Here is a 57,077-nt window from a genome sequence, read left to right as displayed (position 1 = left end):
GCACCGCCTTCCAGCACGACCCGGGGTCCTTCCGGGTCACGGCCGCCGACGCGCTGGTCGGCAACGAACGCACCGGCAAGACCGCCTCCTTCGTGGTGCGGGAGGAGCCGTGAGGCCGAGGACCTCCCTCGGCCGGGAGTTCAACCTGTTCTGGGGCGGCCAGACGATCAGCCTCGTCGGTGACCGCATCACGGTGTTCGTCGTGCCCACCCTGATGATCTTCGCGTTGCACGCCTCGCCGTTCGAGGTCGGCGTGGTCGCCATGGCGCAGTACCTCGGCATCCCCCTGCTCGGGCCGGTCGCGGGCGTGCTCGTCGACCGCTGGGACCGGCGCAGGACCCTGGTCGCCTGTGACCTCGTACGGCTGGCCGCCGTGGCGGCCATGCCCGTCACGTACTGGCTCGGCGTGCTGTCCACCCCGGTGCTGTTCGTCTGCGTGGCGCTGGTCAGCGGGGCGACGATCTTCTTCAACGTCGGCTACCTCGTCGCGGTGCCCACCACCGTCCCCGAGGACAAGCTGGTCAGGGCCTACTCCCGGCTTGAGGGCAGCAGGACCGTCTCCGAGGTCGCGGGCCCGTCGATCGCCGCCGGCCTGTACCACGCGCTCGGGGTGGCCGCGTTGCTCGTGGACGCCGCCAGCTACCTGGTCTCGGCCGCCTGCTTCCGCACCATGCGGCCCTGGGGGGCCGGAACCGTCCAGCACGGCTCCATCTGGTCACGGCTGGTCCTGGGATTCCGGCTCAACTGGACCGACCCGGTGCTGCGCCGGGTGGTGATCGCCGCGGTGACGCTGAACTCGGGCGGCCCCATCTTCGTCACGGTGCTGCCGGTGCTGGCCTACCAGGGCCTCGGCGTCCCGGTCGGCGTGTTCGGGGCGGCGATGTCGGCCGCGGCGGTGGGCGCGGTCCTCGGCGCGCTCGTCGCGCCCAGGATCGGCGCCCGGCTCGGCCTCGGCCGTACGCTGGCCTGGGCGCTCCTGCTGCACTGCCTGGTCGGCCTGGGCATCCTCGCCGCACCCGCGCTGCCCGCCGCGCCCGTCATCGGGGTGACGTTCGGCTGCTACGGCTTCTTCATGTCGTGCATCAACGTCTGCAGCGCCCCGATCCGCCAGTCGCGGATGACGGCCGACAACCAGGGCGTCACACACGCGGCCTTCCGCACCGCGACGTGGGGGGTCATCCCGCTGGCCGCGCTCGTGGGCGGACTGGCGGTCACCCTGCTCACCGGCGACCTGGGCGTGCTCAACGCCGCCAAGGCCGTCATGGTCGGCGGCACGCTGCTGGCCGCGCTCTCCTTCGTGCCCGCCTCCGGCGTCCAGGCGCTGCTCGACCGGGCCGCCGCCGAACAGCAGGAGGAGCCTCAGCTGTCCGGGAGCGCGTCGTGACGCCCCGGCGCGGAGTCCTGCTGGTCACGGGAACCTCCTCAGGCATCGGCCTGGCGACCGCGGTGAGCGCGGCGCGGGCCGGGTTCACCGTGGTCGCCACGATGCGCGACCCAGGCCGGGCGGACGAGTTGCGCGAGGCGGCCGGCCAGGCCGGGGTCACCCTGGACGTGCGACGCCTCGACGTCACCGACGCCGGCTCCGTCGACACCTGCCTGCGGGAGGTACGGCTGACCCACGGACGCCTCGACGCCCTGGTCAACAACGCCGGGATCTCCAACTTCGACCCCACCATGGAGATGTCCACCCTGGAGGCCCTGCGGGCCAACCTGGAGGTGAACTTCTTCGGCGTCGTCGCCGTCAGCCGGGTCGCGATGCCGCTGCTGCGCGCCAGCCGGGGCCGCCTGCTGACCGTCGGCAGCGTGCACGGCGTCGTCGGGCAGCCCTTCAACGAGGCCTACGCGGCGGCCAAGGCGGCCGTCGAGGGCTTCATGGAGAGCCTGGCCCCGGTCGCCGCCCGGCACGGGGTCCGCGTCGGCGTGGTCGTGCCCGGCTTCGTGCCCGGCACCCGGTTCGGGATCTTCCCCGGCGTCAACAGGGAGACCGTCCGCGCCGCCTCGGGACCGTACGCGGAGACCTTCTCCGACTACCTGGCCTGGGTGACCGGCCAGGGGTGGGAGGGGGCGGGCCAGTCCCGCTGGGAGGTGGCCGAGGTCGTGGTGCGTGCGCTGACCGCCGAGGCGCCGCCGTTCCGCATCCCCACCAGCGACTGGGTCACCGCCTACCTGTCGCACAAACTCGCCGACCCGGACGGCTCCGCCGTGCAGAAACTGGCCGGGACCTGGGTCTCCGGCTCCGACGGGACGGCCCGGTGAGCGGCGGGGCCAACGGTGGGGGCAGCTGTGGGGGCGGCGCCGGAGACGCCGTGTGCCGCTCCCTGGGCATCACCGTCGAGGAGGTCTCCGTGGGAAGGGCCCGGCTGCGGATGCGGATCTCCGAGGACATGCTGAACGGCCACAACCTGGCCCACGGCGGCTACCTGTTCCTGCTGGCCGACGCCGCCTTCGCCTACGCCGGCAACGCCCGCGGCCCGGTCACGCTGGCGCAGAGCGCGCAGATCACGTTCCTGCGCCCGGCCGAGGCCGGTGAGGAACTGCTCGCCGAGGCCGTCGAACGCGCCAGGTACGGCAGGCAGGGCGTCTACGACGTGACCGTGCGGCGCCCCTGCGGCGAGATCGTCGCGGAGTTCCGCGGCCAGAGCGTGACGGTCTCCGGCAGGCCCGGTGGAGTGTCGTGATGAGCACGAGCACCGGGACGCACTGCCCCTACTGCGCGTTGCAGTGCGGGATGACCCTGACTCCGCTCCCACCGGCGGGCGCGCGGGTCGGCCCCAGGGACTTCCCGGTGAACGAGGGCGCCCTGTGCCAGAAGGGGTGGACGGCGGCGGCGCTGCTCGACACCCCCGACCGGCTCACCCACCCGCTCGTCCGCCGCCGCAGGGACGAGCCGCTCCGGCCCGCGACCTGGCCGGAGGCCCTCGACCTGATCGCCGGGCGGCTGCGGGAACTGCGTGAACGGCACGGGCCGGACGCGGTCGCCGTCTTCGGCGGTGGCGGCCTCACCAACGAGAAGGCCTACCTGCTCGGCAAGTTCGCCAGGGTCGCCCTGCGCACCTCGCAGATCGACTACAACGGCCGGTTCTGCATGTCGTCGGCCGCGGCGGCGGGCATCCGGGCCTTCGGCCTCGACCGGGGGCTGCCGTTCCCGGTCACCGACCTGCGGGAGGCGGAGACGGTCATGCTGGTCGGGGCCAACGTCGCCGAGACGATGCCGCCGTTCGTCCGGCATCTGCGCCGGGCCAGGGACCACGGCGGTCTCGTCGTGGTCGACCCCCGGCGCACCGCGACGGCCGAACTGGCCTCACTGCACCTGGCGCCCAGGCCGGGCACGGACCTGGCGCTGGCGCTCGGCATGCTGCACGCGGCGGTCGCCGGGGGGCACCTGCGGCACGACTACGTCGGCGCGCGGACCGGCGGGTTCGCCGAGGCGTGGCGCGTCGCCGCGCGCTGGCGTCCCGAGGAGGCCGAACGGGTCACCGGGGTCGCGGGCGCCGACCAGCGGGCCGCCGTCGAGCTGCTCGCCGGGGCGCGTAACGCCTACGTCCTGACCGGCCGGGGAACCGAACAGCACTCCAACGGCGTGGACACCGTCTCCGGCTGGATCAACCTGGCACTCGCCCTCGGGCTGCCGGGGCGTACGGGCTCCGGCTACGGCTGCCTGACCGGGCAGGGCAACGGGCAGGGTGGCCGTGAGCACGGGCAGAAGGCCGACCAGCTGCCGGGTTACCGGCGCCTCGACGACGAGGCGGCGCGCCGGCACGTGGCCTCCGTGTGGGGCGTCGCCCCCGAGGAGCTTCCCGGTCCCGGCCGCTCCGCCTACGAGCTGCTGGACGCGCTGGGCACCTCGACCGGGCCGAGGGCTCTGCTGCTGTTCGGCAGCAACCCCGTGGTCTCGGCGCCCCACGCCGCGCACGTGACACGCAGGCTCGCCGCCCTCGACCTGCTGGTCGTCGCCGACGTCGTCCCGTCGGAGACCGCGCTGCTGGCCGACGTGGTACTGCCGGTCACCCAGTGGGCCGAGGAGGAGGGCACGATGACGAACCTGGAGGGGAGGGTGCTGCTGCGGCGCAGGGCCGTACCTCCCCCCGGGGGGGTCCGCGGAGACCTGACCGTCCTGCGGGAGCTCGCCGTACGGCTCGGGCAGCCCGCCGAGCGCTTCCCCGACGATCCCGAGGAGGTGTTCGCGGAACTCGCCCTGGCCTCCCGCGGCGGCGCGGCGGACTACTCGGGGCTCAGCCACCGGCGGCTGCGAGCCGGCGAGACACCGCACTGGCCCTGCCCGGAACCCGGCCATCCGGGAACGCCCCGCCTGTTCCTGGACGGCTTCGCCCACCCCGACCGCCGGGCGCGCTTCACACCCGTCGAGCACCGGGAACCCGCCGAGTCCCCCGACGCCGTCTACCCGCTGGTCGCCACGACCGGGCGGACGCTCGCGCACTACCAGTCCGGCGCGCAGACCCGCCGGGTCGCCGAACTGGTCAGAGCGGCGCCCGCGCCGTACGTGGAGGTGCATCCCGACACGGCCCGGCGGGCCGGGCTGGCCGACGGCGACCTGGCCCGTGTCGTCTCACGGCGGGGCGCGGTCGAGGCCGAGGTGCGCTGCGCGCCGGGGATCAGGCCGGACACGGTGTTCGTGCCGTTCCACTTCCCCGGTGCGGGCCGGGCCAACCTGATCAGCAACCCGGCGCTCGACCCCGTCAGCGGGATGCCGGAGTTCAAGGCGTGCGCGGTACGGCTCACCCCCGCCCGTGAATCCTCCGCCCGTGAGATCCCCGCCCACGAGGAGGGGTCGTGAGTCCCCGCAGGGTGGTGGTCGTCGGTTACGGCATGGCCGGAGCCCGCCTGGCCGAGCTGGTCAGGGAACGCGACCCACGGGGCGAGCTGGTCGAGCTGACCGTCGTGGGTGCCGAGTCCCGTCCCGCCTACAACCGGGTGCTGCTGCCCGGCGTGCTGGACGGCACGATGACCGCCGACGGCATCGCCCTGCACGGACGGGAGTGGGCACGGGACAACCGGGTCCGGATACTGCTCGGGGCCGTCGCCGTACGGCTGGACCGGGCGGCGCGCGTGGTCCACCTCGCGGACGGCCCTCCGATCGGCTACGACGCCCTGGTGCTGGCGACCGGCAGCAGGCCGTGGCTGCCGCCGGTCGGCGGGCTGACCGGCGAGCGAGGTGAGCCCGCGCGGGGCGTGGCCACCCTGCGCGGCCTGGACGACTGCGCGCGGATCGCGGCCGTGACCGGCCCCGGAGTCCCGGTCGCCGTGCTCGGCGGCGGGGTGCTCGGCGTGGAGACCGCGCTCGCGCTGGGCAGGCGCGGCGCCGGGGTCACGCTGATCCATCCCGCGCCCCACCTGATGGAACGCCACCTGGACCCGACAGCCGGGATGATCCTGGCCCGGCTGTGCCATGCGGCGGGAGTACGGGTCGTGACCGGCCTGACCGCGGTCAGGCACTACCCGGACGAGGGCGTCAAGCTGGAGGACGGCGCGTTCGTCCCGGCCGCGCTGACGGTGGTGACCACCGGGGTGCGCCCCGAGACGGACCTGGCCGTCGCCGCCGGGCTGGGCTCGGCGGAGGGCGTTCCGGTCGACGACCGGCTGCGCACCGCCGACCCGTACGTCCACGCCGTCGGCGACTGCGCCCGGACCGGTGACGCGCCGTCCGGCCTGCTGCGGCCCGCCTGGGATCAGGCGGCGGTGCTGGCCGACCTGCTCACCGGCGCCGACCCCACGGCACGCTACCGCGCGAGCCCTCCGGTCACCCGGCTGCGCGCCGGGGACGTCGACCTCACCGTGTTCGGCGCCTCGCACCTCGGGCTGGACAGCCGGGAGGCCGAGGTGCTCGGCTACGCCGACCCCGCCAGGGGGACCTACGCCAAGCTGACGCTCGACGGCGACCGGGTGACCGGGGCGATCGTGCTCGGGCTGCCCGGCGTCGGGGCGACGCTGACCCAGCTGTACGACACCGGGTGGCCCGCACCCGCCGACCGACTCGCCCTGCTGCTCGGACGAACGCCGCCACCGGCCGTCGACGACGACCCCGCCCGCCTGCCCGGCTCCACGGTGATCTGCCGGTGCAACTCGGTGACCAAGGACGACCTGACCCGCGCGGCCCGCGCCACAGGCGGCGGCGTGACCGCGCTGGTCCGCGCGACCAGGGCGAGCACGGGGTGCGGTGACTGCCTGCCAAAAGTACGACGCCTCGCCGATCCACACGAGACGACAGGAACCCCGACATGAACGACAGACGCCCCAAGACCCGCAGAACCGGACGCTGGATCGACCACTGGGAACCGGAGGACCCCGGCTTCTGGGCGGCGACCGGACGCCGCGTCGCCACCAGGAACCTCCTGTTCTCCATCGTCGTCGAGCACCTCGGCTTCACGGTGTGGCTGCTGTGGAGCGCCGTCGTCGTCCTGCTGCCCGCCGCGGGCTTCCCCTTCGACGTCGACCAGCTCTTCTGGCTGGTCGCGGTGCCCAACCTGGTGGGCGCCGCACTGCGGCTGCCGTACACCTTCGCGGTCTCGGCCTTCGGCGGGCGCAACTGGAACGTGGCCAGCGCGCTCCTGCTGCTCGTCCCCGCCGGGCTGCTGACCTGGATGGTCTCCGACCCGCGCACGCCGTACTGGATGTTCCTCGTGGCCGCGGCCACAGCCGGGCTCGGCGGCGGGAACTTCGCCTCCTCCATGGCCAACATCTCCTACTTCTACCCGGAACGGAGTAAGGGCTTCGCGCTGGGCGTGAACGCGGCGGGCGGCAACCTCGGAGTGGCCGTGGTGCAGCTGACGGTCCCGCTCGTCGCGGCCTTCGGCCTGGCCAACGCCGGTGCGGTGTGGGTGGTGCCGATCCTGGCGGCGGCCCTGTGCGCCTACCTGTTCATGGACAACCTGGCCGTGGTGAGGGCCGACTTCGCCTCACAGAGCAGTGCCTTCCGCCGTGGACACACATGGGTCATGTCCTTCCTCTACATCGGCACCTTCGGCTCCTTCATCGGCTACTCGGCGGCGTTCCCGCTGCTGGTCAAGGCGACCTTCCCCGAGGCCGCGACCACCTACTCCGCCTTCCTCGGCGCCCTGGTCGGCTCACTGGCCCGCCCCCTCGGCGGCTGGCTGGCCGACCGTCACGGCGGGGCCAGGGTCACCGCTTGGTCCTTCACCGCCATGGCCGCCGGCGCCGCCGGTGCCCTCGCCGGACTCGGCACGCGCAGTTTCCCGCTCTTCCTCGGCGCGTTCATGGTGCTGTTCGTCGCCTCGGGGACGGGCAACGGTTCCACCTACCGCATGATCCCGGCGATCTTCACCGCCCAGGCGGAACGTGACGTCGCCGACGGCGTGGAACGCGAGCAGGCCCTGCTGCGCGCCAGGCGGGAGGCCGCGGCCGCCATCGGCATCGCCTCCGCGGTCGGCGCCTTCGGCGGCTTCCTCATCCCGCGCGGTTTCGCCGTCTCCCTCTCGCGGACCGGCTCCGTGGACGTCGCGCTCTACCTGTTCCTGGCCGCCTACGGCGTGTTCCTGGCCACGAACTGGTGGTTCTACCGCCGCCGGGTGCTGGCCCGAATCCCCAGCCTGGCCCACGCCCTGATCTGAACCCCTCTCCCGGAAGGAGCGGCACATGCCCGCCAAACCACTGCGCGACCTGATCGACTTCGCCCGGCGCAACTCCCCCTTCTACGCCGACCTCTACCGTGACGTACCGCACGGCACCCAGGACCTCACCCTGCTGCCGATCATCGACCAGACAGCCTTCTGGGCCGCGAACACCTGGCCGGACAACCGGCTGCTGACCGGGCCGCTGACCGACGCCGGGGTCTACACCTCCGGCGGCACGACCGGCGCTCCGAAGTTCTCCCCGTGGACCCGTACCGAGCACACCGACTCGGTCAGCGCCTTCGGGGCGGGCATGGTCAGGTCGGGCCTGAGACCCGGCCACCGGGTGGCGAACCTGTTCTTCGCCGGCGAACTGTACGGAGGGTTCCTCTACATCGACAACGCCCTCTACCACGCCCCTGTCGAGAACGTCCGGCTGCCCGTCGCGGGCTCCGCGCCGGACGACTACATCGCCGACCTGATCGCGGCCTTCGACGTCGAGGTGCTGGCGGGACCGCCGATGAAGCTCAGCGGGGTCGCCGACGCGATGAACACCAGGGGGCTGACGGCCGAGTCGGTCGAACTGCTGCTGTTCGGCGGCGACCTCCTCTTCGACGACCTGCGCCCGCACCTGGCCAAGGCCTTCCCCCGGGCGGTGATCGCCTCGCTCGGGTACGCCTCCGTCGACGCCGGGCTGGTCGGCGCCCCGGTCGTCGGTGGCGACGTGCGGGTGCACGAGGCCTTTCCCAACAGGACGCTGGTCGAGCTGGTCGACGAGGTGACCGGCGAACCGATCACCACCCCCGGCGTGCCCGGCCGGGTGCTCGTCACCAACCTGTTCCGGACCCTGATGCCGATCATCCGCTACCCGGTCGGCGACCGGGCCGAGTGGATCGACGACGAGTGCCGCCGGTTCCGGCTGGTCGGCAGGACGACGGAGGGCGCCAGGGTGGCGATGGTGACGATGCGCACCGAGGACGTCCGCGAGGTGATCGTCGCGGCCGACACCGGCCGGGTGCTGGCCGGGATGCAGCTGGTACAGCGCCGCTGGGACAACAAGGACGGTCTGGTGCTCCGTCTCGCCTACACCGAGGAACCGTCCGAGGCCCTGACCAGGCACTTCATCGAGGCCGTGCACGAGGCCCGCCCGATGTACCCCGAGTACGCGGCCAAGGGGTTCGTCCACCCCCTGAGCATCGAGTGGGTACGGCCCGCGGACCTGGCCACCAACCCCAGAACCGGCAAACTGATCCCCCTGGTCGACGAACGCCCCCACGCCTGACGATCTCCAATCGGGCTTCGGCGTCTTCGACGCCGGGGCCCGCCCCTTTACAACGTAGATCAAGAATCGAGGACCCGGGGACCGTACAGGCCGGGACAGGGCCACCGTACGAGCGTCCGGCACGGAATCTTCCCGTCGGCCGCACGACGAGGATCACCCTGGCCGTGGACGCCTCGGCCCCCACCACACGACACCCCCGCGAGGCGGGCCCGCTTGTGCCCGAGGTGGCACCCCTCTTCGACCACCTCTATCCCGCACGCCGGACCCGCTGTTCGACCGTCATCACCGGCCCGCCCCGAACGGCCCGGCGTCCGAGAAGGACCGTCCCCGTACGGGGGCGGTCCCGGCGTGTTCGTGCTCGGCCTGCGCCCGGGACGGCTCCGCCGCGCTCCCCCTCCGCAGGGTCCGCGCAGAGGGACCGGACGTAGATTGACCCATGTTCTCATAGCCAAAATGAACCATGCGATGGGTCTTTTCGGGCCCTAGATTCGGTTGTGCCGCCACGGAGAAACGTTCCTGCGGTATCACCGAACATCGGAGAGATCATGAACTTCGCCACCGCTGACCAGCCCGTTCTCGTCCGGCCCCTCGAAGCCGAGGCCCTGCGGGACGGCGCGAGCAGCCTGATCACCCTGCTCGCCGACTCCGGGGAAACCGGCGGTGCGCTGACCGCCAACAAGGCGACGTTCCTGAAGGGGTCGCCGGGTGCGCCCGCGCATTTCCACACCCGGGCCACGGAGATGTTCTACGTCCTGCGCGGTTCGATGCGGATCCTGCTGAACGACACGGTCGTGACCCTCGGCCAGGGCGACTTCCTCACCGTTCCGCCGACCGTTCCGCACGCGTTCGCCCCGTCGGCGGGGTCCGAGGCCGAGATGCTCGTCGTCTTCACGCCCGGGATGGACCGGTTCGACTACTACCGGCTGCTTGAGCGCGTCCACCACGGCGAAGCCTCCGTCCAGGAGATCCGCGACAGCTCCGAGCGCTTCGACAACCACTACTTCGACAGCCCCGTCTGGCAGCGGGAACTCGCCCGGCGCTGAAGCCCCTCCGCGAAGAAGTACTCCATCATGACCGCTCTGACCGCACCCGGTATCGCGGCCCGCCGACGACCGGGCCTCACCCTGGCGCTACTGGCGTTCGCACAGCTGATCGTCTCGATCGACTACAACATCGTGTACGTGGCGTTGCCCGAGATCGGCTCGGCTCTCGGCTTCTCCGCCCAGAGCCTGCAGTGGGTGATCAGCGCCTACGCGGTGGCCTTCGGCGGCTTCCTCCTGCTCGCCGGCGGGGGCGCCGCGATCGTCGCCGTCACCCTCTCTCCGGCCGCCTCCTACCTGGCGCTCGTCCCCGGACTCGTCCTGCTGGGGCTCGGCCAGGGCGCGGGGTACGCCCTGATGTTCGGCGCCGCCACCCGGAGCGTCGCTCCCACCGGCCAGGGCATCGCCTCCGGGTTCGCCTCAACCGCCCAGCAGGGGGGCTTTCGCCGTCCCTGCGGTTCACGGGGCGGGTGGAAGGATCTCGCAGAGGGCGGCGAGGGCGGCGGCGTAGGAGTGGTCGGACGGGGTCGCGTAGCCGACGACGAGGCCCTCAAGGTCGGCGGAGGTGTCGGGGTGCCGGAATCCGGCCAGGCCGTCCAGGGACACACCGCGCCAGGCGGCGGCCCTCAAGGTGGCGGCCTCGGTGCCGTACGGCAGGCGCAGGACGGCGTGCAGGCCCGCGGCGATGCCGGCCACCTCGATGTGCGGAGCCTGGCCGGCGAGGGCCTCCACCAGCCGGTTGCGGCGTTCCCGGTAGCGCTGGCGCATGTGGCGGATGTGGCGGTCGTAGGCGCCGGAGACGATCAGGTCGGCGAAGGTGAGCTGGTCCACGACGCCGGTCCAGCGTTCGCGCTGGCCCTTCACCGCCAGGACCGGGTCGACCAGACGTTCGGGGAGCACCATCCAGCCGAGCCGGAGGGCGGGCGAGATGCTCTTGCTCGTCGAACCGACGTACAGGACGTGCTCGGGATCGAGCGCCTGGACCGCGCCCACCGGTTCCCGGTCGTACCGGAACTCGCCGTCGTAGTCGTCCTCGATCACGACGCCGCCGCGCTCGCGTGCCCAGTCGACGGCGATGTTGCGGCGTGCCGGGGTGAGCGGACCGCCGATGGGGAACTGGTGGGCGGGGGTGAGCAGCACCGAGCGGACACCCCGTCGCCCGGCCAGGTCCTCGGTTCTGGTGCCGTGGTCGTCCAGGCCGAGCGCCACCGTCCTGACCCCGTCGGCGGCCAGCAGGGAACGGTGGAACGCCAGGCCGTACGCTTCGACGGCCAGCGTGCCGCGCAGCACGCCGCCGCCGAACAGCAGGCGTAGCGCGTCGGCGAAACCGGCGCAGATCACGATGCGTTCCGGAACGGCCCGCACCCCACGGACCCGGGCCAGATAGTCGACGAGCGCGGTGCGCAGCTCGATCCGCCCCTGGGGATCACCCGGCCCGAACGCGTCGTTCGGCGCGGCGGCGAGAGCACGGCGGGTCGAGGCGGACCAGGCGTTCCTGGGGAACGACGACGCGTCCGGCTGCCCCTGCGACAGGTTGTGCGCCGGGGCGGCGGGCACGGCCCGCGGCCTCCTCGGCACCCGCGCCGTCTTCGCGGGAGCCGCGCGTTCGGCGACCCGGGTTCCCGAGCCCTGCCGCGCGGTCAGCCAGCCCTCGGCGACCAGTTCGGCGTAGGTGTCGGCGACCGTGTTCCTGGCGATTCCGAGGTCGACCGCGAGCGATCGATAAGGAGGCAGCCGCACCCCCGGGGCGAGCCGCCCGTCCTGGATCGCCGCCCGCAGTGCCCGCCCGAGAGCGGCTCGCCGTGATCCGGTTCCGTCCAGCTCAAGATGCAGGTCAGAACCGATGCGCTCCGCCGAATTGACCCTAGATTCCGACAGTGGAATGCACCTCCTGAGCGGTCTATCAACTCCCTAGGTTAGTGCGCATGACGGACACCGCGCCCCGCCTCAACTTCGCCGCCGCCCCGAAGGCGTTCAGATCCCTGATCGGCTTCGACGCCGCCGCCCGCGACGGCCTCGACCCCGCCCTGGCCGAGCTGATCCAGATCCGTTCCTCCCAGCTCGACGGCTGCGCCTACTGCCTGCACATGCACGTCACCGACTCCCGCAAGGCCGGTGAGGACGACCTTCGTCTCCACATGATCGGGGTCTGGCGCGAGGCGAAGCACTTCTTCTCCTCCAGGGGACAGGCCGCGCTGGCCCTGACCGAAGCGGTCACCCTGATCGCCGACGCCGGCGTCCCCGACGAGGTCTACGCCGAAGCCGCCGCCCAGTTCGAAGAGGCCGAGTTGGCCCACGTGCTCGCCGTCATCCTCACCGTCAACACCTGGAACCGCGTCGCCGTCACCACCGCCAAGATCGCCGGAACGGACGAGCGCCGATGACGATCGACGCCTCCATCAGGATCCGTATCGCGCGCCCCTCCCTCGACCTGGCCGTCCCCGTCGACCAGGCCCTGCTCGGCCGGCTCCTGTCCGCGGGAGGCGTCCGTGTTCCCGCCCACAACCCCTGCTGGGACGCCCACGGCGTCACCCCCACCGACCCTGACGGCCACCGCCTCGTCCTCAGCACCCGCTCCTGGAGCCCCGGCACGGTCTCACAACGGTGAACCCTTCTCGTCCTCGGGTGGTCCGCGCGCCTCCGTGACTCTGGAGGACGGCGACGGCCTCGCAGAGGTGACCGGTCTTGCCGGGGCCGCGGCGTAGCTTGAGAATCCTCCAGCTCTTCAGCCGGGCGTCCGCGTGTTCGCCGAGTCCGCGTAGGCGGGCACGGCGATGCCTGCCGGAGAAGTACGGCCGGTCGGCGGCGATCCGGCCGATGTGGTCAGGTGCCGTCCAGCCCGAGGTGGCGCAGGCCGTCCTGCCTGGCCCGGCGCAGCGCCCGGCCAGGCTTGGGTGAGCGCGCCGAAGGCGGCGTCACAGCCGGCCGGTCTACTTGTGCCTGAAGTAGACGAACAGGCGGCCGTGGTTCTTGGAGTCCTTGTCGATGCGGTGGTAGAGGGCCTTGATCTCCTTCTGTTCGAGGAAACGCAGGACCTTCTTCTTGAGCTGACCTGACCCCTTGCCGGGGATGATCTCGACCTCGGTCGCCCGCTTCCTGATGGCCTCGTCGATGATGTCCCGCAGTGCCCGGTCGATCTCGCCGCCGCGGTTGAAGATCGGGTGGAGGTCCAGCTTCAGTTTCACGGTTCCAGCCTCTCATCGCACGTGCTCGCGGACGAGCCCACCCGGGACCGGGCCAGCTATCTCGATGATTGCCGAAATTTCCGTATCTAGGCAAACAAAGGGGCTCTAGCTAGGCTCCCATTCATGATCAGCCGCCCATATCGGGCGGCCGTTCCCTCGTCACCCAGCGGGGAGAGCCGAGGCCTCCTCAACCGCGCCCGGACGCGGCGGGTGACCGGGCGCCTCCTTGCGGTGTGACACGCTCACGCGTCCCCCAAGGAGGTCCCCAGTTGTCAAGCACGTCCCCCTCGCCACGGACCCGGCGCCTGGTCGCGGCCGTCGCGGGCGCCGGGCTCGTCGCGATCATGATCCCGCCGGCTCACGCGGACCCGGCTCCCTCTCCTCCCGGCCGGGGGAAGTGGACGGTGACCCCGCTGACCGGCGGCGAGCCGATGCAGGGCGCCAGGTCCGAGACCGGCAGGATCGCCAGGAGCGACCAGGCGCTGCTGCGCTCCACCTCCGACGCGACCGTCAACGTGATGGTCAAACTCGACTACGACTCCTACGCCGCCTACCGGGGCGGGCTCGACGGCCTGCCCGCGACGAGCCCCGCCGAGACGGGAAGGGCCCTCGACGTCCGCGGCGCCGAGGCCAGGAGGTACACCGGGCACATCGAGCGGGTCGAGGACGACTTCCTGACCGCGCTGGCCAGAGAGGTCCCCGGTGCCAAGGCCGGACAGCGGCTGCGGACCGTCTACGGCGGGATCGCGCTGCGCATCCCGGCCAGTAAGGCGGCCCTGGTCGCCCGGCTCCCCGGGGTCGCCGCCGTGCAGGAGGACAAACCGGAGCAACTCCTGACCGACTCAAGCGCCTCCTTCATCGGGGCGCCCACGGTCTACGGCAGGCTCGGCGGCGCCTCCTCCTCGGGCAGGGGCGTCGTCGTCGGCGTCCTCGACTCCGGCGCCTGGCCGGAACACCCCCAGTTCGCCGACCCCGGCACGCTGCCCGCGGTGCCCCCTACCAAGGACGGGACTCCGCGTGCCTGCGCCTTCGGCGACAACCCGCTGACCCCGCGGACCGACCCGTTCACCTGCAACCGCAAGCTGATCGGCGGTGCGCCCTTCCTGGAGACCTACAACTCCGCCTATCCGGGGGAGACGTACCCGGACAGTGCCCGTGACTCGAACGGCCACGGCACGCACACCGCGACCACCGCCGCGGGCGGCCCGGTCTCCGGCGCCACCCTGCTCGGTGTCGACCGGGGCCCGCTGCACGGCGTCGCCCCCGCCGCGCACGTGTCGGTCTACAAGGTCTGCGGGCAGCAGGGCTGCTTCCCCTCCGACGCCGCGCAGGCCGTCGGCCGGGCGATCCTCGACGGCGTCCAGGTGATCAACTACTCCGTCTCGGGCGGCGCCTCCCCCTACAGCGACCCGGTCGAACTTGCCTTCCTCGACGCCTACGCGGCGGGAGTGTTCGTCGCGGCCTCCGCGGGCAACACGGGGCCGAAGGCGGGGACCGTCAACCACGCAGGCCCGTGGGTGACCACGGTCGCGGCCTCGACGCAGAGCCGTACGTTCCAGTCGGCGATCACGCTGGCGGGCGCGGGCGGGGCGAGCGCGACGCTGAAGGGCCTGTCCGTCACGACGGGCGTCGCCTCCCCGCTGCCGGTGGTGCTCGCCTCCGCGGCGCCGTACTCGAACGCCTCCTGCTCGGCGCCCGCGCCCGCGGGCCTGTTCACCGGGAAGATCGTCGCCTGTGACAGCGCGGGCGACCGGATTCTCAAGGGCCACAACGTACGGCAGGGCGGCGCCGCGGGCCTGATCGTCTACGACGCCAGGCCGCTTGACCCGATGGCCGACAACCACTGGCTCCCGGCGATCCACCTCGGCAAGCCGGAGGCCGACGCGATGCTGGCCTTCCTGTCCGCGAACCCGGGGGCGACCGCGACGTTCACCCAGGGCGCCAAGGCCGCCGCGCAGGGCGACGTGCTGACCTCCTTCTCCTCGCGCGGCCCCGCCGGCGACTTCCTCAAGCCCGATGTCGGCGCGCCCGGCCTGCACATCCTGGCCGGGCAGACGCCGGTCCTGGAAAGCCCGTCCGGCGGCCCGCCCGGCAACCTGTACCAGGTCATGTCGGGCTCCTCGATGGCGGCGCCGCACGTGGCGGGCGCGGCGGCCCTGCTGTTCGCGCTGCACCCGGACTGGACGCCGGGGCAGGTCAAGTCGGCGCTGGTGACCACGGCGAAGACCACGGTCACCAAGCAGGACCGCCTCACCCCGGCCGACCCCTTCGACGTCGGCGGCGGCCGTGTCGACCTGACCAGGGCGGGCGATCCCGGCCTGACCCTGAGTGAGAGCGCGCGGAACTTCGCCGCCTCGGCGGCCGACGAGCTGAACCGCGTCGACCTGAACCTGCCCTCGGTGAACGCCCCGGTCATGCCGGGTGTCCTCACGGTCAGGAGGACGGTCACCAACGTCACGAACAGGACCCTCCTCTACCGGACCACCGGCACGACGGTGAGCGGGGCGAGCGTCACGGTGCTGCCGCCGGTCCTCAGCGTCGGTCCGGGCAGGAGCGCGAAGGTCAGCGTCGTGATCGCCGCGCCCGAACTGCCGGACGGGCAGTACTTCGGCCGGGTGGACCTCAAGGAGATCGGCGGTAGCCGTGACCTGCACCTTCCCGTGGCGTTCTTCCGCAGGCAGGGGGCGGTCCCGGTCGAGCAGAACTGCGCTCCCTCGGTGATCCGGCGTGGCGCCGAGGAGGCGACCTGCACGGTCACCGTGCGCAACGACACCTTCGACAAGACCGAGGTGACGGCGGTCAGCACGCTGGACGGCAGGCTCAGGCTGAACGGCGTGACCGGCGCCGTCAAGATCGGCTCGCAGCTGGCCACGACCAAGGCGACCCTGGCCCCCAGGCAACCCGACAGGCCGGACGTCGCGCCCGGCACCGGGCCCGCGCCGTACCTCCCGCTGGACGCCTTCGGAGTCAAGCCGACGCCGATCGGCGACGAGCAGGCGCTGAACTTCACCGTCCCGGCGTTCACCTACGCGGGTAGGACCTACACCAGGATCGGCGTCGTCTCCAACGGCTACACGGTCGCGGGCGGCACCTCGGATCCGGCCGACATCAGTCCCGTCCCGCAGTCACTGCCCGACCCGGCGGCGCCGAACAACGTGATCGCCCCCTACTGGACCGATCTGGACGGCACCGACGCGCCCGGCGTCTACGTCGGCACGCTGGCCGACGGCCCCAGCAAGTGGCTGGTGATCGAATGGCGGCTCAAGGTCCGCGGCACCCCGGACACCAAGGTGTTCCAGCAGTGGGTCGGGCTCAACGGCACCGAGGACATCACCTACACCTACGATCCGGACAGACCGCCCGGCGCCCCGTCCGGGGACCTGGGCCTGACCGTGGGCGCGGAGAACGCCGACGGTACGGCGGGCGGCCGGATCTCGGGGCCGCCCACCGGGGACCTGCGGGTCACCAGTGTGCCCGGGGCCCCGGGCGGGAGCCTGACCTACACGTTGAAGGTCAGGGGGGTCAGCCCGGGAACCGGGACGGTGACGACGGGAACCTCGACACCGCAGGTCAAGGGCCTGACCGTCGAGACCGGCAAGGTGATCGTGCGATAGCGGTCCGGGTGGGGTCCGCACCGGGACCCCACCCGGAGAGGGTCAGCGGTGGAGGTAGTCGACGAGGTGGGCCCGCTCGGTCTCCAGCGTCTCGATGGAGCTCTTGACCACGTCGCCGATGCTGACGATCCCGGTGAGCCGCCCGTCGGTGACCACCGGGACGTGCCGGATGCGGTGTGTCGTCATGGTCTGGCGCAGGTCGTCGGCGTTGGCGTCCGGCGAGCAGGTACGGACCTCGGTGGTCATGATGGAGGAGACCGGGGCTCCCAGCACGCCGGGCCCGTGCTCGTGCAGCCGCCGTACGATGTCACGCTCGGACACGATGCCGACGATCGAGAAACCGTCCTCGGACACCACCGCGGCGCCGATGTTGTGCTCGGCGAGCAGCCCGAGCAGGTCTGTTACCGTCGCGTCGGGGCGGACGGTCGTCACCACGGAGCCTTTGGCCTGCAGAATCTTCCCAATCAGCATGGAAACCACCTCGGTTCGGCGTGGCTGGGGTATCCCTGGGTTTTGCCCTGGCCGGGTGCGCCCTAAGCATGAGCAGGGCGGCCCCTGCGACCGTTATGTCACACATGGTGGTGGGATGCGCGTCCCGCCCCAGATTAGTAACGTGTGAAATACCACAATCTCACCACGGGGAAACGATGACCGACAAGCTCAACACCGGCAGCCACGACCTACCGGTCTCCGAGGCCCTCGCCGCGTTCATGGGCACGGGCTGGGCCGACACCCACCGGGACGACCTGGCCGCGCTGCCGCAGGCCGCCTACACCGCCAAGCGCCGTGCCGCACTGGCCGCGCGCTTCCCGGGCGAGCGGCTGGTCATCCCGTCCGGCACGCTCAAGGTCCGCAGCAACGACACCGACTACCGGTTCAGGGCGCACAGCGCCTTCGCCTACCTGACCGGGGACCAGGAGCCGGACGACGTCCTGGTCGTCGAGCTCTCGGGGACCGCGACCCTGTTCCTGCGTCCTCGTTCGCCGCGCTCGGCACCGGGACGGGCCGGGCAGGAGTTCTACCGCGACCGCCGCTACGGCGAGTTCTGGGTCGGCAGGCGCCCCGACCTGGCGGAGGCCGAGTCGCTCTACCTGATCGACTGCGCGCCGATCGATCGCCTCGGCGAAGCGCTCACCGGGCCCGCCAGGGTGCTGCGCGGGGTCGACGCCTCCGTCGACGCCCTGGTCTCCCCGCACGAGGGCGACGCGGAGCTTGAGACGTTCCTGTCCGAGATGCGGCTGGTCAAGGACGAGTGGGAGGTCGCCGAGCTCCAATTCTCCGTCGAGGCGACCGTCCGCGGCTTCGAGGACGTGGTCAGGGCGCTCCCCCAGGCGATGCGGCACCGGCGCGGCGAGCGCTACCTGGAGGGGGTCTTCGGGCTCCGCTCCCGTCTCGAAGGCAACGCCGTCGGCTACGACAGCATCGTGGCCTCCGGCGCGCACGCGTGCGTCCTGCACTGGATCCGCAACGACGGCGCCCTGAACGGCGACGACCTGCTCCTGCTGGACGCCGGCGTCGAGACCGACGCCCTCTACACCGCCGACATCACCAGGACTCTGCCGCTCTCCGGCCGCTTCAGCCCGGTCCAGCGGCAGGTCTACGAGCTGGTCCTGCAGGCGCAGGACGCGGCGATCTCCACCCTGCGTCCCGGCGCCAGGTTCCGTGACTTCCACATGGCGGCCATGCGGGTCATCGCCGAGGGGCTGCACGACTGGGGAGTGCTGAAGATCGGCGCCGACGAGGCCCTGGAACCCGGCAGCGGCCTGTACCGTCGCTACACGCTGTGCAGCAGCGGCCACATGCTCGGTATCGATCTGCACGACTGCGCCAAGGCCCGTGCCGAGACCTATCTGGACGGCGTGCTCGCGGAGGGGCAGGTGCTCACCGTCGAACCCGGCCTCTACCTCCAGCCCGACGACCTGACCCTTCCTCCCGAACTGCGCGGCATCGGCGTGCGCATCGAGGACGACCTCGTCATCACCGCCGACGGCGCCCGCCTGATGTCCTCCGGGCTGCCCCGCCGCCCGGACGAGATCGAGGAGTGGATGGCCGGGCTCCTCTCCTGACCCAGGCACCCGCGACCCGCCGCCCGGACGGGCCCTAGTCTGGGCGGATGCCTGATTGCCTGGTGCTGGCCGGTCCGACCGACGAGATCTACTCCCCCGCCGCGCTGGACCTGCTCACCGAGGTGGAGCGGGAGCGGGCGGCGCGCTTCCTCAAGGAGGCCCACCGCCGCGACTTCGTGGCCGCCCACCTCCTGGTACGGCGCTGCGCCGCCCGGGTGACCGGAGTGCCCGAGGAGGGGCTGACGCTGCTGCAGCACTGCGACCGCTGTGGCCCGGGGCACGGCAGGCCGTCCCTGGCGGAGTTCCCCGAGCTCGGCGTCAGCCTCTCCCACACCGGGGGGTACGTGTGCGCGGCGGCGGGCCCGGGGCGGATCGGCGTCGACGCCGAGCGGGTGCCCGGAGGCCCGTTTGAGGAGTCCCTGGCGGCACAGGCGCTGTCCCCCGCAGAAAGGGCCCTGGTCGCCGACAACGAGTCGCTGATCCGCCTGTGGGTCCGCAAGGAGGCCCTCATCAAGCGCGGGGAGCTCGCCCTCGACGGCCTGCGCTCGGCCGACCTGTCCGCGCTTCCCCTCGACGGCGCCGGGGACGGACGGCGGCGCCTGGAGTGGGAGGGCAGGCACCTGCTGGAGTGGCGCACCGCCTCAGGCGTCGCGGTCAGCGTCGTCACCGACCGCCCGGCCACGTTTGGCCTGTTCCCCGGGAGTCGGGTCGAGGAAGACCTGTGAGATGGCCGGGAAGCGTTCGGCGAGCGTGCGCTCGACCCGGTCCGCGGCACGTTCGAGCGCGCCCGCCGTGCTCTCGTCGACGAAGTCCACCCGGGCGGCGACCATGATCTCATCGGGGCCCAGCATCATGGTCAGCAGCTCGACCACCGCCTCGACCTCGGGCATCGCGAGCAGTTCGGCCCTGATCTCCCGCTCGACCCGTGCCGGTGCCGACTGGCCGATCAGCAGGGAGGCGTTGGCGCGGATGAGGTTGAGCGCCACGCCCAGGAGCAGCAGGCCGATCACCACGGAGGCGGCGCCGTCCCACAGGGAGGATCCGGTCACCTGGTAGCCGAGCAGTCCGGCCGCGGCGATCAGCAGGCCGACCAGCGCGGCGGCGTCCTCGAAGACGACGGCCTTGAGCGCGGTGTCCGGGGTCCTGGCGACGTAGCGCCCCGGGCTGACCCGCAGTCTCCTGGCCTGCCCGCGCACCTGCGACAGGGCCTTGAGGAGGGAGATCCCCTCGACGACGAAGGCGATCGCCAGGACCAGGTAGGAGAGCCTCAGGTCGGCCAGTTCCTCGCCGTGGGCGATCTCGTGCACGCCATGGGTGATCGAGAACCCGGCTCCGCCGATGAGGGTGGCGAAGGCGGCCATGAGCGCCCAGAAGAAGCCCGCCATGCCGTACCCGAAGGGGTGGCGGGCGTCCGCGGGGCGTCCGGCCCTGCGCACCGCGATGAACAGCAGGACCTCGGTGACCGTGTCCGCGGCCGAGTGCGCGGCCTCGGACAGCATCGCCGAGGAGCCGCTGACCAGTCCCGCCACCAGCTTGGCCAGGGCGATGGCGAGGTTGGCCAGCCCTGCGACGATCACCGTGCCGAGGCTCTCCTGCTTGTCCTCCACCCTTCGCCTCCTCCCCGCCGTCCGGTCGTGACGCACGTCTCCTGCCCGCCGTGGAATAGTTGAATCTTCACCTATGTTGACGGCAGAGAACGCCAGAAACCGTGCATATAACCCACAAGGGGTGAAACATGTCGCTCGTGCTCTCTCCCGAGGCCCAGGACCTGCTCTTCCGTGAGGCCCGTACGGCCAACACCTTCACCACGGAACCGGTGAGCGACGAACAGGTGCGAGCGATCTACGACCTGGTCAAGTACGCCCCCACCGCGATGAACCAGCAGCCGCTGCGAGTCGTCCTGGTGCGCTCGCCGCAGGCCCGGGAACGCCTGGTCCGCCTGATGGCGCCGGGCAACCAGGCCAAGACCGCGGCCGCCCCGCTGGTCGCCATCCTCGCCGCCGACCTCGACTTCCACGAGGAGCTGCCCAAGGTCTTCCCGCACCGGCCGCAGGCCAGGGACGCCTTCGCCGCCGACGAGGCGCTGCGCTCCCGCACCGCGACGTTCAACGCGGCGCTGCAGGTCGGCTACTTCATCCTGGGCGTACGCGCGGCGGGTCTCGCCGCGGGCCCGATGGCGGGCTACGACGCCGCCGGCGTCGACAAGGAGTTCCTCGACGAGGCCCACACCGTGCTGGCGGTCGTCAACATCGGCAGGCCCGGCCCTGACGCCTGGTTCGACCGCCTTCCCCGCCTGACCTACGAGGAGGTCGTAACCACCGTCTGAGGTAAGTTCTGCTCTATGAGCCAGGAGCGATCACGGCACGGCGGGCGAAACGGCCAACCCGTGGCGGCCTCCAGCACGACGAGCGAGGAACGGGTGATAGCAGCAGTGAACGACGAGGAGCCCCGCTGGCTCTCCACGATGGAGCAGCGGGCCTGGCGTGCTCATCTGGCCGCGCACAAACTACTTGAGCACCGCCTCGATCGTGACCTGCAGACCTTCGGGCTTTCGGTGAACGACTACGAGATCCTGGTCAACCTCTCGGAGAGCCCGGGCCACCGGATGCGCATGAGCGACCTCGCCGACGCCACGATCCAGTCCCGTAGCCGCCTGTCCCACCAGATCTCCCGGATGGAGGCGGCCGGACTGGTCGCCAGGGAGACCTGCGTCGACGACAGGCGCGGCACCTTCGCGGTGCTCACCGAGCACGGCTGGGCCACGATCCAGCAGGTCGCCCCGCATCACGTGGCCAGCGTACGGCAGCACTTCATCGACCTGCTGACCGACGACCAGCTGCGGGAGCTCGAAGCCGCCTACAGCCCGGTCGTGACCCACCTCAAGAGCCTGCGCTGAGCCCGTTCACCGGGTACGGCGCGCGCCGTACCCGGTGAACGGGTCACTTCTTCTTCTGGCCCTGCCGCTTCTCTCTGATCTTCATCGTGACCTCGATCGGGGAGCCCGCGAAGCCGAACTCCTCACGGATCCTGCGCTCGATGAACCGGCGGTAGGTCTCCTCAAGGAAGCCGGAGGTGAACAGCACGAACCTGGGCGGCTCGGTCGTCGCCTGGGTGGCGAAGAGGATCTTGGGCTGCTTGCCGCCCCTGACGGGGGGCGGGGTCGCCGCGACCAGCTCGGTGAGGAAGGCGTTGAGGCGGGCGGTCGGCACCCGGGTCGACCAGGACTCCAGCGCCTTCTCCAGAGCGGGGACGAGCCTGTCCACGTGCCAGCCGGTCTTGGCGGAGATGTTGACCCGCAGCGCCCACGGAACGCGGACGAGCTGACGGTCGATCTCCTTCTCCAGGTAGTAGCGGCGGTCCTCGTCGAGCAGGTCCCACTTGTTGAACGCCACGACCATGGCCCGCCCCGACTCGATCACCAGGGAGATGATCCGCAGGTCCTGCTCGGTCAGCGTCTCACTGGCGTCGATGAGCACGACCGCGATCTCGGAGCGCTCCAGGGCCGACCTGGTGCGCATGCTGGCGTAGAAGTCGGCGCCCTTCAGCTCGCGGTCACGCCTGCGGATGCCCGCGGTGTCCACGAAACGCCAGGTCTTGCCGCCCAGCTGGATCAGCTCGTCGACCGGATCGCGGGTGGTGCCCGCCATCGGGTCGACCAGGACGCGCTCCTCCCCCGCCAGCTTGTTCAGCAGCGAGGACTTGCCCACGTTCGGCTTGCCGAGCAGGGCCACCCTGCGCGGTCCCCGCTCCTCGCCGAAGCGCTGCGGCGGCGTCTCGGGCAGGCTGTCGAGGACCACGTCGAGCAGGTCACCGCTCGACCGGCCGTGCAGAGCCGAGACCGGGTGGGGCTCGCCCAGGCCGAGGGACCACAGCCCGGCGGCCTCAAGCTCCATCTGCTGGTTGTCGACCTTGTTCGCGGCGAGGATCACCGGCTTGCCCGAGGAGCGCAGCACGTGCCCGACGATCTCGTCGGCGTCGGTCACGCCGACCGTCGCGTCGACCACGAACAGGATCACGTCGGCCAGCTCCGCGGCCACCTGCGCCTGCTCGGCGATCCTCAGCGCCATACCGGTCGCGTCCGGGTCCCAGCCTCCGGTGTCGACGACCGTGAAGCGCCGTCCACGCCAGGTGGCGTCGTAGGTGACCCGGTCCCGGGTCACGCCCGGTACGTCCTCAACGACCGCCTCACGGCGGCCGATGATCCGGTTGACCAGCGTGGACTTGCCCACATTGGGGCGCCCGACCACGGCGACGACCGGCTGAGGACCGGCGTCCCGCCAGTCCTCCTCTGAGCCTTCCCCGGTACCTGAATCGACCGGCCCCGCGTCGATCCAGCCGCTGTCTTCTTCGAATTCCCCTGTCACGTCTTTTCCTTAATCAAACGCAGGATCTCGGCGACGACCTCGTCGAGGTTGAGCGCCGTTGTGTCGAGTTCTACAGCGTCGGCCGCCATCGCGAGCGGGTCCGCCTTGCGTGTGGAGTCCAGGGTGTCGCGCCTGGCCATCGCGGCCTTCTGCGCCTGCACCGTGGTGCCCGCCAGCTCCGCCGTACGGCGCAGCGCCCTGGCGTCGGCGCTCGCGGTCAGATAGATCTTGACCGGGGCGTCCGGGACGACGACCGTGCCGATGTCGCGGCCCTCGACGACGATGCCACCCTCGCCGATGATCTCACGCTGCTCGGCCACCAGCCTGCGCCGCACCTCGGGCACCGCGCTGACCGCGGAGACGGCCGCGGTGACCTCGGCGGTGCGGATGGGAGCCGCCACGTCGGCGCCGTCCACGGCGACCGAGGGGGCGTCCGGGTCGGTGCCGAGCGTCAGCACCGGGCCAAGCGCCCTGGCGGCGATCGCCTCCTGGTCGGAGAGATCGACGCCCTGCTGGAGCATCCACCATGTGATCGCCCGGTACATCGCCCCGGTGTCGAGATAACGCAGCCCGAGCGCCCGCGCGACCCCGCGCGACGCGCTCGACTTGCCCGACCCCGAAGGACCGTCCATCGCGACGACCAGTCCGGTCACGACGCCTCTCCCTTGCAGCCCGCTTCAGTTGTCCGTACGAGGCTACCGGGAACGGCGAGACGATCGCGCATCGGACGACCCGCGGCCCGCCGTGAACGGGCCGTGGGGACCGCTTCTAGGGAAGCTGCCAGCCGCCCGCCCGCAACGCCTCCGACAGGGCCGGTACGGCCTCCGGCTGGACCTGCAGTTCGGCGGCGCCCAGGGGAAGCCCCGGGGTGTGTTCAAGGCGGACGTCCTCGATGTTGACACCCGCCGCCTCGGCCACCTGGAACAGCCGGGCCAGCTCTCCGGGGCGGTCGCCGATGACGACCTGGACGCTCGCGTAGGCACGCGCGGGACCGCCGTGCTTGCCGGGAATCCTGGTCGTGCCCACCACACCGCGGCGCAGCAGGCCGGTGACGCCGTCCATGCCGGCGTTCCCGTCCGCCGGGGCTGCGGCGGCGCGCAGCGCGGCGGCGGCGGTGGCCAGATCGTCCGCGATCGCCTCAAGTACGTCGGCGACCGGCAGTGCGTTGCCCGACAGGATGCCGGTCCACAGCGCCGGGTCCCCCGCCGCGATGCGGGTGACGTCACGGACCCCCTGACCGGCCAGGCCGAGCGCGGTCCCGGAGGCCTCGGCGAGCCTGGCGGCCACCGCGGAGGCGGCCACGTGCGGGGCGTGCGAGACGACCGCGACGGCCCTGTCGTGCTCGTCCGCGCCGACCTCGACGGCCTCGCCGCCGCAGAGCTTGATCAGGCCGCGCAGAGCCTCGACCGCGTCGGGCGAGGTCTCCTCCGTCGGGCACAGCGCCCACGGCCTGCCCAGGAACAGGTCGGCTCTGGCCGCCGCCGGGCCCGAGCGCTCCCTGCCCGCCAGGGGGTGTCCCGGCGCGTAGGTGCTCAGGTCGCAGCCGAGCGCCGCCGCTCCCTCGATCGGCAGCCGCTTGACGCTGGCCACGTCGGTGTAGAAGCGCGCCGCGCCCTCCCGCTGCAGACGGGCGATCTGGTCGGCGACGAGGTGCGGCGGGACCGCGACGACCGCGAGCCCGACCCGCCGCCCGTCCCACTCGACGCCCGCGCCGAGTTCCCGCGCCAGCCGTACGGCTCCCGCGTCGCGGTCGGCCAGGTGGACGGGGACGTCGTGGCCGCGCAGGGCGAGGGCGACCGAGGTACCGATCAGGCCCGTGCCGACGACGAGGACGCTCTCAAGGCCGTTCACACGCACTCCTCCGGCGTGACGCTTGGACGGGGGTCACTGGGCGATGTCGACCCGCAGGGCCGCCGCGCCGTGCAGGTAGACATGGTGGATCTCCTGACGCGGCCGGTCGGTCTCCACGTGCGCCATCAGCCGTACGACGCGGGGCAGCGCGCCCGGGACGTCGATCTCCGAGGCGCAGATCAACGGGACGTCGTGAAAGCCGAGCTTGCGTGCCGCCAGGGCGGGGAACTCGGCGTTCAGGTCGGGCGTCGCGGTGAAGATCACACTGATCACGTCGTCGGTGGTGAGCCTGTTGCGTCCCATCACCTCCGTGACCAGCTCGGTCACCCCGGCCAGGATCGCGTCCCTGTCGTTCGCGTCGACCTGGACCGCCCCGCGGATCGCCCGCACCATCGTCGCTCCTTCGTGTCCTGAACGTGTATGTCGGGGAAGGTTACCGGCCTCGGGTCACAGACCCACGGCGGCGTAGAGTTCCCCGACCTCCTTGAGGGTCAGCGCGCGGATCGTCCCCGGCTTGAGCCTGCCGAGTTTGACCGGGCCGAACTCGATACGGGCCAGGTCGATGACCGGGTGCCCGACCTCCTCCAGCATGCGGCGGACGATGTGCTTGCGCCCCTCGTGCAGGACGATCTCCACCAGGGCCTGCTGGCCGTGCTCCTGGACGATGCTGAAGGAGTCGGCCTTGGCGATGCCGTCCTCAAGCTCGACGCCCTTCTTCAGGCGGTGGCCCAGGTCACGCTCGATCCTGCCCGGCACCTTCGCCCAGTACTTCTTCTGCACGCCGTAGCTGGGGTGGGTGAGCCGGTTGGCCAGTTCCCCGTCGTTGGTGAGCAGGATGAGGCCCTCGGTCTCGGTGTCGAGACGGCCCACGTGGAACAGCCGCTCGGTGCGGTCGGCCACGTAGTCGGCCAGCGAGGGGCGGCCGTCGGGGTCGGACATGGTGCTGACGACGCCGAGCGGCTTGTTGATGGCGAGGTAGACGAGGTCGGGCATCGTCGGCAGACGCTTGCCGTCCACGTGGATGACCTGCTTGGCGGGGTCGACCCTGGCGCCGAAACGGCGGACGGTCTGGCCGTCGACCGTCACCCTGCCCGCGCCGATCATCTCCTCGCACGCCCTGCGGCTTGCGACGCCCGCCTGGGCGAGGACCTTCTGCAGCCGCACACCGCCGGGGACCTCGGTGGTGTCGCGCTCGTCGACGTAGTCGGAGTCGTAGAAGTCGAAGTCGCGCTTGGGCTGGCGGGCGGTCTTGAATCGGTCGTTCTCGATCCCCCCGGGCCGCAGAGCGGGCTTCTGGCCCTGCCGGTCCTTCGCCGAGGCGCCCTTGGCGGGCGCGGGACGGCGCTCGCCGTAGGAGTCGGCCCGGCCGCCGCCGATCGTACGGACCTCCGCGCCACGGCCGGTCTTGCCGTAACGACCTCGGGAGCCGCCACCGCGGTTCTCCCTCGGACCGCCCTCCGGCCTGCCGTACCGGCCGCGCGAGCCGCCGCGCTCGTCGGAGAACCCACCACGGTCATCGCGACGGGGACCTTCAGAACGGAACCCACCACGGTCCTCAGAGCGGAAACCGCCCCGGTCATCACGGCGCGGACCCTCAGAACGGAACCCACCACGATCGTCACGGCGCGGACCCTCAGAACGGAACCCACCACGGTCCTCGGAACGGAACCCACCCCGGTCATCACGACGGGGACCCTCAGAACGGAACCCACCACGATCATCACGACGCGAGCCCTCGGAACGGAACCCACCACGGTCATCGCGACGAGGGGAATCCTGCCGGAAACCGCCCTCCGGCCTGCCGTACCGGCCGCGCGAACCGCCGCGCTCGTCGGACTGGAACCCGCCGCGCTCCGCGCGGAAGCCGCCACGGTCCTCGGAGCGGAAGCCACCCCGATCATCGCGACGCGGGCCCTCGGAACGGAACCCGCCGCGATCGGCGCGGAAACCACCGCGATCGTCGCTCCGGGGACCGCCACGGGAGGCGCCTCGGGAGGCGTCCGGGCGGAAGCCGCCCTGCGATCCGCCTCTGGAGTCGCCGCTCCCGCGGTAGCCGCCACCGCGCGGGGCGCCGCCACGGCCTCGACCGCGTCCATCACCGGACGGGGTACCACGCCTGCTGTTCACTGCTTCTGCTCCTCTAGGTTTTCCACGTCGTCTGGCAGGAAGGGCGCGAGTTCCGGAAGCTCTTCGAGCTCCCGCAGGCCCATCCGCTCAAGGAAATATGAAGTCGTCCGGTAGAGCAACGCCTGCCCCTCCGGATCGGTGCCGGCCTCCTCGACCAGCCCCCTGGCCACCAGCGTGCGCATGACGCCGTCGCTGTTGACCCCTCGGATGGCCGCCACCCTGGCCCGGCTGACCGGCTGGCGGTAGGCGACCACGGCCAGCGTCTCAAGCGCCGCCTGGGTGAGCCGCGCCTGCTGACCGTCACGGACGAACCGTTCGACGAGGGCCGCGCATCCGGCCCGCGTGTAGAACCGCCAGCCGCCCGCGACCTCTCTCAGGTCAAAACCCCGGCCCTGGGCCGTGTATTCCGCCGCCAGCGCCCGAAGCGCGGCGGAGATCTCGGGAACGGGCCGTTCCAGCGCCTGGGCGAGGATCGTCTCGGCGACCGGCTCGTCGACCACGAGCAGAATCGCCTCAAGCCCGGCGCGCAGGCCGGGGCCGGACGCCTCATCGGTCATCGGAGGGCTCCTTACCCGCGCTCGCGTCGTAGTCGTCGGCGACGGTCACATCACCGTCGTCGCTGCCGGTCCAGGTCACATGCAGCTCGCCGAGGGGCTCGACCTGCTCGAAGGAGACCGCCGCCTCCCGGTAGAGCTCCAGGACGGCCAGGAAACGAGCGACAACCTCGAAGGTGCCCGTGCAGTCGGAGGTGAGAGCGCGGAAGGTCGCCCGGCGCATGCGCCGCAGCCGCTGGACAAGGATAGCCGCCTGTTCGCGGACATTGGCGAGCGGTTGGTAGATGTGGGCGACGGAGACCGCAGGGGGAACCCTGGGTGCGAAGGCGCGCCGGGCCAGCTCCGCCAGCCGTTCCGGGCCGACGCCGAGGACCAGCGTGGGCAGCAGGTTGGCGAACCTCGCCTCCATCGGCACGATCCTGGGGAAGCGCAGGGCCTCCTCCGCCATCCGGGAGGAGAAGACCTTCACGACCTCCTTGTAGGCGCGGTACTGCAGGAGGCGGGCGAACAGCAGGTCCCTGGCCTCAAGGAGCGCGAGGTCCTCCTCGTCGTCGACCTCTCCCGAGGGCAGCAGCCTCGCCGCCTTGAGGTCGAGCAGGGTCGCGGCCACGAGGAGGAAGTGGCTCGTCTGGTCGAGGTCCCATTCGGGGCCCCTGGCCCGGATGTGGGCGATGAACTCGTCGGTGACCTTGCTGAGCGAGACCTCGGTGATGTCCAGCTTGTGCTTGGAGATCAGGCCGAGCAGCAGGTCGAAGGGGCCCTCGAAGACCTCCAGGTGCACTCTGAAGGTGTCGTCGGCCGTCTGTGCCTGCTCGGTCATCCCGTCATTGTCCCGTACCGGGATCCCGGTCACCGCGGGTGAGGGGTGGTTACTCGGCGTTCCACCTGGCGAGGACCTCGCGGGCCAGCTCCCGGTAGGCGCTCGCGCCGAGTGAGGAGGGGTCGAAGCTGGTGATGGGCTCTCCGGCGACCGTGGCGTCGGGGAAGCGGACCGTCCGGTTGATCACCGTGTGGTAGACCTTCTCGTCGAACGCCTCGACCACCCGGGCGAGCACCTCACGGCCGTGCAGGGTGCGCGCGTCGTACATGGTGGCGAGCAGGCCCTCGATGACCAGGTCCTCGTTGATGCGCTGCTGGACCTTGATGATGGTGTCCATCAGCAGTGCGACACCGCGCAGGGCGAAGAACTCGCACTCCAGCGGCACCATGACGCCGTGCGCGCAGGCCAGCGCGTTGATCGTGAGCAGGCCCAGGGACGGCTGGCAGTCGATCAGGCAGACGTCGTACTCGGGCAGCAGGGGCTTGATCACCCTGCCGAGCACCTGCTCGCGGGCGACCTCGGTGACGAGCTGGACCTCGGCCGCCGACAGGTCGATGTTGCTCGGCAGCAGGTCCATGCCCTCGACGCCGGTCTCCATCAGCACGTCCCTGGCGGTGATCTGCGGCTCCATGAGGAGGTTGTAGACCGTCAGATCGAGCTGGTGGGGGTTGATGCCGAGGCCGACGGACAGGGCGCCCTGCGGGTCGAAGTCGACCAGCAGCACCCTCAGCCCGGCCTCGGCCAGCGCCGCGCCCAGGTTGATGGTCGTGGTCGTCTTGCCGACGCCGCCCTTCTGGTTGACCATGGCCACGACGCGCGCCGGTCCGTGCACCGTACGAGGGGATGGGTCGGGGAACACCGGGCGAGGCCGCCCGGTGGGGCCGAGAACGCCCCCGCTCCGGGGGGTGCCGGTGGTCTTGGTGTCCCCCCATGGATTCTCGGGGTTTCCAGGGGCCGTCCCCCGGCCAGAACCGTCGGTGGTCACAGTCACCAGTCGAACCTCCCTGACGGCCTCGAACCGGACCGTCCGGACGGACACTATGGCGTCAACACGTATGCGGCAAGGCGGCACGCCCGGACACGACAAAGGTCAATGCCGCACGCGCGGATGCGCGGCGGCACAGGCCTCACGGAGTTTGTCGACCGTGACCAGGGTGTACACCTGGGTGGTGGTCACCGAGGCGTGGCCGAGTAGTTCCTGAACCACCCTAACGTCCGCGCCCCCGTCCAGGAGGTGTGTTGCGAACGAATGTCGCAAGATATGGGGGGAGATTCCCGCCAGCCCTCCGCGTTCGGCCGCCGCCTGCAGCACCTCCCAGGCCCCCTGCCGGGTGAGCCTTCCGCCTCTGGCGTTGAGGAAGAGCCCCGAACCACCCCTGCCGTGGGCGGCGATGCCGGGACGGGCACGGGTGAGGTAGACCCTGAGCGCCTCCCTGGCGAAACGGCCGAGTGGCACCAAACGGGAGTGTCCGTCCTTGCCCCGCAGCCTCACCCGCTGGCTGGCCGGGCTCAGGTCGACGTCCTCGACCGCGAGCCCGACCGCCTCGGAGATGCGGGCGCCCGTGCCGTACAGCAGTTCGAGCAGCGCCCGGTTGCGCATCGTGAGCGGCGCCCCCTCCGGGCCCGAGGCCGCAATCAGACGCTCGACCTCGTCCACGCTGATCGCCTTGGGCAGGCGCCTGAGCTGGCGCGGCGGACGCACCCTGCGGGTGGGGTCGTGGTCGCACACGCCCTGACGCAGGGCGAAGCGGTGCAGACCCCGCACTGAGGAGACCGCGCGCGCCGTCGAGCTGGCCACGAGCGCCCGATGCTCCTCGTCTCCCTCCCGCAGCGCGGTGAGGAAGGCGGCGACGTCGGCCTCCGCGACCTCGCCGAAGGTGGCGCGGCCGCGGTTCCTCAGGTGTTCCAGGTATCGAAGGAGGTCACGACGGTAGGAGGCCAGGGTGTTGGCCGCCAGGCCCCGCTCCACCGCCAGGTGGGCGAGGTAGCTGGCCAGGACGACCTCCGTCTCGCTCAGGGCTCCTCCTGTCATGCCTCCGGTGCGTCGGCGGGCCGCAGCGAGGCGAAAGCATCCGCCGAAGCGGCGTATGCGGCGAGAATACCGGCCACGGCTTGGGAATTGTGGATCATTCCCGCCAGGGCACGGCGAACCGCGTCTGCCAGGGGGATCCAGACCACCGGCATGTCGGACTCCTCGTGTCGTCCGACGAAGTCGAACTCCCCCTCGGGGATGAGGCTGAGGTCTCTGGCCAGGAAGATCCTGGTCCGCTCCCCCGTCATCCCGGGCGAGGTGAAGGCGTCGACCAGGGTGTGCCAGGTCCGTGCCCGGTAGCCCGCCTCCTCTGCCAGCTCCCTGGCTGCCGCCTCCTGCAGCGGCTCGTCCTCGACGTCCCGCAGTCCCGCGGGCAGTTCCCACAGCAGGTGCCCGGCCGCGTGGCGGTACTGCCTGAGCAGCAGCACACGGTCCTGGTCGTCGAGCGCGACCACCGCGACGGAGCCGGGGTGGAGCGCGTAGTCACGGTTGACGACCTCTCCGTCCGGCATGACCACGGCGTCGGTCACCACGGTGATGACGCGCCCGCTGAAGTGCCTGACCGAGGAGACGACCTTCCACTCCTCGGGGACGTCCACGACGTCCCCGGCGTTCAGGGCCTTGACGGTGTCGCTCACTTGCTCCTGCCCGCCTTGGCCGCGGTGCCGCGGATGTCGGCGTAGGTCAGGGCCGCCCCGATCAAACCCTTGAACAGGGGGTGCGGGCGGGTGGGGCGGGAACGGAACTCGGGGTGCGCCTGGGTGCCGATGAAGAACGGGTGCACGTCGACGGGAAGCTCGGCGTACTCCACGAGACGGCCGTCCGGCGAGAGCCCGGAGAAGACCATGCCGATCTTCTCAAGCTGCTCGCGGTAGGAGTTGTTGACCTCGTAGCGGTGCCGGTGGCGCTCCTCGACCTTGGCCATGCCGTACAGCTGGCGGGCCAGGGAGCCCTCGGAGAGTTTGGCGGGGTACAGGCCGAGGCGCATGGTGCCGCCCATGTCGCGCTCGCCGGAGACGACGTCCTCCTGGTCGGCCATGGTCGAGATGACCGGGTGGGTGGTCTCGGGGTCGAACTCGGTGCTGCCCGCGTCCTCGACGCCCGCAAGGTTGCGGGCGGCCTCGATGACCATGCACTGCATGCCCAGGCAGATGCCGAGCAGCGGGATCTTGGTCTCTCTCGCGTGCCGTACGGCGCCCAGCTTACCCTCGATGCCGCGCACACCGAATCCGCCGGGGATCAGCACACCGTCGACGCCGTCGAGCTCACGGGCCGCGCCCTCGGGGGTCTCGCAGTCGTCGCTCTTGACCCAGCGGATGTTGACGCGGGCGTCGTTGGCGAAGCCGCCCGCGCGCAGCGCCTCGGTGACCGACAGGTAGGCGTCGGGCAGGTCGATGTACTTGCCGACGAGGGCGATCGTGACCTCCTTCGCCGGGCGGTGCACCCGGCGAAGGAGCTGCTCCCACTCCTTCCAGTCGACGTCGCGGAAGGGCAGGCCGAGGCGGCGCACCACGTAGGCGTCCAGGCCCTCGGAGTGCAGCACCCTGGGGATGTCGTAGATGCTCGACGCGTCGACGGCGGAGACGACCGCGTCCTCGTCGACGTCGCACATGAGGCTGATCTTGCGCTTGAGGGAGTTGGTGATCGGCCGGTCGGAGCGGCACACGATCGCGTCGGGCTGGATGCCGATGCTGCGCAGCGCGGCGACCGAGTGCTGCGTCGGCTTGGTCTTCAGCTCGCCGCTCGGCCCGATGTACGGCAGCAGCGACACGTGCAGGAAGAAGACGTTGTCCCGGCCCACCTCGTGGCGGACCTGGCGGACCGCCTCAAGGAAGGGCAGCGACTCGATGTCGCCGACGGTGCCGCCGACCTCGGTGATGACCACGTCGACGTCGGGGCCCGCCATGGCCCGGATGCGGTCCTTGATCTCGTTGGTGATGTGCGGAATGACCTGGACGGTGTCGCCGAGGTACTCGCCACGGCGCTCCTTGGCGATGACGTTGGAGTAGACCTGGCCGGTGGTGACGTTGGCGGAGCCGTGCAGCTCGGTGTCGAGGAAGCGCTCGTAGTGGCCGACGTCGAGGTCGGTCTCGGCGCCGTCGTCGGTCACGAAGACCTCGCCGTGCTGGAACGGGTTCATCGTCCCGGGGTCCACGTTGAGGTAGGGGTCGAGCTTCTGCATGGTGACCCGCAGGCCCCGCAGCTTCAGGAGGCGGCCGAGGCTGGAGGCCGTCAGTCCCTTGCCGAGGCTGGAGGCGACGCCGCCGGTGACGAACAGATGCTTGGTGTGTGCGGCGCTGCGCAAGGAGTCTCCCGTGGTCGTCATAGATCAGTCGGCGCGTCCTGCTGACGGCCTACATGTCCACGGGCTCTCAGAATATCAAACGGTTCCCGTGATCGGCCCGTACATCCCCTGACCCGCATTTCGCCGCCATATGACCTGACGGTACCTTGGGCCGCTATGTCACTTCGTGGTGTGGTACGGCGTGCCATGGGCAGCCTTGTGCACCGTGTCTGGTCCGCGGTCCGCACCGTGGGCGCGGTGAGCGCCACCAGCCCCGCGGGCTACCGCTTCCGCCGCATCGGCGAGGGCGCGTGCCTCGCCTTCCCCATGGGGGCCGTCTTCGGCGAGGCCTGGATCGAGATCGGCGCCCACACCCTGGTCGGCGAGCGGGTGTCGATCTCCGCGGGCATGGGCCCCGGCGTCGACCTCGGCCCCGTCTCGATCGTGCGGATCGGCGAGAGCTGCTCGATCGGCAGGGGCAGCCACATCGTGGGACACCAGTCGATCGACATCGGCGACCATGTCTTCACCGGCCCCTACGTGTACATCACCGACCAGAACCACGTCTACGACGACCCGGAGACGCCGATCGGCCGTCAGTGGCCGCGCAACAACCCGGTGGTCATCGGTTCGGGCTCCTGGCTCGGCACCGGCGCGATCATCCTGCCGGGGACCAGGATCGGCAGGCAGTGCGTGGTCGCGGGCGGCGCCGTGGTCCGCGGCGAGTTCCCCGACCACAGCGTGATCGCCGGGGTGCCCGCCCGGGTCGTGCGCCACCACGTGCCGGGGCGGGGATGGTTGCCGCCCCACCTGGACGGTACCTCGGCCGGCCGTACCGGGACCGTGGCCGCGGACCGGGCCCTCGGCGCGTCGGCCGCGCCGGCGGGCTCGACACCGCCGTGACCCCCGCGCCCGGGGCCGGTCCGTCGGCCGTCGGCTGAGAGGCGCCGGCGGGGTCGTCCGCCGGGAGGCGGAGGGACGGTCACCCGCCCGGGGGAAATCGCCGCACAGCAGGGTGGATTGTGGCGTTTTTTCCTTGTGAGCGACCCGAAGAAGCTCGTAGCTTTCCGGGTGTTCGCCCCGGCTTGACGGATATGGCGGGGATCGTGGAGGGGATTGCGTTGAGCGGAGTTCGTATCGGCCGCAGGCTGCTCGCTGCTGCCACAGGAGGAGTCGCGGCACTGGCCGTGACGGCCGGTCCGGTGACGGCGGCACGGGCGGACGGCGGCGCGCCCGAGGTCGTCGCCAAGGGCCTCGACAGCCCGCGCGGCATCTCCTTCGGTCCCGACGGTGCCCTCTACATCGCCGAGTCCGGTCACGGCGGCAAGGTCAAGTGCGCCATGACCCCCGCCAAGAAGGGGGAGAAGGCGGAGAAGATGTGCTTCGGCCTGACCGGGCGGATCAGCGTCCTGAAGGACGGCAAGACCTCCGTGCTGGTCGGCGGCCTGCCCTCGGCTGCCAGCGGCCCGTTCGCCCTCGGCCCGCACGACGTGGCGTTCACCCCCAAGGGCGACCTGCTGGTGACCGTCGGTTTCTCCGGCGACACCGCCTTCCGTGCCAAGCTCGGCCCCAAGGCCAGGACCCTGGGCACGCTGCTGACCCTCTCCACCAAGGGCAGGCGGCTGTCCTTCGCCGACCTGGCCGCCCACGAGACCAGGCACAACCCGGACCGCAAGGACAAGGGCAGCGCCGTGGACTCCTACCCGTTCGGCCTCGCCCCGCTGCCCGGCGGCGGCGCGCTGGTCACCGACACCGGCGGCAACTCCGTGCTGCGGGTCGACCGCAAGGGCAGGGTCAGCACCGAGGCGGTCCTGCACGCCAGGTCCGTCGCCGCACCCCCGGCGCTCAAGATGCCCAAGGGCAGCAAGATCCCGATGCAGTCGGTGCCGATGGGCATCGCCAAGGGCCCCGACGGCGCCTACTACGTCGCCGAGCACGGCGGATTCCCCAACCCCGAGGGGGCGGCCCGGGTCCTCCGTCTCAAGGACGGCAAGGTCACCACCGCCGCACGCGGCTTCACCACGGTCGCCGACGTGACCTTCGACGCCAAGGGGCGGCTGATCGTCCTGGGATCCGCCGGACCGCTTCCCGCCAACGGCATGAGCAAGACCACCGTCTACCGCGTCGAGGGTGACGGCACCCGTACCGAGCTTCTCAAGCCCGGTACGCTGACCACCCCCCTCGGCGTGGCCGTAGGCCCCGACGGCGCCGTCTATGTGGCCGACAAGGCCATGGCGCCCGGCAAGGGCGAAATCCTCCGGATCCCCGTTTCGGAGTAGCCCGCGGGAACAGGCGGGGGCGTGTCCATCACGGACACGCCCCCGCCGCCGTTTCGCCCGGCACCGGAACCCGGCGGGATCCACCGGTGCCCCGAGGACGTTGAATGGGAGGACCGAGACACCACGGAGGCACGATGCTCGCGGCACTGACAGGCCTTGGACTCTCCACCGCGGCGGGGCTGAACGCCTACATACCGCTGCTGGTCGTCGGCCTGCTCGCCAACCTCACCGACCAGGTGCGGCTGCAGCCGGAGTTCGCCTGGCTGGCCAACGGCTGGGTGCTCGCGATCGTCGGCGTGCTGCTGGTCGCCGAGTTCGTCCTCGACAAGGTCCCGGTGGTCGACAGCGTCAACGACATGATCCAGACCGTGATCCGCCCGCTGTCCGGCGGCGTGGTCTTCAGCGCGACCGAGGCCGCGGCCCGGCTCGACGGCTCCGACTGGATGACCCACAACCCCTGGGCCGGCTGGGTGCTCGGCATCGGCGTCGCGCTCGCGGTGCACGTGATGAAGGCGACCGCCAGACCGGTGGTCAACGCCACGACCGCCGGGGTGGGGGCACCGGTGGTGAGCACGATGGAGGACGTGGGGTCCCTCGCCATGGCCCTGGTCGCGATCTTCCTCCCGGTCCTGGTCGTGATCGCGGTGGCCGTACTCGCGGTGTTCGCCTGGTGGACCGTCCGCCGTCTACGGCGCCGCCGCGCCCTGCGGCGAAGTCCCGTCTGAACCCCGGCGCCCCGAGGCGGACACCGGCGGGGTGCACGGCGAGGTCCCTTCGGCTTCCGGCCGGACCCCGCGCACGTCGCGACCCCCCGTGTGCACGGGCAGGCGGGCTATGCTCGAAACACCTGTTTCCCCCGCCGGGAGGTGATCAAGATCACCACTTTCCTCACCATCGTGCTGGTGCTCATGGTGCTGTTCCTTCTCGCCGGAGGTGTGGGCGTCTACCTCCTGGTCAAGCTCGGCAAGAAGGCCACGAAGAAGGCCAGGAAGGTGACCGAGCGGGTGGCCTCCCAGGTGGCGGCGATGGACCCGGGCCAGGCCGGTGAGACCGAGCGGATGCGCCTGGACCTGCGCAAGGAGGTCTCTCTGACCCGGCAGGCCGTCGACCAGGCGCTCCAGGCCGGATGGGGGCTGGGTGACCTGCCGCGGCTGGTGGCCGAGATCGGCGTGCACGCCGACCAGCTGGACGGCCAGCTCGCGCTCTACGCCCGGCACAGCCGGAACTCCGCCTACGTCGACCACGCCTCCCTCGGCCGTCTGCGCGAGCACCACGCCAAGCTGACCACCTCGTGCGCCAGAATCCGGGCGGACCTGCTCAACGACCAGATGACGTACTCCGCGAACGGCATCGACGACATCCGGGACCGGACCGACCTGGAGATCGAGGCGCGCCGCCGCGCTCCCGACCCCCTGGACGAGATCGACGAGCTCTACCGCCGCACCGCGGTGCCCCGTTTCCCCGACGACGAGCGCCGCTCAGACCACCGCTGAGAGCCTCCGCCGAGGCGGGCGGGGCCGTATACGGCACCCGCCCGGGTTCCGGCGGGCCGGGTCAGGAGACCCCCGCCTCGCGCATGTCGCGGACCTCGCGCTTGAGCTCCTTGATCTCGTCACGCAGCCTGGCGGCCACCTCGAACTGCAGGTCCGCCGCCGCCTGGTGCATCTGCTCGGTGAGCGACTCGACCAGGGCCTCAAGCTGCGCCCTGGGCATCTCCCCCGCGATCGCCCTGGCGTGCTGACCGGCCTGCTTGACCGCGAAGCCGGGGACCGGGGCCTTGCCGCGCGACTGCTGACGGCCGCTGCCCCCGAGGAGCTGGGCGGTGTCGGCGTCCTCCCGGTTGAGGGAGTCGAGGATGTCGGCGATCTTCTTGCGGAGCGGCTGGGGGTCGATGCCGTTGGCCTCGTTGTAGGCCGTCTGCTTGGCCCGGCGCCGGTTGGTCTCCTCGATCGCCCGCTCCATGGAGGGGGTGATCCGGTCGGCGTACATGTGAACCTGGCCGGAGACGTTACGGGCCGCGCGGCCGATGGTCTGGATCAGCGAGGTCTCCGAGCGCAGGAAGCCCTCCTTGTCGGCGTCGAGGATGGCCACCAGGGAGACCTCCGGCAGGTCCAGGCCCTCACGGAGCAGGTTGATGCCGACCAGCACGTCGTACTCGCCCAGCCGCAGCTCGCGCAGCAGCTCGATGCGGCGCAGCGTGTCGACCTCGCTGTGCAGGTAGCGGACCCTGATGCCCAGTTCGAGCAGGTAGTCGGTGAGGTCCTCCGACATCTTCTTGGTCAGCGTGGTGACCAGGACGCGCTCGTCCTTCTCCGCGCGGGTCCTGATCTCGTGGACCAGGTCGTCGATCTGCGACTTCGTGGGTTTGACGACCACCTCGGGGTCGACCAGGCCGGTCGGCCTGATCACCTGCTCGACGACGTCGCCACCGGAGCGGCCCAGCTCGTAGGAGCCGGGCGTCGCCGAGAGGTAGACCGTCTGGTCGATCCGCTCCAGGAACTCCTCCCACTTCAGCGGGCGGTTGTCCAGGGCGGAGGGCAGCCGGAAGCCGTGCTCGACGAGCGTGCGCTTACGGGAGGCGTCCCCCTCGTACATCGCGCCGATCTGCGGGACCGTCTGGTGCGACTCGTCCAGCACCAGCAGGAAGTCCTCGGGGAAGTAGTCGAGCAGGGTGTTCGGCGCGCTGCCCGGGGATCGGCCGTCCATGTGCCGCGAGTAGTTCTCGATGCCGGAGCAGGTGCCGATCTGGCGCATCATCTCCAGGTCGTAGGTGGTGCGCATGCGCAGCCGCTGGGCCTCAAGGAGCTTGCCCTGGCGCTCCATCCGCTGCAGGCTCTCTGCCAGCTCGGCCTCGATGTCCCGCACGGCCCGTTCCATCCGCTCGGGGCCCGCCACGTAGTGGGAGGCGGGGAAGATGTAGAGCTCCTCGTCCTCGGTGATCACCTCACCGGTCAGCGGGTGCATGGTGGACAGCTTCTCGATCTCGTCACCGAACATCTCGATCCGTACGGCGAGCTCCTCGTACTTCGGGATGATCTCGATCGTGTCGCCCCGCACCCGGAAGGTGCCGCGGGTGAAGGCCAGGTCGTTGCGGGTGTAGTGCATGTCGACCAGGCGCCGCAGCAGCGTGTCGCGCTCGATCTCCTGACCGACCTTCAGGGCGGTCATCCGGTCGACGTACTCCTGGGGGGTGCCCAGGCCGTAGATGCACGAGACCGAGGCGACCACGACCGTGTCGCGGCGGGTCAGCAGCGAGTTGGTCGCGGAGTGGCGCAGCCGCTCGACCTCCTCGTTGATGGAGGAGTCCTTCTCGATGTAGGTGTCGCTCTGCGGGACGTACGCCTCCGGCTGGTAGTAGTCGTAGTAGGAGACGAAGTACTCGACCGCGTTGTTGGGCAGCATCCCCCGCAGCTCGTTGGCGAACTGCGCGGCGAGCGTCTTGTTCGGCTGGATGACCAGGGTCGGCCGCTGCAGCCGCTCGATCAGCCAGGCGACCGTGGCCGTCTTGCCCGTGCCCGTCGCGCCCAGCAGGACGGTGTCCTTGTCACCCGCCCTCACCCGCCGCTCAAGCTCGGCGATCGCGGCCGGCTGGTCGCCGGAGGGGGTCATGTCGGTGACGACCTCGAAGGGGGCCACCTTGCGCTGCAAATCTGTTACCGGCCTCACCTCACCCACTGTAGGACGCCCCACCGACATTCCCGTCCCCTCTCCGGGAACCCCGTAGGGCACGGCGTTCAGCACCCGTTCAATCGGCTGTCAAGCCATCCGCAAGCCACATGTTCTTTACTGGCATCCCTGCAGGCAATCACAAAGCGTGATATATCGGGCTTTCGGACAAGACCCACGGAGGTGTGATGTCGCGGCCAAAAGAGGCCATCCAGGCGGCGGTCGCGGCCGCCCAGGCGTACGGCCAGGGCGGAGACCTGCGCCAGATCGCCGGGCAGGTCGCAGGCCAGCTCACCGGTCAGGTGACGGGACAGGCAGGGGAACAGGGCTTCACACTCAACCCCACCGACTTCCTCGCCGCGCGTGAGCAGGGCGCGTCCGTCGGCACGCTGATCGAAGCCCGCAGCGCCTCACTGAACGAGGCCGGGGAGATCGTCAACCGCAGCTTCAGCGGCAGCGGCCAGAACGGCGAGGCGGTCCACGTGATCTCCCCCGTGGTGATCCCCAAGAGCACCACGGCACGGGTCGTCATCCCTCTGGTCGTCCTGGCGGGACTCGGCCTGGTCGGCCTGATCGCCAACGGCCTGCCCGAGGGCGCGCGGGTGCTGTTCGGCCCGCACTACTGGGCCGTCCTGGTGCTGGCCGCGGCGTTCCTGTGGTGGCGGCGCAGCGTCGTCATGGTCCCCGAGGGCTGCAAGGCGCTGATCACCAAGTTCGGCAAGCTCGTCCAGATCGCCGAACCCGGGCGGGTGACGCTGCTCAACCCGTGGAAGCGGGTCAGCTACATCGTCAACACCACCCGTGAGTACCCCTTCAACGCCCCCATCCGCGAGGCCCCGACCCAGCAGGGCGTCAAGGCGAGCGTCGACCTCTTCCTGCAGTTCCGGATCGAGGACCCGGCCGAGTTCATCTTCGTCCTCGGCTCGGTCGGCGGCTTCCAGGCGAAGCTGCAGAACGCGATCAGCGAGGTGACCCGCTCCCTCATCTACGCCCAGCGCGCCGAGGACATCTACGACCTGGTCGGCGAGAGCACCCTGGGCATGCTGGACAGCCTCAACCAGCAGTTCCTGCCCGCCGTACGGCTCACCGACGTGAACATCACCCACGCCGAGCCCTCCAGCCAGGAGTACCGGATGGACCTGGCGGCGCCGGAGATGATCAGGGTCGCCAAGGAGGCCTACACCTACGAGTACGAGCTGCAGCTGCGCAAGGAGCAGAACGAGGGCGACCTGGTCAAGGAGCTCGCCGGACTGCAGGAGCAGCTCTCGGCCATCCACGCGGAGATCGCGGGCTACCAGGCCCGGATGGACACCGCTCTGGAACGCGCCTCGAACCAGGCCAAGGCCCAGGCGGGCCAGCGGCTGGTCGAGGCCGAGTCGACGGCGAAGGCCAACGCGGCGCTGCTTGAGGCCCAGGCGCTGGACATCAGGGCGCTGAGCGCGGCGCAGGCGCCGGAGATCCTGGACCACCGCTTCCAGCAGGACCTGCTCGACAGGCTCGAATCCGTCGCCGCCCACCTGCCCCGCGTGGTGCAGGTCGGTGAGACGACGGACATCGACCTGCTCGCCCTGGCCGGGCAGCTCGTCGGCGGCGGGGAGGCCCGGCTGTTCTCCGAGGCGGACACCGCCGCGATCCGGGCGCGGATCACCGAGATCAGCCGCCGTGTCGAGGACCGCGAGGCCGAGATCACCGCCCTGCTCAGCCAGGACGCGGGCCAGGAGACCGGTCAGGGCGCCGACCAGGGCGCCGGCCGGGAAACCGCCCAGGTCACCGATGGGGAGCCCGCGCACGCCCCGCACGCCGTACCGCCCGCCGCGCAGGAAGACGCCTGAAGATGAGCAGAGAGTTCTCCAAGATCAAGGAATCGCTGGCCTCCTGGTCGGAGATCCGCCAGCTGCTGCGCGGCGGCGAGTCCGGCCAGATCGTCCCGGTCGTGATCCCCAAGGACCGCAGGGGTTTCGCCTGGGTCGCGCTGCTGATGTTCGCGCTCTACCTCGTGGGCACCGCTCTGCTCGGCGGTGGCGGCGTCCTGTCCGCCCTGGCCGCCGTGGGCGCGGTGTTCTTCCTGCTGACCGCCCTGGTCTGGCTGTGGCGCAGGGCCATCGTCGAGATCGAGGAGGGCACGACCGGCGTGCGCAGCCGGTGGGGGGCGATCGTCGGCACCCTGCCCCCCGGCCGTCACTACCTGTGGCTGCCCTGGGACCGGGTCGACGCGGTCGTGGACACCTCGACCGAGATCCCCTACTCGGCGCCGATCGCGGCCTGCCCGACGGCGGAGAACGTGCCGCTGAAGTCGATCGAGTTCTTCCTGAAGTTCCGCATCGTCGATCCGGTCGCCTTCGTCAGGACGATCGGGGCGGGCAACTTCGACCTCGTGCTCAGCAGCGCCGTACAGGACGCCATCCGCCAGCGCAGCCGCAGGGTCCACACCGAGCGGGCCTACGACCTGCGCGGCTCCGACGTGGGAGACATGCAGGAGCTGCTGACCCGCCAGCTCGGCAGGTACGGCGTGCGCATCACCGGCGCGAACATCCCCGACGTGCAGCTGCCCGACCAGTACCAGCAGCACCTGGCGACCCGGGAGAAGGTCGCCAAGGAGCTGTCGGCCTTCGAGCGTGAGTGGGAGCTGACCCGCAAGCGCCGCATCGACACCCTGCTCATGGAGATCGAGCGGGCCAAGAAGACCAGGGACGCCCGTATCGTCGAGGTCAGGGCCGCGGCCAACACCGCCCGCAAGGACGTCGCCCGCATGCTGGAGGAGCACGAGACGCAGGCCCAGCGGGTGCGCTGGGAGATCGAGGCCAGGGGCAGGGCCGAGCTGACCTCGGCGGAGAACGAGGCCAAGGGGCTGCGCAGGCTCGCCGACTCCTACCGTGACAACCGCGCCGTGCTCCAGTACGAGCTGGCCCGCCGCCGTCTCGACGTGGGCGCCAAGCTCGCCGAGAACGCCCCCCGCCCGATCGTCGTGCGCACCGGCGGCGCCTCAGGCGAGACCTCTCCGCTGGCCACCCTGCTCCTCGCCCAGCTCCTGCCGCAGCTCAGCGCGGACGGCGGCGCGGGGAACGGCCAGGCCAAACCGTCCGTTGAACCCAACTGAAACATCTCAACCCCGGGAGTCCCCCAATGGTGTTCCGTAAACTCATGGCCGCCTTCGGCGCCGGCGTCGAGGTCGACACGGTGCTGCTGAACTCCAACGTCCGCCCCGGCGAGACCCTGCGCGGACAGGTCAACTTCCGCGGCGGCGGCTCCGACTACCGGGTGGAGGGCATCTTCATCGACTTCACCGCGGTCGTCGAGGTCGAAAGCGGCGACAACGAGTACAAGACCACCTACAGCTTCCTGCGCCAGCAGATCACCGGTTCCTTCCACCTGGCCGCGGGCGCGCCGCAGTCGGCCCCGTTCGAGATCCCCGTCCCGTGGGAGACCCCGATCAGCGCCATCGGCGGCCACCCGCTGCGCGGCATGCAGCTCGGTGTCTCCACCGAGCTGTCCCTGGCCGGGGCGCTGGACAAGGGCGACCTCGACGCGCTGTTCGTCAACCCGCTGCCCGCCCAGGACCACGTGCTCGGCGCGCTCGACAACATGGGCTTCCGCTTCAAGAAGGCCGACCTGGAGCGCGGCACGCTGCACGGCTCCCGGATGCCGTTCTTCCAGGAGATCGAGTACTACGTCGGCCCCGAGTACTCCCGGCACTTCAGCGAGCTCGAACTGACCTTCATCGCGGGCCCGCGGGCGGTGGACGTCATCCTGGAGGCCGACAAGCGCGGCGGTTTCCTGACCTCAAGTCACGACACCTACAACCGGTTCACGGTCCACTACGACGACCACCCCGGCCAGGTGGAGCAGTCGCTGCGCGCGGGCCTGCACTCGATGGCCCAGCGCCGCGGCTGGTTCTGACCCGCCTTTCACGGCTGCGCCCCGGCGGCCGCCTCCCGCCGCCCGGGGCCGCTCCCCCGCCCCCACGCCCCCGGGCGCGCCCCCTCGCCGTGACGTCCCTCACGGCGAGGCCGCGCCGGGGCCGCGGTACATCCGCCGCAGCCAGGCGTCGTAGCGGCGGCCCGAGCCCGCCCGGTAGTCGTGTCCCCGGTAGACGGCGAAGGCCTCGCGCTTGATCTCGTGTTCGGCGGGGGTGAGGTTGGGGGGCAGGGGCAGCGTGGTGTAGCCCCGGTAGACGACCACCCTGACGCCCGGCGGGGCGGCCGCCGCCGCGAACCTCGCGGCGGCGATGTGGTCGGGGTGGTCGGCGACGCCCGGCGGCGGGTCCGGATCGAGGGTGTTCAGCACCGAAGGCCGGAAGACCCGCATCAGCCCGCGGAGCGCCTCCAGGACGTCGGAGCGGGACAGGCAGACGGAGGGCCTGGTGAAGGGGCGCACGCAGCTCAGGTCCCCTGAGGCGGCCCACAGGCGGCTCAGGGCGCTCCTTCCGCCGTCCGCCCTGGGGTCGCCGCCGTCGGGCAGTCCGGCGAAGACGAGCCGGACCTGTGGCCGGTCCGCCAGCGTGTCCACCTCGGCCCGGATCCTGCCCACGGTCATCAGGTTCCGCCGCCACCGGTCACGAACCCCGGCGGCCCAGGCGTAGGCGGCCCTGACCCCCCGCTGCCTGTCGATGCTGTACCGCCTGGGCGGGTGCCCGTCGCCGACCCCCGCCGTCCCCTCCCCCGCGGTGAGATAGACAGTGACGGTGCTCGCGCCACGCGCGAGCAGCCTCAGCAGGTCGGGGCTCATGAAGAGCAGGTCGTCGTCCGGATGGGCGGCGATCTGGAGATGGAGGCCCTCGGGCGTCCCGCCGGACATCAGGCTTCCCGGCCCGGGCAGGCCGGGACTCGGCGACAGCAACGGCGCGAGGAGAAGAACGACGGCCGTCACGGCCGCCATGATCCCGCCCACACCTCGAACGCCCCGCACGTCGCCCCCCGCCGCCGATGAAAGTAACTCGACGGTAAAGGAGCGGATCCCCCGGCCACCTGAGCCGATTGGACGATTTACGGTAAGGCATCCTCATCCAAGAGGATCGTCCTTTCTCGTCCCATAGGCGGAGCCCAGCCGTACGCCCTCGCGCTCAGGCCTTCGCGCGTGCGGCCAGATCGGCCCACAGGGCCTCCACCCGGGCCTCCAGCTCCTCCAGGGATCCCTCGTTGGGCACCACGACGTCGGCGGCCCTCAGCCGCTCCTCACGGCTCGCCTGGGCGGCGATCCTGGCCCTGACGTCGGCCTCGGTCATGCCGCGCAGCGTCAGCAGCCGTCCGGCGCGCGTCTCGTCGGCCGCGTCGACGACCACGACCACGTCGTACATCGGGGCGAGGTTGTTCTCGACCAGCAGCGGCACGTCGTAGACGACGATGGCGTCCTCGTCCGCCTGACTCTGCAGCTCGGCGACGCGCTCACCGACCAGCGGGTGCACGACGGCGTTGAGGGAGGCCAGTTTCTCGGAGTCGGCGAAGACGATCGAGCCGAGCCGTCCCCGGTCGAGCGAGCCGTCCTCGCGCAGGACGTCCGGCCCGAAGATCGCGACGATCCGTTCCAGCCCCTCGGTTCCCGGCTCGACCACCTCACGGGCGATCATGTCGGCGTCGATCACCATGGCGCCCCTGGCGGCCAGACGCCGTGACACCTCGCTCTTGCCGGAACCGATCCCTCCGGTGAGCCCCACCTTCAACATGGTCCGCAGAATACGCGCCGCTACCGCTGCCTGCGCAGGTGGACCAGGGTCAGGTGGTCGCTCATCCGCTCCCGGTGGGTCTCACGGTAGCCGCGCCGGCGGTAGAGCCGCAGGTTGCCCTCCGACAGGTGCCCGGTGAACAGGTCGAACGCCAGGGCGGAGCCCATCTCCCCGTGAAGGGCGTCCAGCAGGGCGCCGCCGACACCCCCGCCCTGCAGGTCGGGCGCGACCACCAGGCGGCCGACCAGGCAGGTGGTGCCGGACATCTGCCCGCGAACCGCCCCGGCGATCCGTCCGTCCCGCCTGGCGACGAGCACGACACCGGTCCGTATCGCCCGCTCGACCTGCTCGGCGGACTCGACCAGAGGCGGGATGAACGGATCGCCGTAGAGCTGGGCCTCGCTCACGTACGCGGCCCGCTGGACCGTGAGGATCTCTCCCGCGTCCGCGGGGGCCGCCCGCCCGATCATGGTCACCCGCCAACCCTAGCGTGGCCGGCGACGGGCGAACCCGGCCCCCGGCACCGGACAGGCCGGGAGCGCGCCCCGGGCGGACCGGCGGGCACGAAAAAGGGCCCCGCCTGAGCGGGGCCCTTCCTCGGATCTTCAGATCGCCACATCAACCACTGGAAGAGGTCAGCTCTGACCGCCCGCGAGCTTCTCCCGCAGGGCGGCGAGAGCCTCGTCGGAGGCAAGAGCGCCCGCCGCCGGAGCGGAGGAGCTCGAACCGGAGGCCGGGGTCTCGCCCGAGTAGGAGGTGGGGGCTGCCTCGCCCGCCTCCGCCTCGGCCTTGCGGGCCTCCTCGATCTGACGCTTGTGCGCCTCGAAGCGGGTCTGGGCCTCGGCGTACTGCCGCTCCCACTCCTCGCGCTGGCGGTCGAAGCCCTCAAGCCACTCGCCGGTCTCGGAGTCGAAGCCCTCGGGGTAGATGTAGTTGCCCGAGTCGTCGTAGGTCGCCGCCATGCCGTACAGCGTGGGGTCGAACTCGACGTCGGCGCCCAGCGCGCTCTCGTTGGCCTGCTTGAGCGACAGCGAGATCCTGCGGCGGTCGAGGTCGATGTCGATGATCTTCACGAAGATCTCGTCGCCGACCTGGACGACCTGCTCGGGGATCTCGACGTGGCGCTCGGCCAGCTCGGAGATGTGGACCAGGCCCTCGATGCCCTCCTCGACGCGGACGAACGCGCCGAACGGCACCAGCTTGGTGACGCGGCCCGGCACGACCTGGCCGATCTGGTGGGTGCGGGCGAACTGCTGCCAGGGGTCCTCCTGCGTCGCCTTGAGCGACAGCGAGACCCGCTCGCGCTCCATGTCGACGTCGAGAACCTCGACGGTGACCTCCTGGCCGACCTCGACGACCTCGGAGGGGTGGTCGATGTGCTTCCAGGACAGCTCGGAGACGTGAACCAGTCCGTCGACGCCACCGAGGTCCACGAAGGCACCGAAGTTGACGATCGAGGACACGACGCCCTTGCGGACCTGGCCCTTCTGGAGGGTGTTGAGGAACGTCTGGCGAACCTCGGACTGGGTCTGCTCCAGCCAGGCACGGCGGGACAGGACCACGTTGTTGCGGTTCTTGTCCAGCTCGATGATCTTGGCCTCGAGCTCACGGCCCACGTAGGGCTGCAGGTCGCGGACCCGGCGCATCTCGACCAGCGAGGCGGGAAGGAAGCCGCGCAGACCGATGTCGAGGATCAGGCCGCCCTTGACGACCTCGATGACGGTGCCGGTGACGATGCCGTCCTCGTCCTTGATCTTCTCGATCGTGCCCCAGGCGCGCTCGTACTGGGCGCGCTTCTTGGACAGGATGAGACGGCCTTCCTTGTCCTCCTTCTGGAGGACAAGGGCCTCGACGTGCTCGCCAACCTCGACGACGTCCGCCGGGTCGACATCATGCTTGATCGAGAGCTCACGCGAGGGGATGACGCCCTCGGTCTTGTAGCCGATGTCGAGCAAAACTTCGTCTCGATCGACCTTGACGACGGTGCCCTCGACGATGTCGCCGTCGTTGAAGTACTTGATGGTCAGGTCGATCGCTGCGAGGAACTCTTCCTCGGAGCCGATGTCGTTGACCGCTACCTGCGGGGTGCTCGAGGTGGCCTCAGTGCTGCTCGTCATGTGTGGAATTGCTCCGAACGCGGACAGATGTCGATGTGGCGAACACGCGGCAGGCCTCTTATCGTTCAGCCGGGAATCCACCGGCCTGATCGAGCGCGAGCCCACTCGGTCCGAGACACACGCGAGCCCACAGCGCAGCGATCAGCATATGAGAACAGACGAGCCTGGTCAATCCGGTAGCACGACACACCGATGGCAAAGCCATGGCTCAACGCCGTCAGTAGGCATTGATCCGCTGCTTCCACTGCGGGCTGATATTACCCCGAAGTTCCCGTGGAACGGAGATGCGTTCGGGATCCCCGTCGGCCGTGTACCGCTTGCCCGGGTGCTTGTTGAGCCACTCCAGCCAGTACTGCGAGCACCACTTACGGCATTCGCCCTTCTTGCCGTTGCTCTGGACCCGCTGGATCGCCCGCCAGTCGTAGTCCTTGGTGAACGGCGAGACCGACGGCTGCGCGCCGGCCAGGAAGACGCCCTTGAAGGCGAAGGAGGTGCCGTCCCACTTGCCCTTCTGGACGGTCGACCGTTTGCGCGGCATGGCGCCGAACGGCAGCGCCAGCGTGTCCGGGGTGCCCGCGCCGTACTTGGCCAGCATCCGCTGGACGCGGACGAGCTGCTCGGCGACCCGCTTCTTCGACAGGCCCGGCAGGTAGGGGTGGTCCCAGGTGTGGTTGGCCACCTCGAAGCCGTGCGAGGCCAGCCACCGCACCGCGTTCTCCTGGGCGCGCGCGTCCCGCAGCCCGAAGGGCTGATGATTTACCCAAAATGTCGCGACAGGCCGAAAATCTGGGTACTTCTTGGCCACCTGATAGATGATTCCGACCGCGGTGTCCCTGAGCGGCACGCCCGCCTTGTCGAGCGCGAAGTGGCTCGGATGACCGTCGTCGAAGGTCAGCACGACCGGGTGCTTGCCCGCCGGGACGCGGATGTCGCCGGTGACGAACTCGTGCGCGGTGATCGGCACGTAGCCGTCCCTGGCCAGCCGCTCCATCTCCTGGCGCACCTGGGCGGGGGTCCTGTCGATGGAGGCCAGCCGCTTCTTCTGGATGCGGTGGTACATCAGCACCGGGACCACTCCGGCCTCGTTGGCCTTGACCTGCCGGGCGAACTCCGGCGAGGCCACCACCGGCGGCGGCAGCTCCGCGGAGGGCAGCGTGACCGCGGGCGAGGGGCCGGGCGACGGCGGCGGGGAGGGGGTCTGGGCGGGCGGTGTCACCGGCGGTGTGCTGAGCGGCGTCGCCGTACCCGCCAGTGAGACGGAGGTCGGCGCCGCGTCGGGGCGCACCAGGAGCACCACCACCGCGGTGATCACAACCACCACGTTGGCGAGCATGATGATCTGCGTCAGTGGCGCTGAACTCCGCACAAAACTCCCGTACCCATCGAGATCTCGACTGGATTACCACCCTAGAACAGACTCGGGCAGGCCGGGCAAACAACCAATGATCTACCTGGTCACCACTGGGTGTCCGCACGGGAACCACATCGTGACGACGCCCGCCCCGCGGAACGTCGCGGGGCGGGTGCGGAGGATCGAACCGGGAAGGCGGCCCTCAGTGGCCCGCGTCCTCCCAGGTGCGGCCGACCCCGACGGAGACCTCAAGGGGGACGCGCAGCGAGTAGGCGGCGTTCATCCGGTCGACGACCAGCTCACGCAGGGTCTCCAGCTCTCCCGGCGCCACCTCGAACACCAGCTCGTCGTGGACCTGGAGCAGCATCCGCGAGCGCAGAGCGGCCTCCTTGACCGCGTCGTGCACACCGAGCATGGCGACCTTGATGATGTCGGCCGCCGACCCTTGGATCGGCGCGTTGAGCGCCATTCGCTCGGCCATCTCCCTGCGCTGCCTGTTGTCGCTGTTGAGGTCGGGCAAGTAGCGGCGGCGGCCCATGATGGTCTCGGTGTAGCCGTCCTGCCTGGCCTGGACGACGATCGCGTTGAGGAAGTCGCGGACGCCGCCGAACTCCTCGAAGTACTCGTCCTTGAGGGCCCTGGCCTCCTGCACCGGGATGCCGAGCTGCCCGGAGAGCCCGAAGTCGGACAGTCCGTAGGCGAGGCCGTAGTTCATCGCCTTGATCTTGGCCCGCATCTCACCGGTGACCTGCTGGGGCTCGATGTCGAAGACCCGCGCGGCGGTCGCCTGGTGGAAGTCGTGCCCGGACTCGAAGGCCGCGATCAGCGACGCGTCGCCGGACAGGTGGGCCATGATCCGCAGCTCGATCTGGCTGTAGTCGGCGGTCAGCAGGGTCTCGTAGCCCTGGCCGACCACGAAGCCCTGCCGGATCCTGCGGCCCTCGGCGGTGCGGATCGGGATGTTCTGCAGGTTGGGCTTCTCCGAGCTGAGCCGCCCGGTGGCCGCCATGATCTGGTTGAACGTGGTGTGGATCCGGCCGTCGTCGGCGATCTCCTTGATCAGCCCCTCGACCGTGACGCGCAGCTTGGCCTGGTCACGGTGTCTGAGCATGATGGCCGGCAGCTCGTGGTCGGTCTGCGTGGCCAGCCAGGCCAGCTGTTCGGCGTCCGTGCTGTAGCCGGTCTTGATCTTCTTGGTCTTGGGCAGCCCGAGCTTGACGAACAGGATCTCCTGGAGCTGCTTGGGCGAGCCCAGGTTGAACTGCTCTCCGACGGCGGCGTGCGCGGCGTCGACGGCCTGCTTGACCGCGGCGCCGAACTCGGCCTCCAGGCCGCTGAGGTAGGGACCGTCCGCGGCGATCCCGGCCCGTTCGAGCTCGGCCAGGACCGTCACCAGGGGCAGCTCGACGTCGCCCATCAGGTGGGTGCCGCCCCGTGGTTCGAGGAAGTCCTCAAGGGCGTCGGCCAGCTCCCGCACGGCCATGGCCCGCAGCCCGAGGTCGTGGGCGGCGTCGGTCTCCTGGTCGTCGAACAGGCTGGCCTGGCCGCTGTTGTCCTCCTCCCCGCGCAACTCCCGGCGCAGGTAGACCCGGACGAGGTCCTCAAGCGGGAACGAGCGCTGGCCGGGCATCGCCAGGTAGGCCGCCAGCGCCGTGTCGCTGGTCAGCCCGCGCAGGTCCATCCCCTGGGCCCACAGCGCCAGGATCAGCCCCTTGGCGTCGTGCACGGCCTTGGGCCGCGACGCGTCGCACAGCCACTCGCGCAGCGCCGCCTCGTCGGCCTCGGTGAGCGTCGTCTGGTCGATGAAGGCCGCGCCGCGCCCGCCGTCGCCGGGCGCGGCGATCGCGACGCTGTCGACCCGCCCGGTGCCGCTGCCGTGGGAACCCCGGAAGGCCAGGCCCGCCCGGCCCTCCGGCATGGCCCGCAGCCAGGGCCCGACCTCGTCCGGCCCGAGCACGACCGTCTCGACCTCGAAGCCCTCGCCCGTCTCCGGCTCGGCCGAGGAGAGGGTCTTGAACAGCCGGTCGCGCAGCTCGCCTCTGAACTCCAGCGTGTCGAGGATCTTGTCGATCTCGGCGCGCTCGCCCTGGCCGACCGTCAGCGCCGTGACCTCGGCTTCGAGCGGGACGTCCCGGGTGAGCTGGGTGAGACGGCGGTTCAGCAGGACCTGGTCGAGGTGGTCGCGCAGCTTGTCCCCGACCTTGCCCTTGACCTCGTCGACCCGGTTGACCAGTTCCTCCAGCGAGCCGAACTCGCGGATCCACTTGGCCGCGGTCTTCTCGCCGACACCGGGGATGTTCCTGAGGTTGTCGCTGCTGTCGCCTCTGATGGCCGCGAAGTCGGGATACTGGGCGGGGGTGAGCTCGTACTTCTCCAGCACGGCCTCGGGCGTGAACCTGGTCATGTTGCTGATGCCGACCCTGGTCATCAGCACCGTGATGCGCTCGTCGACCAGCTGGAGCGCGTCGCGGTCACCGGTGACGACCAGCACGTTCATGTCCTGCGCGGCGGCGCGGGTGGCGAGCGTGGCGATCAGGTCGTCGGCCTCGTATCCGGCCAGCGACAGGTACGGCACGCGCAGGGCGTCGAGCATCTCGTGGATCAGGCTCATCTGGCTGCGGAAGCTGTCCGGGGCCGCGCTGCGGTTGGCCTTGTACTCCGGGTACTCCGTATGCCGGAACGTCGGCTCTGACCGGTCGAAGCAGACCGCCACGTGCGTGGGCCGCTCGTCACGGAGCACGTTGACCAGCATGGAGGTGAACCCGAAGACGGCGTTGGTCGTCTGCCCCGTCGTGGTGGAGAAGTTCTCCTCGGGCAGGGCGTAGAAGGCCCGGTATGCCAGGGAGTGTCCATCCAGCAGCAGCAGACACGGACGCGAGGGGGTCGCTTCGTTCTTCGGCACAGGGGAAGCCTAGTCTCCTGATACGACAGAAAACGCTGGTCCCGCGACAAGGAGACGCCCCCTTGACCATGACAGACCCACAGGAAGTCGCCCGGATCCTCGAAGAGACCCTCGGCGGCGCCGGTGGCGCGCTCGTCGAGCGGATGGGCATCGAGCTGACCGGGGCCTCCCCCGAGCGGGTCACGGGCCGCATGCCCGTCGAGGGCAACACCCAGCCGTACGGCCTGCTGCACGGCGGGGCCTCATGTGTGCTGGCCGAGACCCTGGGCTCGATCGGGGCGGCCCTGCACGCGGGCCAGGGGCGTGTCGCGGTCGGCATCGAGATCAGCGCCACCCACCACCGCGCCGTCAGCTCCGGCCACGTCACCGGCGTCGCGACCCGGGTGCACGGCGGCAGGAGCGTGGCGACCTACGAGATCGAGATCACCGACGAGCGGGGCCGCAGGGTGTGCAGCTCACGCCTGACCTGCATGCTGCGCGACGCCTGAACGGGAACTCACCGGTTTTCGATCATTACCCGACCTCCCCTTTTTGCACTCTTGCCACAGGAGTCGCTACGGTGGGTGACATCGATGCCCGTGGGGGAGCCGAGTAGAAAACGCGCAGGGTCGGGGAAGTCCTGCGCGGCGCCAAAGGCTCTCCCCGGGCTCGTGTTCGCTCGGCCCCGTACGGCCCGCTCCGGGCCCTTCCGGGCTCGGGCCGTACGGGGCCGAGGGTCACACGTCGGTGTGCGTGGGGTCGAGCACCCGGCGCAGGAAGCTCCTGGTCCGTTCGTACCGGGGTGAGCCGATCACCTGGTCCGGGGGGCCGTCCTCGACGATCACGCCTCCGTCCATGAAGACCACGCGGTCGGCCACGTCCCTGGCGAAGGCCATCTCATGGGTGACCACGAGCATCGTCATGCCCTCCTCGGCCAGTTTGCGCATGACCGTGAGCACGTCGCCGACCAGCTCCGGGTCGAGCGCGGAGGTCGGCTCGTCGAAGAGCATCAACGCGGGGTTCATGGCCAGCGCCCTGGCGATGGCCACCCGCTGCTGCTGGCCGCCGGACAGCTGGGCCGGGTAGAAGGCCGCCTTCTCCAGGACGCCGACCTTCGCCAGGTGCTCCCTGGCGATCCGCTCGGCCTCGGCCGCGCCGCGCCTGAGCACCCGCCGCTGGGCGATCATCACGTTCTGCAGCACGGTCATGTGCGGGAAGAGGTTGAACTGCTGGAAGACCATGCCGACACGGCGCCGGGCCGCGTCGATGTCGACGTCGGGGTCGGTCAGTTCGACGCCTTCGAGCACGACCTTGCCCGAGGTCGGCTGCTCCAGCAGGTTCACGCAGCGCAGCAGCGTCGACTTGCCCGACCCGGAGGGGCCGATGACGCACACCACCTGGCCGGGGTCGACGGCGAAGTCGATCCCCCTGAGGACCTCCAGCCTGCCGAAGCGCTTGTGCAGGTCCCTGATCTCGACCGCGTGCGCCACGGGGGCGGCCGCCTGGGTCGTCGGCTCGGTCATCGCCGTCCCCTCCCCTGCCGTCTCTCCAGCCGGTTCGCGAGGTAACCCAGCGGGATCGTGACGAGCAGATACGTGATGCCGACGACCAGGATGGGCGTGGCGTTGGCGTGTGTGGAGGCCAGGTCGTTGCCGAACTTGGTGAGCTCGACGTACTCGCTGGTCACGCCGAGGAACAGCACCAGTGAGGAGTCCTTGAGCAGGGACACGAACTGGTTGGTCGTCGGCGGGATGACGATCCGCACGGCCTGCGGGATGACGATGCTGACCGTGGCGCGGGTGTGGGACATGCCCAGCGAGCGCGCCGCCTCCATCTGGCCCTTGGGAACGGCCTGCAGGCCCGCGCGCAGCGTCTCGGCCATGTAGGCGGACCCGACGACCGTCAGGCCCAGGATGCCCTGCCCGTAGGTGTCGCCGGGCACCTGGAAGCCGGGCAGTGCCTGTGGCAGGAACAGGATGAGCAGGAAGATGAGCAGCGCGGGCAGGCCCCGGAAGACCTCGATGTAGGCGATCGCGAGCCATCGGTACGGCAGCACCGACGACATCCTCATCAGGGCCAGCAGCAGGCCGAACAGGAAGGCGAAGACGAAACCGCCGACCGAGTAGATGATCGTGTTCTTCAGCGCGACCGTGATCACCTCGGGCCACGCCTCGGCGGCGATCTCCGGCTTGGCGAAGTTCTGCGCCAGACTGTTCCAGTCGATGCGCAGGACGAGGAACACGGCCACGGCGACCAGCACGGCGTACTGGACGGCCCGGCTGACGCGTTGTCTCTTTCGCGGACTGAGCCGGGTCCTGCGGGCGCGCCCCGCCGGACCCGGTTTCTCAGCCGTCGTTGGCTGGTCGGTCATGGATCAGCCGAGCTCTCCGGGTTTCTTACCGAACCACTTGACGTAGAGCTTCTCGTAGGTTCCGTCCGCCTTGGCCGTGGTGATCGCCTCGTCGACGGCCTTGAGCAGCGCCGGGTCGGCGCCCTTCTTCAGGCCGATGCCGTACTGCTCACCGGTGTCCAGGCTGGCGAGCAGCTCGAACTTGTCGGCGATCTCCGGCTTCTTCAGCCAGGCCAGCACGACCGGCAGGTCCTGGACGATCACGTCGACCTGGCCGGACTGCAGGCCGAGCAGCTCCTTGGGCGAGTCCGCGAACTCCTTGGGGTCGAAGCCGTTCTTCCTGACGTACTCCAGGCCCGTGGTCGAGGCCTGCGCGCCCAGGCGCAGGTTCTTCGCCTTGACCTCCTCAAGGGTCTTGATCCCGATGCCCTTCTTGCCGAGCAACGCCTGGGTCGCGTCGAAGTACGGAACGGAGAAGTCGATGTTGGCCTTGCGCTCGGGCGTGATGGTCATGCCCGCCGCCGCCACGTCGCACTTGCCCGCGGCCATCGCCGCGCCGCTCTTGATGACGGCGAAGTCGATGTCGACGACGTCCTGGGTCAGGCCGAGCTTCTTGGCCGCCAGGTCGACGATGTCGATGTCGAAGCCGACGGTCTTGTCCCCTTCCTTGAACTCGAAGGGCTCGTAGGGAAGGTTCGTGCAGGTGGTCAGCTTGCCAGGGTGGACCACCTTCACGCCGCCCTCCGAGGGGGCGCTCGCGGAGGAACCTCCGGTGTTCTCGGTACCGCAGGCCGCGAGGCCGAACGTGCCGGCGACCACCACCGCCCCCGCCGCGAGCACACGACGGGAAACAAAACTCAGGCCCACAAGGCCTCCTTCGGTCAGAGTCACATCGTGGACAGTTACCTCCGGGTAATACTGCCCACCAGTACGGACGTATGGATCACCGCTACAACACGATTCGGACAACAACCCCTTTCGGCGCCACCATGATCGGTATCATGCCCCACCAGGCCCTTGACACCTTCGGACGCCGAGTGGTCAACCCTGCCACCCAATACGGTCCGGGACAGGAAATCACCAAGCCACAAAACGGTGCAAATATTCTATCTTCGCACTTCAGGTGGGGTAAAGGCCGTTACGAAACTCCCCGAATCCATGGGGAAAGTGCATTGAGGAACAGCCCACGCCTCGGTTACCTTGCCCGGTGTGCGCAACCTCCCAAAGACGTTGACCGGTGCCGTCCTGGCCACCGCGCTCCTCACCGCGTGCTCGGGGCAACCCTCCGCGGCCCCCTCCCCCTCGCCCACCCCCACCTACCAGCTGACGCCCCGCCCGGTACGGCCGGGCGAGCACCCGGTCACCGCCGCGCCCGTGACGGACGGCGACATCCGCTTCCAGGTGATCGGCCTGCAGACCGGCCTGAGCGGGTTCGTCGGCAGCCACGGCGAGTGGCAGGCCAAGGGCCAGTACGTGGTCGTGCGGATCGTCGCCGAGAACCCGGGCCGCACCAACTCCCGCTTCGTCGCCGGCCGCCAGCGGCTCCTCACCGCCGACGGCACGGCCCACGCCGTCAACAGGTTCGCCCAGGCCATCAAACGCCAGCCGGACACCCTCCCGCTCGGCGCCGAGGTCAGGATCGAGATGGACCTGTGGTTCGACGTCCCCAAAAACGCGAAGATCACCGGCGTCCGCCTGTACGGCGACCCGCCCCTCGGCGTCGGCGGCACCACCCAGGGCGCGACCGTCCCCCTGGGCTAGGCAGGGCACGTCCTCGCCGCACGCGCGCGGCGAGGACGTGGAACCCCTTCCTAGGCCTCGTGCCCGAGCCCGCCGCCCAGATAGGCGGCCTGCACGTCGGGGTCGTTGAGCAGGTCGGCGGCGGGCGCGCTCTTGACCACCTTGCCGGTCTCCAGGACATAGGCCCGGTGTGCCAGCTTCAGCGCCTGCTGGGCGTTCTGCTCGACCAGCAGCACCGTGGTCCCACGGCGGTTGATCTCCTCGATGATCGAGAAGATCTGCTGCACCATCAGCGGCGCCAGCCCCATCGACGGCTCGTCGAGCAGCAGCACCTTCGGCTTGGCCATCAGCGCGCGCCCGATGGCCAGCATCTGCTGCTCACCGCCGGACATCGTGCCGCCCATCTGCGTCCTGCGCTCGGCGAGCCTCGGGAACAGCTCGTAGACCTCGGCCAGGTCCGCGTCGAAGTCACCGGAACGGGTGTAGGCACCCATGAGCAGGTTGTCGTGCACCGTCATACCGGGGAAGACCCCCCGGCCCTCAGGCGCCTGCCCCAGGCCCGCCAGGACCCTCTTGTGACCCGGCATCTTGCTGATGTCCTGGCCGTCGAAGACGACGCTGCCCGACGTCAGGCCACGCAGACCGGAGATCGTCTTCAGGGTCGTGGTCTTGCCCGCCCCGTTCGCGCCGATGAGCGTGACGATCTCGCCCTCGTTCACCTCGACCGAGATGCCCTTGAGCGCCGCGATCTTTCCGTAGTGGACGTGGATGTCCTTGACCTCAAGAAGCATCTGCGGGAGCCCCCAAATACGCCTCGATGACCCGGGGGTCGCTCCGCACCTCGTCCGGCAGGCCGTCGGCGATCTTCTGGCCGAAGTCCAGCACCGCGATACGGTCGCTGATGCCCATGATGAGGCTCATGTCGTGTTCGATGATGAGAATCGTCCGCCCCGCGTCGCGGATGTCGCGGATCAACTGCTGCAGGGCGACCTTCTCCGCCGGGTTCATACCGGCGGCGGGCTCGTCGAGCAGCAGCAACTTCGGGTTGGTCGCCAGCGCGCGGGCGATCTCCAGCCTGCGCTGGTCACCGTAGGGCAGGTTCTTGGCGTGGTCGTTCGCCCGGTGCGAGATGCCGACGAAGTCGAGCAGCTCCATCGCCAGCGCGCGCCCCTCACGCTCCGCCCTGCGGTGCGCGGGAAGCCCGAGAGCCACGCTCAGCATGCCCGAACGGTGGTGCGCGTCCGCGCCCACCATGACGTTCTCCACAGCCGTCATGTTGTGGAACAGCCGGATGTTCTGGAACGTACGGGCGACGCCCCGCTTGGTGATCCTGAAGCGCTTGACGCCGCTGATCCGCTCGCCCTGGAAGAGGACCTGCCCCTCCGTCGGCTGGTAGACCCCGGTCACCACGTTGAAGACCGTGGTCTTGCCCGCGCCGTTCGGACCGATGAGAGCGAAGATCTCCCCCTCGCCGATGGTCAGATCGACCTCGCGCAGCGCCGTGACGCCGCCGAACCGCATGACAAGACCCTGCAGTTCCAGCATCGCTCGGCCACCGCGCCCACCGGCCGTCCCGCTCACCTCGGTGCTCATCGAGAGGCCACCTCCTCACCATGCGACTCGGGACCGGACACCTCTGCGCCGAGGCTTCCCATCCCGCCCGATCCCTCTTGCAGCTCCGCCTTGCGTTGACGCGAGGGCAGCAGCCCCTCGGGCCGGAAGATCATCAGAGCGACCAGCACCGCGCCGAAGATCAGCATGCGGTAGTCCTGCAGGCCACGGAAGCGCTCAGGCAGCCACGCCACGACGAACGCGCCGAGGATGACACCCGGCAGGTTGCCCGCGCCGCCCATGACCACCGCGGCCAGGATCGTCGCGGACAGCAGGAACTGGAAGTCGTTCGGGTTGATCGAGATGGCCTTGGCCGCCCACAGCACGCCCATCGCGCCGCCGATCGAGGCACCGATCGCGAAGGCGAGCATCTTGAAGCGGAACGTCGGCACACCCATGACCTCGGCCGCGTCCTCGTCCTCACGGATCGCCGCCCAGGCCCGTCCGACCCGGCTCTTCTCCCAGCGCTTCACCAGGATGATCACGATGACCGCGAGCGCGACCAGCAGGTAGTAGTAGGGCCGCGGGTCGAGCACGCCGTACTTGAAGATCGCCACGTCACCGATCGTGATGTCGGGGAAGCTCGGCGGGTGCGGGATGCCGCGGACGCCGTTCGGG

At 70.6% G+C, this 57,077-nt stretch carries 53 protein-coding genes (2 of these 53 only partly in view); 25 read left to right on the top strand and 28 right to left on the bottom strand.

The features are described from left to right. From ACIBVQ_RS03870 to ACIBVQ_RS03830, 9 genes are all read left to right on the top strand, one after another. Positions 1-113: the 3' end of an AMP-binding protein gene (locus tag ACIBVQ_RS03870; protein ID WP_399175400.1), read on the top strand. The gene continues 1,117 nt to the left of window position 1, outside the view; only the last 113 of its 1,230 coding nucleotides appear in the window; its start codon lies off the left edge, out of view; its stop codon occupies positions 111-113. Next, positions 110-1,384 (top strand): MFS transporter, encoded by a 1,275-nt coding sequence (locus ACIBVQ_RS03865; RefSeq protein WP_352009121.1) that lies wholly within the window; start codon positions 110-112, stop codon positions 1,382-1,384. The genes ACIBVQ_RS03870 and ACIBVQ_RS03865 overlap by 4 nt, the downstream gene beginning before the upstream one ends. Beyond that, the gene (locus ACIBVQ_RS03860; RefSeq protein WP_399175396.1) at positions 1,381-2,256 is read left to right on the top strand and encodes an SDR family NAD(P)-dependent oxidoreductase; all 876 of its coding nucleotides are present in this window, start codon (positions 1,381-1,383) and stop codon (positions 2,254-2,256) included. The genes ACIBVQ_RS03865 and ACIBVQ_RS03860 overlap by 4 nt, the downstream gene beginning before the upstream one ends. A gap of 50 nt (positions 2,257-2,306) precedes the next feature. Beyond that, positions 2,307-2,678, top strand: a complete 372-nt coding sequence (gene paaI, locus ACIBVQ_RS03855) for a hydroxyphenylacetyl-CoA thioesterase PaaI (protein WP_399175394.1) — start codon at positions 2,307-2,309, stop codon at positions 2,676-2,678. Continuing rightward, entirely contained in the window at positions 2,678-4,795 is a 2,118-nt protein-coding gene (locus ACIBVQ_RS03850; RefSeq protein WP_399175392.1) for a molybdopterin oxidoreductase family protein, read from the top strand. The genes paaI and ACIBVQ_RS03850 overlap by 1 nt, the downstream gene beginning before the upstream one ends. Further along, a complete protein-coding gene (locus tag ACIBVQ_RS03845) occupies positions 4,792-6,240 on the top strand; it encodes an FAD-dependent oxidoreductase (RefSeq protein ID WP_399175390.1) in 1,449 nt (482 codons plus the stop codon). Before ACIBVQ_RS03850 ends, ACIBVQ_RS03845 begins: the two co-directional genes overlap by 4 nt. After that, positions 6,237-7,586: an MFS transporter gene (locus ACIBVQ_RS03840; protein ID WP_399175388.1), complete on the top strand. Its 1,350-nt coding sequence runs from the start codon at positions 6,237-6,239 to the stop codon at positions 7,584-7,586. The genes ACIBVQ_RS03845 and ACIBVQ_RS03840 overlap by 4 nt, the downstream gene beginning before the upstream one ends. A 25-nt stretch (positions 7,587-7,611) precedes the next feature. Beyond that, complete coding sequence (locus tag ACIBVQ_RS03835; protein ID WP_399175386.1) at positions 7,612-8,868, top strand: hypothetical protein; 1,257 nt, start codon at positions 7,612-7,614, stop codon at positions 8,866-8,868. Between the two features lie 545 nt (positions 8,869-9,413). Then, positions 9,414-9,911, top strand: a complete 498-nt coding sequence (locus ACIBVQ_RS03830) for a cupin domain-containing protein (protein ID WP_399175384.1) — start codon at positions 9,414-9,416, stop codon at positions 9,909-9,911. A gap of 456 nt (positions 9,912-10,367) precedes the next feature. Here the strand turns inward: ACIBVQ_RS03830 and ACIBVQ_RS03825 are convergent, their stop codons facing one another. Continuing rightward, on the bottom strand, positions 10,368-11,687 hold the full coding sequence (locus tag ACIBVQ_RS03825; protein ID WP_399175828.1) for a PLP-dependent aminotransferase family protein: 1,320 nt from the start codon (positions 11,685-11,687) through the stop codon (positions 10,368-10,370). Positions 11,688-11,833: 146 nt separating this feature from the next. Between ACIBVQ_RS03825 and ACIBVQ_RS03820 the strand changes: the two genes are divergently transcribed. Together ACIBVQ_RS03820 and ACIBVQ_RS03815 are read left to right on the top strand one after the other, a co-directional pair. Beyond that, a complete protein-coding gene (locus ACIBVQ_RS03820; protein WP_399175382.1) occupies positions 11,834-12,292 on the top strand; it encodes a carboxymuconolactone decarboxylase family protein in 459 nt (152 codons plus the stop codon). Then, entirely contained in the window at positions 12,289-12,516 is a 228-nt protein-coding gene (locus ACIBVQ_RS03815; RefSeq protein WP_399175380.1) for a hypothetical protein, read from the top strand. Before ACIBVQ_RS03820 ends, ACIBVQ_RS03815 begins: the two co-directional genes overlap by 4 nt. Before the next feature lie 322 nt (positions 12,517-12,838). Here the strand turns inward: ACIBVQ_RS03815 and ACIBVQ_RS03810 are convergent, their stop codons facing one another. Beyond that, the gene (locus ACIBVQ_RS03810) at positions 12,839-13,093 is read right to left on the bottom strand and encodes a Smr/MutS family protein (protein ID WP_184714345.1); all 255 of its coding nucleotides are present in this window, start codon (positions 13,091-13,093) and stop codon (positions 12,839-12,841) included. Positions 13,094-13,362: 269 nt separating this feature from the next. On the opposite strand from ACIBVQ_RS03810, the gene ACIBVQ_RS03805 reads away from it, so the two are divergent. Further along, positions 13,363-16,707 carry a S8 family serine peptidase gene (locus ACIBVQ_RS03805; protein WP_399175378.1) on the top strand — a complete coding sequence of 1,115 codons (3,345 nt, stop codon included), beginning with the start codon at positions 13,363-13,365 and terminating at the stop codon, positions 16,705-16,707. Between the two features lie 42 nt (positions 16,708-16,749). Here the strand turns inward: ACIBVQ_RS03805 and ACIBVQ_RS03800 are convergent, their stop codons facing one another. After that, on the bottom strand, positions 16,750-17,178 hold the full coding sequence (locus ACIBVQ_RS03800; protein ID WP_352009109.1) for a CBS domain-containing protein: 429 nt from the start codon (positions 17,176-17,178) through the stop codon (positions 16,750-16,752). Between the two features lie 176 nt (positions 17,179-17,354). Between ACIBVQ_RS03800 and ACIBVQ_RS03795 the strand changes: the two genes are divergently transcribed. After that, on the top strand, positions 17,355-18,773 hold the full coding sequence (locus tag ACIBVQ_RS03795; RefSeq protein WP_399175376.1) for an aminopeptidase P family protein: 1,419 nt from the start codon (positions 17,355-17,357) through the stop codon (positions 18,771-18,773). Between the two features lie 47 nt (positions 18,774-18,820). Next, positions 18,821-19,498 (top strand): 4'-phosphopantetheinyl transferase superfamily protein, encoded by a 678-nt coding sequence (locus ACIBVQ_RS03790; RefSeq protein WP_399175374.1) that lies wholly within the window; start codon positions 18,821-18,823, stop codon positions 19,496-19,498. On the opposite strand, the gene ACIBVQ_RS03785 is transcribed toward ACIBVQ_RS03790, so the two are convergent. Next, on the bottom strand, positions 19,415-20,380 hold the full coding sequence (locus ACIBVQ_RS03785; protein ID WP_399175372.1) for a cation diffusion facilitator family transporter: 966 nt from the start codon (positions 20,378-20,380) through the stop codon (positions 19,415-19,417). The genes ACIBVQ_RS03790 and ACIBVQ_RS03785 overlap by 84 nt on opposite strands. A 128-nt stretch (positions 20,381-20,508) precedes the next feature. Between ACIBVQ_RS03785 and ACIBVQ_RS03780 the strand changes: the two genes are divergently transcribed. Both ACIBVQ_RS03780 and ACIBVQ_RS03775 read left to right on the top strand, forming a co-directional pair. After that, entirely contained in the window at positions 20,509-21,099 is a 591-nt protein-coding gene (locus ACIBVQ_RS03780) for a malonic semialdehyde reductase (RefSeq protein WP_352009105.1), read from the top strand. Positions 21,100-21,237: 138 nt separating this feature from the next. Further along, entirely contained in the window at positions 21,238-21,669 is a 432-nt protein-coding gene (locus ACIBVQ_RS03775) for a MarR family winged helix-turn-helix transcriptional regulator (RefSeq protein WP_386190053.1), read from the top strand. Between the two features lie 43 nt (positions 21,670-21,712). Here ACIBVQ_RS03775 and der read toward each other — a convergent pair whose 3' ends face one another. From der to ACIBVQ_RS03720, 11 genes are all read right to left on the bottom strand, one after another. Beyond that, on the bottom strand, positions 21,713-23,137 hold the full coding sequence (gene der / locus ACIBVQ_RS03770; RefSeq protein WP_386189938.1) for a ribosome biogenesis GTPase Der: 1,425 nt from the start codon (positions 23,135-23,137) through the stop codon (positions 21,713-21,715). After that, positions 23,134-23,769, bottom strand: a complete 636-nt coding sequence (cmk, locus tag ACIBVQ_RS03765; protein WP_352009465.1) for a (d)CMP kinase — start codon at positions 23,767-23,769, stop codon at positions 23,134-23,136. The genes der and cmk overlap by 4 nt, the downstream gene beginning before the upstream one ends. A 136-nt stretch (positions 23,770-23,905) precedes the next feature. Then, positions 23,906-24,988, bottom strand: a complete 1,083-nt coding sequence (locus ACIBVQ_RS03760) for a prephenate dehydrogenase (RefSeq protein WP_352009102.1) — start codon at positions 24,986-24,988, stop codon at positions 23,906-23,908. A gap of 33 nt (positions 24,989-25,021) precedes the next feature. Continuing rightward, positions 25,022-25,381, bottom strand: coding sequence for a chorismate mutase (gene aroH / locus ACIBVQ_RS03755; RefSeq protein WP_352009101.1), 360 nt, complete (start codon positions 25,379-25,381; stop codon positions 25,022-25,024). Between the two features lie 54 nt (positions 25,382-25,435). Then, positions 25,436-26,152: a pseudouridine synthase gene (locus ACIBVQ_RS03750; RefSeq protein WP_352009100.1), complete on the bottom strand. Its 717-nt coding sequence runs from the start codon at positions 26,150-26,152 to the stop codon at positions 25,436-25,438. A 959-nt stretch (positions 26,153-27,111) separates the two neighbouring features. After that, a complete protein-coding gene (scpB, locus tag ACIBVQ_RS03745; protein ID WP_352009099.1) occupies positions 27,112-27,672 on the bottom strand; it encodes an SMC-Scp complex subunit ScpB in 561 nt (186 codons plus the stop codon). Then, a complete protein-coding gene (locus ACIBVQ_RS03740) occupies positions 27,662-28,489 on the bottom strand; it encodes a segregation/condensation protein A (protein WP_352009098.1) in 828 nt (275 codons plus the stop codon). Before ACIBVQ_RS03740 ends, scpB begins: the two co-directional genes overlap by 11 nt. A 49-nt stretch (positions 28,490-28,538) precedes the next feature. Next, positions 28,539-29,480 (bottom strand): ParA family protein, encoded by a 942-nt coding sequence (locus ACIBVQ_RS03735; protein ID WP_352009097.1) that lies wholly within the window; start codon positions 29,478-29,480, stop codon positions 28,539-28,541. Positions 29,481-29,579: 99 nt separating this feature from the next. Then, positions 29,580-30,521 (bottom strand): site-specific tyrosine recombinase XerD, encoded by a 942-nt coding sequence (locus ACIBVQ_RS03730; protein WP_399175368.1) that lies wholly within the window; start codon positions 30,519-30,521, stop codon positions 29,580-29,582. Beyond that, a complete protein-coding gene (locus ACIBVQ_RS03725) occupies positions 30,518-31,159 on the bottom strand; it encodes an NUDIX domain-containing protein (protein ID WP_399175366.1) in 642 nt (213 codons plus the stop codon). The genes ACIBVQ_RS03730 and ACIBVQ_RS03725 overlap by 4 nt, the downstream gene beginning before the upstream one ends. Next, a complete protein-coding gene (locus tag ACIBVQ_RS03720; RefSeq protein WP_352009094.1) occupies positions 31,156-32,826 on the bottom strand; it encodes a CTP synthase in 1,671 nt (556 codons plus the stop codon). Before ACIBVQ_RS03720 ends, ACIBVQ_RS03725 begins: the two co-directional genes overlap by 4 nt. Positions 32,827-32,982: 156 nt before the next feature. Between ACIBVQ_RS03720 and ACIBVQ_RS03715 the strand changes: the two genes are divergently transcribed. The 4 genes from ACIBVQ_RS03715 (at position 32,983) to ACIBVQ_RS03700 (ending at position 36,577) form a co-directional block, all read left to right on the top strand. Further along, the gene (locus ACIBVQ_RS03715; protein ID WP_399175364.1) at positions 32,983-33,708 is read left to right on the top strand and encodes an acyltransferase; all 726 of its coding nucleotides are present in this window, start codon (positions 32,983-32,985) and stop codon (positions 33,706-33,708) included. Between the two features lie 218 nt (positions 33,709-33,926). After that, complete coding sequence (locus ACIBVQ_RS03710) at positions 33,927-35,084, top strand: ScyD/ScyE family protein (RefSeq protein WP_352009092.1); 1,158 nt, start codon at positions 33,927-33,929, stop codon at positions 35,082-35,084. A gap of 134 nt (positions 35,085-35,218) precedes the next feature. Beyond that, positions 35,219-35,809, top strand: a complete 591-nt coding sequence (locus ACIBVQ_RS03705; RefSeq protein ID WP_352009091.1) for a DUF4126 domain-containing protein — start codon at positions 35,219-35,221, stop codon at positions 35,807-35,809. Between the two features lie 141 nt (positions 35,810-35,950). Beyond that, positions 35,951-36,577: a hypothetical protein gene (locus ACIBVQ_RS03700; RefSeq protein ID WP_399175361.1), complete on the top strand. Its 627-nt coding sequence runs from the start codon at positions 35,951-35,953 to the stop codon at positions 36,575-36,577. Positions 36,578-36,638: 61 nt separating this feature from the next. On the opposite strand, the gene uvrB is transcribed toward ACIBVQ_RS03700, so the two are convergent. Next, a complete protein-coding gene (uvrB, locus tag ACIBVQ_RS03695; RefSeq protein ID WP_352009089.1) occupies positions 36,639-38,750 on the bottom strand; it encodes an excinuclease ABC subunit UvrB in 2,112 nt (703 codons plus the stop codon). Positions 38,751-38,938: 188 nt separating this feature from the next. On the opposite strand from uvrB, the gene ACIBVQ_RS03690 reads away from it, so the two are divergent. The 3 genes from ACIBVQ_RS03690 to ACIBVQ_RS03680 are packed head-to-tail and all read left to right on the top strand — an operon-like array spanning position 38,939 to position 42,647. Next, positions 38,939-40,582, top strand: coding sequence for an SPFH domain-containing protein (locus ACIBVQ_RS03690; protein WP_352009088.1), 1,644 nt, complete (start codon positions 38,939-38,941; stop codon positions 40,580-40,582). 2 nt (positions 40,583-40,584) lie between these two features. Continuing rightward, positions 40,585-41,847 (top strand): SPFH domain-containing protein, encoded by a 1,263-nt coding sequence (locus ACIBVQ_RS03685; protein WP_352009087.1) that lies wholly within the window; start codon positions 40,585-40,587, stop codon positions 41,845-41,847. 26 nt (positions 41,848-41,873) lie between these two features. Then, entirely contained in the window at positions 41,874-42,647 is a 774-nt protein-coding gene (locus ACIBVQ_RS03680) for a sporulation protein (RefSeq protein WP_352009086.1), read from the top strand. A gap of 99 nt (positions 42,648-42,746) precedes the next feature. On the opposite strand, the gene ACIBVQ_RS03675 is transcribed toward ACIBVQ_RS03680, so the two are convergent. The 6 genes from ACIBVQ_RS03675 to polA all read right to left on the bottom strand — a co-directional run bounded on the left by ACIBVQ_RS03675 (position 42,747) and on the right by polA (position 50,779). Then, positions 42,747-43,616 carry a PIG-L family deacetylase gene (locus ACIBVQ_RS03675; protein WP_386189943.1) on the bottom strand — a complete coding sequence of 290 codons (870 nt, stop codon included), beginning with the start codon at positions 43,614-43,616 and terminating at the stop codon, positions 42,747-42,749. A gap of 193 nt (positions 43,617-43,809) precedes the next feature. Then, positions 43,810-44,409 carry a dephospho-CoA kinase gene (gene coaE, locus ACIBVQ_RS03670; protein WP_362771591.1) on the bottom strand — a complete coding sequence of 200 codons (600 nt, stop codon included), beginning with the start codon at positions 44,407-44,409 and terminating at the stop codon, positions 43,810-43,812. Between the two features lie 20 nt (positions 44,410-44,429). Next, positions 44,430-44,879, bottom strand: a complete 450-nt coding sequence (locus ACIBVQ_RS03665; protein WP_352009464.1) for a GNAT family N-acetyltransferase — start codon at positions 44,877-44,879, stop codon at positions 44,430-44,432. A gap of 165 nt (positions 44,880-45,044) precedes the next feature. Then, positions 45,045-46,526 carry a 30S ribosomal protein S1 gene (gene rpsA, locus ACIBVQ_RS03660; protein WP_352009083.1) on the bottom strand — a complete coding sequence of 494 codons (1,482 nt, stop codon included), beginning with the start codon at positions 46,524-46,526 and terminating at the stop codon, positions 45,045-45,047. 217 nt (positions 46,527-46,743) lie between these two features. Beyond that, positions 46,744-47,892, bottom strand: coding sequence for a polysaccharide deacetylase family protein (locus ACIBVQ_RS03655; RefSeq protein ID WP_399175357.1), 1,149 nt, complete (start codon positions 47,890-47,892; stop codon positions 46,744-46,746). A 187-nt stretch (positions 47,893-48,079) separates the two neighbouring features. Beyond that, entirely contained in the window at positions 48,080-50,779 is a 2,700-nt protein-coding gene (polA, locus tag ACIBVQ_RS03650) for a DNA polymerase I (RefSeq protein ID WP_352009081.1), read from the bottom strand. A 68-nt stretch (positions 50,780-50,847) separates the two neighbouring features. Here polA and ACIBVQ_RS03645 point away from each other — a divergent pair, with 68 nt between their 5' ends. Further along, the gene (locus tag ACIBVQ_RS03645) at positions 50,848-51,267 is read left to right on the top strand and encodes a hotdog fold thioesterase (protein WP_362916463.1); all 420 of its coding nucleotides are present in this window, start codon (positions 50,848-50,850) and stop codon (positions 51,265-51,267) included. A gap of 228 nt (positions 51,268-51,495) precedes the next feature. Here the strand turns inward: ACIBVQ_RS03645 and ACIBVQ_RS03640 are convergent, their stop codons facing one another. The 3 genes from ACIBVQ_RS03640 to ACIBVQ_RS03630 are packed head-to-tail and all read right to left on the bottom strand — an operon-like array spanning position 51,496 to position 53,975. Continuing rightward, positions 51,496-52,281 (bottom strand): amino acid ABC transporter ATP-binding protein, encoded by a 786-nt coding sequence (locus ACIBVQ_RS03640; protein WP_352009079.1) that lies wholly within the window; start codon positions 52,279-52,281, stop codon positions 51,496-51,498. Beyond that, positions 52,278-53,129 carry an amino acid ABC transporter permease gene (locus tag ACIBVQ_RS03635; RefSeq protein ID WP_399175354.1) on the bottom strand — a complete coding sequence of 284 codons (852 nt, stop codon included), beginning with the start codon at positions 53,127-53,129 and terminating at the stop codon, positions 52,278-52,280. The genes ACIBVQ_RS03640 and ACIBVQ_RS03635 overlap by 4 nt, the downstream gene beginning before the upstream one ends. 3 nt (positions 53,130-53,132) lie before the next feature. Further along, entirely contained in the window at positions 53,133-53,975 is an 843-nt protein-coding gene (locus ACIBVQ_RS03630; protein ID WP_352009077.1) for an ABC transporter substrate-binding protein, read from the bottom strand. A 342-nt stretch (positions 53,976-54,317) separates the two neighbouring features. On the opposite strand from ACIBVQ_RS03630, the gene ACIBVQ_RS03625 reads away from it, so the two are divergent. After that, entirely contained in the window at positions 54,318-54,869 is a 552-nt protein-coding gene (locus tag ACIBVQ_RS03625) for a DUF4352 domain-containing protein (protein ID WP_399175352.1), read from the top strand. A gap of 50 nt (positions 54,870-54,919) precedes the next feature. On the opposite strand, the gene ACIBVQ_RS03620 is transcribed toward ACIBVQ_RS03625, so the two are convergent. The 3 genes in view from ACIBVQ_RS03620 to ACIBVQ_RS03610 are tightly spaced (each overlapping or abutting the next) and all read right to left on the bottom strand, a layout consistent with a single transcriptional unit that may run on beyond the window. Beyond that, on the bottom strand, positions 54,920-55,639 hold the full coding sequence (locus ACIBVQ_RS03620) for an ABC transporter ATP-binding protein (protein WP_352009075.1): 720 nt from the start codon (positions 55,637-55,639) through the stop codon (positions 54,920-54,922). Beyond that, entirely contained in the window at positions 55,629-56,441 is an 813-nt protein-coding gene (locus ACIBVQ_RS03615; protein WP_362771583.1) for an ABC transporter ATP-binding protein, read from the bottom strand. The genes ACIBVQ_RS03620 and ACIBVQ_RS03615 overlap by 11 nt, the downstream gene beginning before the upstream one ends. After that, positions 56,438-57,077, bottom strand: the 3' portion of a protein-coding gene (locus ACIBVQ_RS03610) for a branched-chain amino acid ABC transporter permease (protein ID WP_352009073.1). The gene runs 506 nt beyond the window's last position; only the last 640 of its 1,146 coding nucleotides appear in the window; the start codon falls outside the window, past its right edge; the stop codon is at positions 56,438-56,440. Before ACIBVQ_RS03610 ends, ACIBVQ_RS03615 begins: the two co-directional genes overlap by 4 nt.

It is taken from the genome of Streptosporangium sp. NPDC049376 (assembly GCF_044466505.1).
Classification (GTDB): Bacteria; Actinomycetota; Actinomycetes; order Streptosporangiales; family Streptosporangiaceae; genus Streptosporangium.
The sequence above is the reverse complement of the archived record's forward strand: the minus strand, read 5'-3'. Positions and strand labels throughout refer to the sequence as shown.

Coding starts and splice junctions, on each gene's coding strand:
- ACIBVQ_RS03850 (WP_399175392.1), top strand. CDS start 2,678: ATGAGCACGAGCACCGGGACGCACTGCCCCTACTGCGCGTTGCAGTGC.
- ACIBVQ_RS03840 (WP_399175388.1), top strand. CDS start 6,237: ATGAACGACAGACGCCCCAAGACCCGCAGAACCGGACGCTGGATCGAC.
- ACIBVQ_RS03835 (WP_399175386.1), top strand. CDS start 7,612: ATGCCCGCCAAACCACTGCGCGACCTGATCGACTTCGCCCGGCGCAAC.
- ACIBVQ_RS03830 (WP_399175384.1), top strand. CDS start 9,414: ATGAACTTCGCCACCGCTGACCAGCCCGTTCTCGTCCGGCCCCTCGAA.
- ACIBVQ_RS03820 (WP_399175382.1), top strand. CDS start 11,834: ATGACGGACACCGCGCCCCGCCTCAACTTCGCCGCCGCCCCGAAGGCG.
- ACIBVQ_RS03815 (WP_399175380.1), top strand. CDS start 12,289: ATGACGATCGACGCCTCCATCAGGATCCGTATCGCGCGCCCCTCCCTC.
- ACIBVQ_RS03800 (WP_352009109.1), bottom strand. CDS start 17,178: ATGCTGATTGGGAAGATTCTGCAGGCCAAAGGCTCCGTGGTGACGACC.
- ACIBVQ_RS03795 (WP_399175376.1), top strand. CDS start 17,355: ATGACCGACAAGCTCAACACCGGCAGCCACGACCTACCGGTCTCCGAG.
- ACIBVQ_RS03790 (WP_399175374.1), top strand. CDS start 18,821: ATGCCTGATTGCCTGGTGCTGGCCGGTCCGACCGACGAGATCTACTCC.
- ACIBVQ_RS03780 (WP_352009105.1), top strand. CDS start 20,509: ATGTCGCTCGTGCTCTCTCCCGAGGCCCAGGACCTGCTCTTCCGTGAG.
- ACIBVQ_RS03775 (WP_386190053.1), top strand. CDS start 21,238: ATGGAGCAGCGGGCCTGGCGTGCTCATCTGGCCGCGCACAAACTACTT.
- cmk (WP_352009465.1), bottom strand. CDS start 23,769: ATGGACGGTCCTTCGGGGTCGGGCAAGTCGAGCGCGTCGCGCGGGGTC.
- aroH (WP_352009101.1), bottom strand. CDS start 25,381: ATGGTGCGGGCGATCCGCGGGGCGGTCCAGGTCGACGCGAACGACAGG.
- scpB (WP_352009099.1), bottom strand. CDS start 27,672: ATGACCGATGAGGCGTCCGGCCCCGGCCTGCGCGCCGGGCTTGAGGCG.
- ACIBVQ_RS03740 (WP_352009098.1), bottom strand. CDS start 28,489: ATGACCGAGCAGGCACAGACGGCCGACGACACCTTCAGAGTGCACCTG.
- ACIBVQ_RS03730 (WP_399175368.1), bottom strand. CDS start 30,521: ATGACAGGAGGAGCCCTGAGCGAGACGGAGGTCGTCCTGGCCAGCTAC.
- ACIBVQ_RS03715 (WP_399175364.1), top strand. CDS start 32,983: ATGTCACTTCGTGGTGTGGTACGGCGTGCCATGGGCAGCCTTGTGCAC.
- ACIBVQ_RS03705 (WP_352009091.1), top strand. CDS start 35,219: ATGCTCGCGGCACTGACAGGCCTTGGACTCTCCACCGCGGCGGGGCTG.
- ACIBVQ_RS03690 (WP_352009088.1), top strand. CDS start 38,939: ATGTCGCGGCCAAAAGAGGCCATCCAGGCGGCGGTCGCGGCCGCCCAG.
- ACIBVQ_RS03685 (WP_352009087.1), top strand. CDS start 40,585: ATGAGCAGAGAGTTCTCCAAGATCAAGGAATCGCTGGCCTCCTGGTCG.
- ACIBVQ_RS03680 (WP_352009086.1), top strand. CDS start 41,874: ATGGTGTTCCGTAAACTCATGGCCGCCTTCGGCGCCGGCGTCGAGGTC.
- coaE (WP_362771591.1), bottom strand. CDS start 44,409: ATGTTGAAGGTGGGGCTCACCGGAGGGATCGGTTCCGGCAAGAGCGAG.
- ACIBVQ_RS03665 (WP_352009464.1), bottom strand. CDS start 44,879: ATGATCGGGCGGGCGGCCCCCGCGGACGCGGGAGAGATCCTCACGGTC.
- rpsA (WP_352009083.1), bottom strand. CDS start 46,526: ATGACGAGCAGCACTGAGGCCACCTCGAGCACCCCGCAGGTAGCGGTC.
- ACIBVQ_RS03645 (WP_362916463.1), top strand. CDS start 50,848: ATGACAGACCCACAGGAAGTCGCCCGGATCCTCGAAGAGACCCTCGGC.
- ACIBVQ_RS03640 (WP_352009079.1), bottom strand. CDS start 52,281: ATGACCGAGCCGACGACCCAGGCGGCCGCCCCCGTGGCGCACGCGGTC.
- ACIBVQ_RS03635 (WP_399175354.1), bottom strand. CDS start 53,129: ATGACCGACCAGCCAACGACGGCTGAGAAACCGGGTCCGGCGGGGCGC.
- ACIBVQ_RS03620 (WP_352009075.1), bottom strand. CDS start 55,639: ATGCTTCTTGAGGTCAAGGACATCCACGTCCACTACGGAAAGATCGCG.
- ACIBVQ_RS03615 (WP_362771583.1), bottom strand. CDS start 56,441: ATGAGCACCGAGGTGAGCGGGACGGCCGGTGGGCGCGGTGGCCGAGCG.